The organism is Vibrio proteolyticus NBRC 13287 (assembly GCF_000467125.1).
Taxonomy (GTDB): domain Bacteria; phylum Pseudomonadota; class Gammaproteobacteria; order Enterobacterales; family Vibrionaceae; genus Vibrio; species Vibrio proteolyticus.
The window spans coordinates 1-57,671 of record NZ_BATJ01000011.1 but is presented as its reverse complement, the minus strand read 5'-3'; the positions used below and the strand labels follow the sequence as shown (position 1 = coordinate 57,671).

Here is a 57,671-nt window from a genome sequence, read left to right as displayed (position 1 = left end):
ATCTGGAACAAGAGATCGCCGGCTTTCACTGGTTGATTTTCATCCACCGGCACATTGATGATCCGGCCGGACACTTCTGCGTTGATCAGCGTTTTGTCGGCTTTGACGTACGCGTTGTCGGTTTCCACATAGCGGCCACCATGCATGTAAATGCCCACTGACGCCGCAATGGCGATGGCTGGGACGACCAACAACAGCATCAGACGTTTTTTCTTGTGATTTTTGGGCGCAAGCTGACTGGCTTCGGGATTTGTTGTCACTGGTTGAGACATGTCATTTTCCTCACTTACTTCGCGAGATTGTGGTGAATTCGGTTGAGTGTGCGAATAAACTGGTTTTTCTCTTCTTCACTCAGGCCCTCGAGTGCATCCGCCCAGATGGTATTGCCAACCGAACTGATGATGGCCAGTTGCTCACTGGCGGCAGGCTTGAGGTACAACAAATGGGCGCGGCGGTCATTGGGGTTAGGACGCCGCTCGACTAGGCCCTCGCTGACCAGTTGGTCAATTACCCGCACGACACTCATGGGTTTGATCTCTAACAGATCCGCTAGTTCGACCTGTTTGATGCCTTCGTGACGTGAAATCAGGTTCAGCGCTTTCGCTTGTGAAAGCGTCATGGCCTGAATATTAGGGTCTTGATGAAAACGCTTGCGGATCAAGCGCCATACATCCGAAAGCAAATACCCCACATGAATCTGTCCCATGATCGCCACCTGTAATGAATAAGAAACGTGATTAACTTCACACCAAATAGTAAGCCTGACTTACTATATGTCAAGTTTACTTTTCTTCACAAAAAGGGGAAACGGCAAGTATCAATCTTAAGACGATGGATTTCATCACAAAAATTACGCAGCCGTGGCGGCATCACTGCCACGACTTATTCCGAATTTGTACAACAAAGCGACAAAAATAATGTTTTTGAATGCACTTATTCTCATATAATGCAGCGCACTTATTTTAATTATTTCTCAATGTCTGTGAGGCTTATATGGATAACCAGCCAGATTCGGATGCAAACCGCCGGCCGTTGGCCGTGCGCGATGTGGCCCTAACCCGACGAGTCGCCGTATGGCTCAGTCGCAAAAACATCACTCCGAATCACATCTCTCTGATGAGCATCGTTTTTGCGCTGCTCGGTGCCGCCACTCTGGTGGCCTATGATAACGGACACCATGCGCTCTGGTTGCTCGCTGCCGCCGCATGCATCCAACTACGGCTATTGTGTAATCTGTTTGATGGCATGGTCGCGGTCGAAGGCGGGAAAAAAACGCCGGCTGGTGAACTGTTTAACGACGTGCCGGATCGGATCGCCGATCCTCTGTTTATTGTGGCTGCCGGGTTGGCGGCTCAGTCGGAGTTTGCCATGTCTTTGGCGTGGCTGGCCGCGTTACTCGCGGTGCTGACTGCTTACGTCCGGGTACTGGGTGTGAGTATGGGCTGCGACGCCGATTTCAGAGGCCCGATGGCCAAACAGCACCGTATGGCGCTGTTGACAATCACTTTGATGCTGCTGTTCGTTCATCACCAATTCGCACTTCTTCCAGCTTGGTTTGGCTATTTAATGGACGCAGCACTGACAGTAATGGTGGTGGGAGCGATTATCACCACCTGGCGCCGTCTAAGTGGCATCTTCCATGCGAAAGCCCATCAGGCCGCAGCACAGGAGACGAATACCCATGACTAAGATCCCATCTCATTCTCTGTATCTGATGATCGCTATCCTCGGTGTGCTGATCATCGGCACTCTGGTATATCTGTGGCTATCTCGCCGCCATCAAGACCGTGACTACCTTGAACTCAAGCTGCGTATCCGCTCTTGGTGGTGGATGATTGGTATCATTTTTGTGGTGCTTTACCTGCCGCTGCACTACACCTTGTTCTTTGTCGGCTTTCTCAGTTTTATGGCCCTGAAGGAGTTCCTCTCGATTGTGCCTACCCGCATGACCGACCGACGGGTGATCTTCTGGGCGTACCTTGCCATTCCTTTCCAGTATTACTGGCTGGCGATTGGTTGGTATGGCATGTTCATCATTTTCATTCCCGTCTACGTCTTCTTATACCTGCCAATGGTGATGGTGCTGATTGGTGACACCAAAGGATTTATCCGTTCAGCTGGCATCATTCACTGGGCATTGATGCTGACGGTGTTCTGTATCAGCCACATGGCCTACCTGTTGGTGCTGCCAGATCTGAATCCGAATGCAGGCTCAATGGGCATGCTGCTATTTTTGCTGGTCTTCACTCAGTTCAATGACGTTTGTCAGTATGTATGGGGTAAATCTTTCGGCAAACATAAGATCGTGCCAAAAGTGAGCCCGAACAAGACCTGGGAAGGGTTTATCGGCGGTGCTGCCACCGTGATCACCGCGGCCTACTTTATCGCGCCCTACCTGACCCCGCTTAATTCTGTGCAAGGTTTGGTGGCCGGCGTGATCATCGCGTTCAGTGGTTTTATCGGTGATCTGGTGATTTCCTCGGTCAAGCGGGATCTGCAAATCAAGGACACCAGCCAGTTCATTCCTGGTCACGGTGGCATATTAGACAGGATCGACAGCCTGATGTTTACCGCACCGCTATTTTTCCATTACATTTACTATCTCTACTACTGAGGCGCGTATGGCAACGATTCCGAAAATGTTGTTTGTGCTGCTGATTGTCAAGCCACTGGTGTTTATCGGCCTCGGTCTGAATATCATTCAGCGCCAGAACCTGCCCACACACGGGCCGGTGATTGTGGCCGCGAACCACAACAGCCACCTGGACACCTTAGTGTTGCTGGCGTTATTTCCAATCAGCATGGTTCACAAGGTACGCCCGGTCGCAGCCGCCGATTACTTTCTGGCGAATAAACTGATCGCCTGGCTGTCATTAAACGTGATTGGCATCATTCCTATCCGCCGCTCTCCGACCCGGGAGCAGCGAGATGCCATATTCGACCAGTGCCACCAGGCGCTGCGTAACGGCGACATTCTGATCATTTTCCCGGAAGGCAGCCGCGGCGAGCCGGAAATCATGAGCGGCTTGAAAAAAGGCATCTATCACTTACTCAGACAGCACGAACAGTGCAGTGTCACACCAGTGGTGATGCGCGGTCTCGGCCGCTCACTGCCAAAAGGCACCGCAATGCTGGTCCCATTCAATTGTGACGTGGTCATCGGTGAACCGATCCGCCATTTTGAGGATGCCAGTCACTTCATTCAAACCATGCAGAACTGCTATCAGCAACTGACTCAACACTGCATTACTCAAACCGCCGATTTCATCGACTAAACAACCGGGAGTTCAGGCTCCCGGCCTTTCTCTGACCGTCGATCAGACACATTCTGACTGTTCTTCGGCTTACAGCATACATATCCATACACAACCCGACAGACGTTGATCCTTTTATTTTGTACAGTGTTCAAAACAAATCACCTGAACACAATAAAGGTAAATCTGATGAAAAAGCTAGCACTCCTAATTTCAGCAACGTTACTTGCTAGTCACGCCTACGCGGGGGACACCTATATTCGCAACGGTAACATTTACACACACGAAGGCAGTTGGGTAGTCGGCGCAGGCGCCGCTTACAGCAACGACCTGTACAAGGGCCAGGACAAAAACTGGGCACCTATGCTGAACTTCGGTTACCACGGAGAAGATTTCAACGCTGACTTTGGCGGCGTGAACTACCGCTTCTTCGGGAACAATGACGATCTGCTGAACCTGAGCGCCTATTTGGGCACCAGCGGCCTGATGTACGAAGCCAAAGACGCCGACGTACTGAAAGGCATGTCAGACCGTAAACTCAGCCTGGACATGGGCCTGAACGCCGACGTTAAACTGGGCGATGGCACGGTCTCAACCTTCTATCAACATGATGTTTCGGGCCGTTATAAAGGCTTCCTGACTGGCGTAAAATACGCACACGTGATTGAACTGGGCTCTGTCGATTTCGTGCCATTTGCTGGTGTGACGTATCAGAGCAAAGATTACGTCGACTACTACTTTGGTGTTCGCGACAAAGAGCAGACAGCAACCCGCAAAGCGTACAAGGGCGATGGTACCTTCTCATATGGCGCTGGTTACCAGTTGGTAGTGCCAATCACCAAAAACCTTGAAGTCACACAGTCTGCCGCATACTCACGCCTGGGCTCTGAGATCTCTGACTCACCGTTGGTCGACAGCAAAAACCAATGGGCGGTTGGTGCAATGGTGAACTACCACTTCTAAGCACTATCTAATCGCGTCGATTTCAACCTTCTCCCCAGACCAAGTCCTGCCTGATTGGGGAGAAGGTTTTTTTATACCTGACGCAAAGGTCAGCGTCAGCGCATTCCGCTATCGGACGTGCTAGGATAAAAGTCTCAACACGGAATGTGAGCAGATTATGGTACCCCGACTTTTCTGGCGCTGGTCTTCAGGCGCATTTGCCCTGAGCGCGATACTGCTAGCCGCTGGCTGCAGCCAAACACCAGCGACGTCTTCCAGCGAGCCCACCGCATCACCCAACCAGATTGTGATCCGTCATGACGCTTTCGACTGGAGCGTCGCAACGTTAGGAAAAAGCGTTGACGAGATTGTGGATACTTATAATCTCAACGCCCGGGCGCTTGCCCCCGGAATCGTCATTGTCCCGGACAAGCTCCAGAGGCAAAGCATGCAGGACTACCTGAAAACGCTTTCTCAAGAGGAAGCACAGGAAATCCAAGACTGGTTTGACAGCAATCCCCCCGCCGATGACAGCATTGCGGCGGCGGTCGGCGCATACGAAGTGTCGGATCTTGCTTACATGTACGACCAAATGGGCGGAACGTTCCGGGTTTATCGTTACCACTATCCGGATCACTTCATGAGTCTGATGGTATCGAGCATTGAAAATACTGACGGCAAGGATCAGGTCTATAAACTGGCGCTAGATATTGATATCCCGGCATACCAAGCCCGTTATCAGGGCGACAGAGACGCCATCGCCGATATGGTGCTGGCAGAATGTTTATGGCTCAACGCAGTTATCCCGACACTGAACTTTGAACTGCTGCGCGATACCATTTCACAAGGCTTCCGCTCCATGAGTGAACAGCAGCCTTATGAAACGGTGTTGGAAGGTGTGCGGATAACCAAAACCGCCAGCCTGCGCCGGCACATGTTGTTTATCCTGGAGCCAGAAGGCAATCCCTGAAAGATAGCGCCAGCAGGTTCTGGCGTTATGCGGCGGTGAGTTCTCGTTTCACCAGTTCTACAAATAAAGATGCGCCGGTTGGAATAATGGCGTCATTAAAGTCATAGCCAGGGTTGTGCACGCAGACGCCGCCTTTCTGGCCTTCTTCACCGTTGCCCAGGAACAAATAACAGCCCGGCACTTTTTGAAGCATAAAAGAGAAGTCTTCACTGCCCGAAAGCGGGACACAATGATCATCGACATTCTCTTCCCCCACCAAAGCCTTTGCCACATCAGCCGCCAGTTGCGTCGGCTGAGCATGATTAACCGTCGCCGGATAACTGCCCGGCAGAATCGTGAATGTGGCCTCAGCCCCATACACCGCAGCCGCGGTTTGTACGATATGACCGAGTTTTTCTACCGCCAGTTGACGCACACTGTCATCAAACGCCCGAATGCAGCCCTTTAAGCTGGCGGTATCCGGAATCACATTGTGTGTCCCTGACCCAGCGTGTACATCCGTGAACGACACCACAGCTGCGTCGAGCGGCGATATATTTCGTCCTACAATCGACTGTGCGCTCAGAATGATGTTACTCAGCGCCAACGTGGGGTCAACCGAAAACTGAGGCATCGCCGCATGACCGCCTTTGCCACGAATGTCGATCACAAAGCGATCCGAACTGGCCATCATCGGCCCTTCACGCAGCCAGATATGTCCGGCAGGAATGCCCGGCATGTTGTGCATGCCATACACACGATCACATGGAAAACGCTCAAACAGACCGTCTTTGATCATGGCGTCAGCGCCGGCTTGTCCCTCTTCTGCCGGCTGAAAAATAAAGTGTACGGTGCCACTGAAATCACGATGCTGGGACAGATACCAGGCCGCGGCCAGCAACATGGTGGTGTGCCCGTCATGACCACAACCATGCATCTTGCCCGGATGCTGAGATGCGTGGCCGAAGTGATTCATTTCTTGCATTGGCAGCGCGTCCATATCCGCGCGCAGGCCGATTGCCCGAGCTGATGGCGTACACCCTTTTAAGACACCGACCACACCTGTTTTGGCGATCCCGGTGTGTACTTCATCCAATCCCCACTCACGTAACTTCGCCGCCACGAGCGCTGCTGTGCGCTGTTCCTCAAAACCCAGTTCTGGATGTTGGTGAATATCCTGGCGCCATCGAGTGAATATCTCATTTTGGTTTTTCAGCAGTTCAATCATCACTTTTCCTCACACTTGAGTATCAATCCATATCAAATTGTTATTCTTAAACCGAGTTGTTCGGGTGACTTCGCTTTCTTTTAATGTATATACTTTTCTCTGAAAGTTACGAATGACTTACCGCTATCAATGGATAACAAAATGTTATGGCTTACCGTGGATTTACCGACTCTCAGATAGAAGCCTTCATGTGGACCATGAAAACAGCCAGCGCGACCGAAGCGGCTGAAAAAATGCTGATCTCTCAGCCAGCCATCAGCCGCTTGCTCAAGCAACTGGAAGACCGGCTCGGGTTTGCGCTGTTTGAACGTCAGCATAATCGGCTGCTGCCGACCCGTCGGGGCACGCTGTTCTATCATGAGGTCGACAAGGTGTATCTTGGTCTTGCTCATCTGCGAGTGTTTGCCGACAAGCTCAAAGATCAACATGTTTCAGGTCAGTTAAGGATAGTCAGTATGCCGTCACTTGCCATCAGCCTACTGCCAGCACTGGCGATGGAGTTGGAACGAAGCTACCCGGATCTTGAGCTGGCGCTGTATTCTTATCGCTCATCACAAATCCCGGACGACATGATCGCTGGTCGATTTGATTTCGCGATCACGACCGACATGCGCCGCGATCCACGTTATCAGAGTCGCCACTATGCTCTGCCCTGCGTGTGCGCGCTGCCTGCCTCACACCCACTGACACAGCTAGACGTGATTGACTATCAGGATTTGAATGGTGAAGTTCTCATCTACGGCGAACCTCACGATCCGATTCGCCAGAAGATGCAGTTGACGTTAGACGAACTCAACGTTCATCCACGTAAAGTGTGGACAGTCTCGTTGCAGGATATGGCCATAAGGCTGGTCAAAAGCGGTACCGGAATTGCGGTCGGCAGCTGTTTATCGGCGCTGGACGCTAATGAGGCGGAGATTGCCATCCGCCCGCTACGCCATCCGGTGACGTATGAGATGCAGATTTTGCTGCCACTCGACAAAGACATCGACCCGCCCGTCGCGGCGATCAACACCCGGTTAATCGCGCTGCTGGAACAAAAAATTGAACTGAGTCAGCAACAGTTTTACCCGCGATAAAAAGCAAAAACACTCGAGACCGTTAGTTAAATTTCAGATTCGACACCGTAGCCTGTTTCAGGCGCGTCAAGGATCCGTTGCGACTGGTAACATCGCCGCGAAGAAAAAACGACTGTTGCCCTTGCTGTACGTCCACTCCCACTCGTTGTGGCTCATCGACTATGGTGTAACGCGTCTTGCCAAACTGAAAACTCAGTGCCTGGGGTCGGTAAACAAATCTGGCTGACTGCTCCAAAAATATTGGCCCGCTGTCTTGTTTATGTTCATCACTCTGCCAGTCCAGTAAGCGGTTGGCTGCCAGCTCAGCGCTGAATTCCACCCGTTGAGTGTCCGCATTGATCAACGCGTAATCGACTCTTTCATCGCTGATGTACACCACCACTTGCTTCTCCGGACTTTTCTGCAAACGAAAAGTCAGCACCGTCTGAGGCGTATCGTCCGGTGGTGCGAAGTCGTCCATCAGATAAAAAAGCGCCGTGGATGGGTTCTTTCCATCGCTATAGGTTGTGCGTGTGTAACGGGCGAAGGTCATGCCCACGGGTATCACAACCGTTGATTCGGCCAGAACCGGCGCCTGCGTTTCCGCTCGATAAACATCAAACTTATGCCAGCAACAGCCACTTTTGGTCATGGTGAACAAGGCTCTCTGCTGAGCATCAACCTTAAACATTCCGCAATATTGCGAAGCAAGAGCGCTGTATGCTTCGTTGTAGGAAAATGAACCGTCTTCACCGGCCAGATAAATCGAAAACGAAGGCCCGCCATAACAAGAATACCAACCTTGTTGCAGCGCGAAGTCTTTGCGTCCGTCCAGGTTGAGATCCTGATAGATCAAGGCACTTTGTTCACCGTAGGGGATCTGCAGGACATTGGTGTGTAAGGGCGTACTGAGATCCGATGGCAAGGCCAGTTGGTCAACCGAGTGCGTGATCACAGGCTGACCATCTTGATTGAAGACAGTAATAACACCAATATTTTCTGAGGTGAGATCCCGTTCAGACCGGCTTGCAACATCGAGTGTCAACTGAGCGGAATAGTCCGGAGAAAAGGTTTCAAACGCGTACGTGCTCGCGGCCATCGCCGCAGACATACCCGACATCCAGACAGAAACACATACAGCCAAACAGGATTTCCAGGAAAACATAAAACACCACACACAAAAACAATCACAAGGGATGAAGGCAACATTTCTACACACACAAAAAAGGCCAACATAATGTTGGCCTTTTTACTGACGCTAAGCTCAAATTACGCTTCGCGTGGAGCACGCCAGTCGTCGTTACCTGCAGTACCACAGTTTTCGTGAGTTACTTCGATTGCACGGTAAGTGAACTTCAGAACTTCTTCAGTCACACGGTCTGCAGTTGCAGCGTCTTGACAGTGGTTCATGCGAGTCTGGATGTCTACCAGCAGAGCATCAATCAGTTTGATCGTGTAGTAGTGCTCTTGCTTACCTTGTACAGAAGTACGGTAGAAACGGATCTGACACTCAGGCAGTTTCTCACCAGAAACCAGCGCGTTGAACAGTAGTGGAGAACAACGGTCTTGAACTTTAGTTACCACAACTGGTTTGTGAACACGCTGACCAGTTGGCTGACCGCTTTGTGGGTCACGTGGAATAGTCAGAACGTGATCCAGTTCTTGAACCAGGAACTCGTCAACGTGCGCTTCTTGCCAAGTGTTACCGACAGAATCTGCAGAGAAAGTATCTTTAGTAATGTGACCTTGAGTTTCGCCGTTGATAGTCATATAAGCTGGAGTTGGCATAGCAATTTCCTTGTGTTCTCTAGTATTGGATTGGGCTCGTTATGAGCTGCATACCATAGGTATATCAAGTACCATGCCAACTTTTTAAGTTGTTAAATTTCAATAATTTAAAGTAAAACAGGAAAAATAATCAACAAACATGACAACAATTTCTTGGTGGATTTACCAAAGTCTTGAACGAATCGACCAACTTTTTGTTTGTGGATGAATCATGGCAGTTTCTTTGATAGCCAGGACACACCCTCAGTCAGTATTGCTGGCGAATTGCGCCAATGAGCGCCGTTACGCCCGCTTCCACTTTGCTTCTCGGACAGCCGAGATTCAGGCGCACAAACCCTGAGCCACTCTGGCCGTAAACACTGCCCTGCATGATGGCAACGTTAAAGTCTTTAATTAAACACTGATTCAACTGATTCATGTCCAAATTCAATGACGACAAATCAATCCAGGCCAGATAGGTGGCCTGCGGTACTTGGTAGGCGACCGAAGGAAACGCGTCATTAAGCACCATGCTGACGTACTGATGGTTTGCGTGAACGTACTCACTTAATGCGTCTAACCAAGGTGCGCCATGTTGATACGCCGCCATGGTCGCGAGCACCCCCAGTATCGCGGGCGAAGACAAACCATCGACTTGTTTGAGGGTATACAAATAGCGGTCGCGGCTTTGCTGATCGGCAATGAACCCGTAAGCGCCCGTTAAGGCCGGAATGTTGAATGACTTACTGGCCGATGTGATCAATGCCCACGGCGACGTCATACCAAATCCTTGAAAAGGCGTGTGCGCTGCAAAGCTGACGTCCATGTGGATTTCATCGGAAATTACCGCCACCTGATGTTTCTCACACAGCTGCGCAAGCCTGGTTAACTCGTCACGCCGCCACACCCGCCCAGTCGGGTTGTGAGGACTGCACAATAAAAAAACACGGCTGTGCGGCTGAGATAGCTGCGCTTCGAGATCCGCCCAATCGATCTCATACCCGTTTGCGCCTTTTCGCAGGCGACTCGGGACGCAACTTCGGCCCAGGCCTTCGATCATACGTTCAAACGCATCGTAAGCCGGTGAGTGAAACACCACCCCATCACCGGGTTGGCTCCAGAGTCTGATCAGCTTAGAGATCATGTAGATAACCGATGGACCATAGACGATCATCTCCGGCTCCATGGTTGCGTCGAAACGCTGGTGAAACCAATGGATGATGGACGACTTAAAGTCGTCGTGGTTCCAGCGACTGTAGCCCAGTACCGGGTGATCAAGACGCTGTTTCAGTGCGGCGAGCACCGCCGGTGGCGACGCGAAATCCATGTCTGAAATCGTAAACGGCAGCAGCCCGGGCGTTCCAAAACGATCCTGCACATAGTCCCACTGAGTGCAGTACGTGCCCGTGCGGTCAATCGGTGTATCGAAATCAAAGTGTTGCATCGTTATGCCTCCTGAAGTAAACCTCCCTCAACCAGAGACGCAGGTCTGGCCGAGGGAGAACGAGTCTAGCCTCAACTGGCAGAAATGAGGGCCTGCATTTCATTTTTCACCAGGTGAACCTGAGTCCCGATCACCACCTGCAAATTGTGCTGGTCCAGTTTCACTACCCCCAGTGCACCATGGGCTTTGAGTTTGGCATCGTCCACCAGAGACATGTCTTTCACCGACAAGCGTAAACGGGTAATGCAGTTGTCCAGCGCACTGATGTTGTCTTTGCCACCCAGCGCGGCCAATACCGCAGCCCCTTTGCCTGATTCATTGATGAAAGTGGCTTCCAGCGCTTTATCCACTTCAGCCGTATCGACATCACGTCCGGGTGTTTTCAGGTTGAACTTGAGAATCGCGAAGCGGAACACCGAGTAGTACACCACAAACCAAATCGCAGCCACGACCGGCACCAGGTACCATTTCGTCGCAGTGCCCTGCAAGACTCCAAAGACCAGAAAATCAATTATGTTGCCGTCGGTGTTACCAATGGTCACGTCGAGCAAGCCCATCACCATAAAGCCCAGCCCGGTCAAAATGGCGTGGATCACATACAGCACCGGCGCCACAAACAAGAACAGAAATTCCAGAGGTTCGGTGATGCCCCCCACCACACACGCCACCACGCCAGAAATCAGCAGCGCCTTGATTTTATGACGGCTTTCCGGTTTCGCGCAGTGATACATTGCCAGAGCTGCACCAGGCAGACCGCCCAGGAACGTTGGCATCTTGCCCTGAGAAAGAAATGCTGTCACTTCCGGCGTAAAGCCCTGAGTGGTAGGACAGGACAGCTCAGCATAGAAAATATTTAATGCACCGGATACCGTGTGCCCACACACGTCCATGGTTCCCCCCGCTTCGGTAAAGCGGATCAGTGCCACCAGAATGTGGTGCAAGCCGATCGGCAGCAACAAACGTTCACCGGTCCCAAACAACATCGGGCCGAAGGCACCCGCCCCTTCTATTGCGTAACCGACCGCGTTGATACCCTGAGCGAAATATGGCCAGATAAACGGGATCACGACGCCGACCACTCCCAGCACGATCGCAGAGATGATCGGAACAAAGCGCGCGCCGCCAAAAAACGCCAGCGCGTCTGGCATTTTAAAGGTATAAAAACGCTGGTGAAGACGGGCGACGATCACCCCGACGATCACCGCACCCAAGATCCCGGTATCGATCGATTCAATACCGATTATGCTTTTCACGCCATACGCTTTGCGTTCCAGATCATCACTGAGCACACCGGCAACGGTCAGAAAGAAGTTGATTGCCAGGTTAAATGCCGCATAACCGACAAAACCGGCAAACGCCGCCACCCCTTTTTCTTCGCGGGCAAGGCCAAGCGGGATCGCGATGGCAAACATCACTGGTAAATAGATGAATGCCACCAGACCAATTTTGGTCATCCACATAAATAGGTATTGCAGCAGGGTATTGTCCAGTAATGGGATGGCTTCACGGATGGCGGCACTCGACAACGAACTGCCAATACCAAGCAATATCCCTGAAAACGCCAGCAGCGCAACGGGCAGCATGAACGTCTTACCTAAACTCTGTAAGAATTCCCACATGGTGGTTTTATTGGTGTTACCTGACATAACAACTCTCCGCGAGATGAAAACGTAGGGCATACGTCGCGTCTGTTTACAGAGCCTGAGCGGCGTATGAGGCTATTTTTTATGCGTTGAGTCTACGCCGCTAAAATTTTTGATAAAACGTTTTACCAAATAATTTGTGATCGGCTTATATAAATTTCGATTAGTTTGTGATCACCCTTTTATAATCAGGGCAATAAAGGTATGTTTGCCTGATAAAACGTTTCTCCTCCTCCAGATAAGTGAACCTATGTCGACCAAAAAAGTGACCATTACCGAAGTAGCGAAACACGCCGGTGTATCGGTCACGACTGTCTCTATGGTACTGAGTAATAAAGGCCGCATTTCTGTGGATACAGCCGAGAAAGTCAATCAGGCGGTGGAAGCACTGGGCTACATCCGCAACCGAGCCGCTGCGAATTTGCGCTCAAACAGCAGCGAGATCATCGGTCTGATACTGAAAGACATCAGTGATCCATATTATGCGGAGGTGGCCGCCGGTTTGAGTGAAGAGATCGAAAAACAAGGCTACATGCTGTTTCTGGCGCAAAGTGGCAGCGGTCAGGACAAGTTCGACCAATGTCTGCTGACCATGGCCCGTCAGGGCGTAGGCGGTATCGCGTTTTGTCCCATTGGTGAAAATCAACAGTTCGATATCGAAAGCATCAAATCGCATGCGTTGCCCATGGTCTGCATTGCGCGAGCCTCCGTCGACAAGCAGATAGACTACGTCGGCCCGGACAATACTTATTCTGCCAAACTGGCGACGGAGCACTTGATCAAGCAGGGACATCGCCGCATTGCCTACATTGGTGGCAAGAGCAGCTCGCTGTGTCGCGCCGAACGCATCGGCGGTTACTGCAGCACTCTGATGCAATTTGGCCTGCCGTTCAAACCCGAGTGGGTCGTTGAATGTGACAAAAGCCAAGCAGCGGCCGCGCAAACCGTTCAACAGTTGTTGTCAGAACACCCTCAGGTGACGGCCTTGCTCTGCCATCACTCTTCAACCGCACTGGGTGCCGTGTATGGCGTTAATCGCGCTGGTCGCCGGGTGGGTAAAGATCAATTCATTGGCGAACAGGTATCAATTATCGGCTTTGATGACGTTGAAGAAGCCAGTCTGACCGAGCCGCCCCTCACGTTCATCCATTCCGACGCGCGAGAAATGGGTCGCCAGGCGGCTAAACGTCTGATCGACCAATTGCACACGCCAAGCGATCAGGCATATAGCCTGATCCTCCCCCCGCAACTGATTATCCGTGAATCGGCCTGATTGCCGCCCAATAGGCCGAAATAATCAGGTTGCCAGCGCCTGCTTCCATTCCCTGTCAGGCAAAGTGAATAAATACCGCATAAACATGCAACACCAAATCGTTGTCCTGTCACTTTTGGCACAAAACCGGGTGTAATCAGAAATTATCGACTTGTATCTACAAGAATTTAAATTGTGAAAACATCGAACATTTAGATAAACATTTCAAACCAAAAGGTTAAATAAAGGTAAAAATAGCAAAAATACGGGTGATTTTGATCACATCTATAAATCCAGTTCCTGATTTTAATTTCTTATTTATCAAAAGCACTGATACTCTGCTGCACGCTTTGAAATGATGTCGAAGTGCATAAAATAAAGGAGTGTTCAAAAATGAATACCAAGAAACCGATGTCGCTGACCAGCCGAGTTATCTTAGGTATGGTAGCGGGTATTCTGACTGGCTTTGCGATTCGTTCGCTGTTTGCCGGCAACGGATTTGTTGACGCGTACATTGTTAACGGCCTGTTTGAAGTGGGTGGCCAGATTTTCGTCGCCAGCTTGAAAATGCTTGTTGTTCCATTGGTCTTTGTCTCTCTGGTCTGTGGTACCAGTTCACTCAAAGATCTGTCTACTTTAGGTCGTATGGGCGGTAAAACCCTGGCGTTTTATATCGCAACGACCGCAGTGGCCATCACACTGGCCCTGACGATGGGTAACCTGTTTCAGCCAGGTGCTGGCGCGGATCTAACGGCTGCCAGCAGCTTCAAATCGGCTGATGCCCCATCACTGGGTCAGGTCATCATCGATATGTTCCCAACTAACCCAATCAGCGCGATGGCTGAAGGTAAAACTCTTCAGGTGATCGTGTTTGCGGTGTTGTTTGGTATTGCGATCAGCGCCGCAGGCAAACCGGGTGAGCGTATCGCCGCCGTGTTTGCGGATCTGAACGAAGTGATCATGAAACTGGTCGCGTTACTGATGAACCTGGCGCCTTATGGCGTATTCTTCCTGATGGCTAAGCTGTTTACTGGCCTTGGGCTGAGCGCAATCGTTAACCTGGCAGAGTACTTCCTGGTACTGGCAGGAACGTTGCTGCTGCATGGCCTGGTCACGTACAGCGCAATGTTAAAAGGCTTTACTGGTCTTAGCCCGATCACCTTCCTGAAGAAGATGGAAGATGCGATCATGTTCGCCTTCTCAACCGCGTCTTCCAACGCCACCATTCCGGTCACGATGGAAACTGCGAAGAACCGTTTTGGTGTCGATAACCGCATTTCATCGTTCACTGTACCACTGGGGGCGACCGTGAACATGGACGGCACTGCCATCATGCAAGGTGTGGCCACGGCCTTTATTGCTCAGGCGTACAACATCGACCTGACCATGGGCGACTACCTGATGGTGATCCTGACCGCAACGCTGGCCTCTGTTGGCACCGCCGGTGTTCCGGGTGTGGGTCTGGTGATGCTGGCGATGGTACTGAACCAGGTCGGCCTGCCACTGGAAGGCATTGCACTTATCATGGGTGTTGACCGTCTGCTGGATATGATTCGTACTGCCGTCAACATTACCGGTGACTCTTGTGTGACCGTCATTGTGGCGAAGTCCGAAGGTGCTCTGGATGAAGCGCGCTTCAACGACCCGAAAGCGGGTGAAGAAGAAGAAAGCGTTCATCTGAAAGAGGCAAAAGCGTAAGCGACACCCACCGAAACAGCCCCGCTCAGCGGGGCTTTTTTATACCTGCGCTTGACGCATGCTCGCAAACCGGTTGTCATCACTTCCCCCTGCGCTCGACACACCCCCTACCTACCCCTAAAGCGCAAAATTCAGTCATTTTCGTCGCACATCACAATCCCTTCAAGTTATTGGGTCTACTATTGTTTTTACAACAACAGACAACGCGCAAGGAGTGCAGTGGATGAATACGCGGTTACTGGTAATCGGACTGAGTTTGTGTCTTTTCCCACCCCTAGGTTTCGCCGCTTTAACCGAAGCCACTTATCTCGACCTGACACATACGGCGGTCGGTCTGACATCATTGCTGCTGTTTGTCCTAGCCTACACTCTGGTGATGCTGGAAGAGTACCTCAAACTGAAAAAATCCAAGCCGGTACTGCTTGCGGCCGGGCTCATCTGGGCGCTCATCGGCTACACCTATTCACAAATGGGTGAGATTGAGATCGCTAAGGCGGCCCTGGAATATAACCTGCTGGAATACGCGGAATTACTGCTGTTTTTGTTGGTTGCCATGACCTACATAAACGCAATGGAAGAGCGACGCCTGTTTGATGCCCTGCAAGCGTGGTTGATAGGCAAAGGGTTTAACTTCCGGGCGCTGTACTGGATTACCGGCGTACTGGCCTTTTTCATCTCTCCGGTGGCCGACAACCTCACCACCGCACTGCTGATGTGCGCGGTGGTGATGAAAGTAGCGTGTGACAACATGCGCTTTATCAACCTGGCCTGTATCAATATTGTGATTGCCGCCAACGCTGGCGGCGCGTTCAGCCCGTTTGGCGATATTACCACTTTGATGGTCTGGCAGGCCGGACATGTCTCCTTCACAGAGTTTATGCCGCTGTTTGTGCCTTCCGTGATCAACTATCTGGTTCCGGCGATGGTGATGTCGTTGTTCATCCCCAATCAGCGGCCGCACACCTTGCATCAGAAAGTGGAACTCAAGCGCGGTGCCAAACGTATCGTGGCATTGTTTATTCTGACCATCGCCACTGCCGTGGCCTTCCACGCCGCTCTGCACTTCCCGCCTGTCATCGGCATGATGATGGGTTTGGCCTACCTGCAGTTCTTTGGCTACTACCTGCGCAAAACACTCAAGCATTCGCTGGCGAAAAAGGCGGCATTAGCGATTGCCAATGGCGACGACGAAGCACTGCGAAGATTGGGGTCGGTAGTGCCGTTTGATGTGTTCCGACGTATTTCCCACGCCGAGTGGGACACCTTGCTGTTCTTCTATGGCGTCGTAATGTGTGTGGGAGGGTTGAGCCTGCTCGGCTATCTGGGCATGGTGTCGGAGGTCATGTACAGTCAATGGGATCCGATGTGGGCCAACATCATGGTGGGTATTTTGTCTGCTATTGTCGATAACATTCCGGTGATGTTTGCTGTACTGACCATGGAGCCGGAGATGTCCGTCGGCAATTGGCTGTTGGTCACACTGACCGCAGGCGTCGGCGGCAGTCTGCTGTCGATCGGTTCAGCGGCAGGCGTGGCTCTGATGGGTGCGGCGCACGGCCGCTATACGTTTTTTGGTCATCTGAAATGGGCACCGGTGATTTTACTTGGCTACTTCGTCAGCATCGGTGCGCATGTCCTGCTTAACGCGGCGTTATTCTGAAGCGTATGATTAAACAAGCGCGCACCAGACACACCGGCGCGCTGAATTTCCGTGCTATTGCCTCAGTAGTGCCCGCCAACCCCTTCGATGATACAGACATGATCGGTTTCATCGAGGCGAAATACCACACGATCCCGCTGCGATAACCGAATCGACCACACGTTATTGCCTTTATCCAAACACTCAACGTGTGAATCAAACTCGTCAGCGGCATGACGTGGATCCGTGCCGTTGTGAAAGATTTCATTCTGAAACAAGTCAAAATTACGCTGCGCCGCACTGCTGATTGGTCGGCTCCAACGCACGGCCGATTTATTGATTCGCCAATGGCTCATGATGTTCTCCAACTGAATATTTTTTACCTTATTATTCACGCATGCAGGGTAAACACACCACGAGGACACTTGGTGTTGTTGGTGACTCACGCGGCGCGAATTACCGTACACTCTCTGAGCCTAGACCAGCAAAGTCGGCGTGGCAAAAAAACAAAAGGAGAAATGTAGCTATCATTAAGCGGTTGATATGATTATGTAAATTTTTATTCCATAGACGAATAATCAAACACCAGCGTCTCAGGCAAGCGGTTCCAGACACTGGCGAGTTTATATTTTGCACAAGAACTGCATGTCAGGCTCTCACCTTCATTTTGAATGCTCATCACCAAGTCTTCACGCTTCTCTAGTGAAGAGTTTCTTAGCTGAATATGGACATGCCTTTTGTCCACCGTATACGACTTGGTAAAAATTGAGCCCTGAATCGAATACGTCATCACACCATCTTTGAACGTGATGGTGTCTTCGTTGTCCTGATTACCATAACTGCCTTCAAACGAGTAGGTTTCATGGTGAACCAGACGTTCCAGTTCATCCTGACCACACCCATTGAGTAGCGTGCCGAAAAGTATGGTAACGCCAGTCATACATATTCGATTTAGCGTTTTCATTGTCGTCCTTATGCTAGTCGATAATCCCTTCCAGTTTCAGCAGTGACTGTTTCCGCTCCAATCCACCCGCATAACCAGTTAGCTTACCACTTTTACCGATTACCCGATGACACGGCACAATCACCGACACCGGGTTCTTACCATTGGCCAACCCAACCGCTCTGACCGCTTTAGGGTTGTTGATGTAATTTGCCAAGTCTTGATAGCTCCAAGTTTCCCCGTACGGGATGGCCTGCAACGCCTGCCACACTTGCTGCTGAAACGCTGTGCCTTGCGCGGCGACTGGCAGCGAAAAAACCGTACGCTCTCCGGCAAAATATTCGGTTAACTGTTTGATTGCTCTAACAAGTATAGGAAAATCATCGTCTCTTGCACCTAATTGTTTTGGTTGTGTGGTGTGCGTTTCAAACCACACACCCAGCAGTCCCTGTTCATTAGCTTGTACAGTGACGCGTCCTAGCGGGCTGTTAAAAATGCTGTATCGATTCATGACATATGTTTCCAACAATGAAAAGTGGCGTAACTGCCCCATGGGGCGACGGATTCTGCGCTGAGGCCCGGAAAGTCAGCTTGCGCTTTTTTTACCACCAGGTCGCCATCCAGAAAGCAATCTGCTTCGGATTTCCCCCGTAATCTGGCGTAGCTGACGGTCCAGGGACCAATGCCTTTAAGCGCCAGCCAGTGTTCAGGATCGCTGTCCGGCTCTTTAGATACATACTCCGCCAAACGTTTTAATGTGTCCTTACGGCTTTGGGGCATACGCAAAAAACTGAGGTCAGCGTCAGCCACCTGTGCAGGTGTGGGGAAGCATCGCTGAGAATTTTTCGGATTGAGTTGCTGTGCCAGCAAGTTCAACTGGCCGATAGCCGCCTTAATCGACACCTGCTGGCCCAACACCGCCCGAACTCCGGCTTCCCATGGGCTCCAGACCCCGGGAATGCGAATGCCTGAATGAGTCACCAACCCCGGAGCCACCGATTCAAGGTGTGATTCAATCGATAACGTATCCGCGTCAAGGTCGAACATGCGTCTCAGGCGTGTCACCAACTGACGCAACTGAGTGATGTCTTCCAGCTCAAACTCAACATCCAACGTCTGGGTCCGAGCGTTATGAGAGGGATTAAAATCCGCGTTAAACCAGCCTGAGCGGCCATCAAGCTCAAAGTAACGCTGATAACGGTTTTCAGTCAGGCGCTCGACCCCCTCAATCGCTCTCAAGCGGTAAAACTCCAACATGTGTTGCCAGTCAAACGCTCCCCGAAACGCAAGCGCCAGCTGATTGTGGCGTCCGTTGCCCAGTTGCTGCCGACGCACCTGACTCGGCGTCAGTTTCAGCACTTTCTGAAAGGCATCATTGAAACGGCGTGTGCTGTTAAAACCGCACGCAAAGCCGATATCAGTGATCGACATGGAGCTGTTGTGCAGCAGTTGCTTGGCGAACATCAATTGATGATATAACGCGTACTGTTTCGGAGACATGCCCAGATGCTGCTGGAACAACTGACGCAGATAGCGATCGGTAATGCCCAGCCGATCACACAACGCAGGTAAGTTGGCACCTTGCAGACCGCCCTGCTCGATCAGTTTCATCGCACGCAGAAACGTCGTTTCGGTGCCTTTCCACGCCCAGGAGCTGGGGGCGCTATCCGGGCGGCAACGTAAGCAGGGCCGATAGCCCGCTTGCAGTGCCTGAGCCTGATTGGCAAAGTACTCCACGTTCTCTTCCTTAGGCAAATTCGCCGGGCAAATGGGGCGACAAAAAATACCGGTGGATTTGACGGCGATGTAAAATCGTCCGTCGAAGCGGCTATCCCGAGCCATTCTCGCTCGCTGACATTCTTCGCGACTCAGACGATTGAGTTCCATTGGTGCCATGATTCAGTCCTGTTGTCATACCGTTAAGCAAATTGTACGCGACTCCATCAATTGAACTAGCCATTTTCGGAACTAAATCCGCACAAGGGAACTTGTCGATCTTTGACTTTGTTGTCTACGCTTTGTGAGTACCGTTCCAATCTGGTTAATAACAACAAGGACGTCAGTTATGGACTTACTTTCATGTAAGATAAAACTCAATGATAATCAAGTCGTTATCAGTCACTCCGTTGAAAAATCTCTGCGTTTGATTGAGCAGCATGGTAAACGCGGGATTTCGGATGTCGAGATCGATGCGACAGATGGTAATCAACGACACACCTATACCGGCATGAGCTTTGAGGAATCCCTCGAAAGTTTAATGAATTTGTAACTCACTGATAAATGAAAAAGCCCTGCACTTTGCAGGGCTCAATGTAAAGGCAAGTTGCGATATTCCGGCTTAGCAAGATTTTTTATCAAGTAACGTCAAGGCAATGTCTCATATTCTGTTTCCGCTTGAGGAGTAAATTCGATCGGTAGTGAATTGCCACCTTCGGCATAACCTGCACTCCCCCATGTCATAACTCGGCCATCTTTCGATCGAGCAGTAAAGGCGCCTATGTTGGCAACTATATCCACAATGTCGTACAACTCAGATTCAACTGCACTGGTATCGGAACAATACGCCTGCCCCCAGACCGATACGGTCAGATCTTTCCAGATAACCGCATAGCAATCGTACCCTTCATACAATGAATGCAGTGATAACACGTTATACGGATCAGACTCGATTTGGGCACCAATCCCGTTACCCCAGGCGATTTTCTTTCCATCGGATTTTTCAGCAATAAAGGCATGACTGAGCGCCTTAACTGAAACGATATCCGTCAATGGTTCAGTTTGAGACGGATCACCACCAGTAAACGCATTTCCCCAGACGACCAGCTCACCATCACTGCGCAAAGCCGCCACCGATCCTGATGTTGTTACTATGGTCTGAATGTTGGTTAATTTATCCTCTACAGAACTTGAGTCTCCGGGGCCAATCCCCCAACTAACCACCGTGCCGTCAGCTTTCAAAGCAAAAAACGCTCGACTGGTAGCAAACAGTTCCGTCACGTGGTTAAGTCTGTCTTGCACCTCAGAGCTGTCACCGCCATACTGTGCTTGCCCCCAAGTCACCACTGTTCCATCTTGCTTCAGTGCAGCAAATGCCCCACCTTCATTCGGCAATACAGAAACCACATCTGTCAGTTTGTCGCTTACAGCTGAGCTGTCACCACCATTTTCTGCCTCCCCCCACGTGATTACCCGGCCGTCGAACGTTAATGCAGCCCATCCAGGTCCGAGCGCGCTAGCAACCACAATAGACTTAACATTAGTGAGCTGATCTTCAATCGCACTGTAATCATTGGGTCCCCACAATACGACTTCGCCGGAACCAGTAATGGCGGCTCGGTTGCCCCATACACCATCTGCAATTACATCTTGTACATCAACTAGTCGCTCCTGAACCGCACTAGAATCACCACCGTTGTAATCGAGTCCCCGTGTAAGGACGGTCCCATCTTTCATGATCATGGCAATGCTCCACTGATCACCCCGGATTTCATCTACGCTAGTAAACACTTGACCAGGTGTACCGCCGGCATCGTATGCATCAAATCCCCAAAACGTTGCATTACCTTCATTAGTTATCGCCCCGAAAATCGTACCATCAAGATACAAGTGATTGATGATGGGTGCGGGAACGTAGTAGCGGCTGAGTTGATTCGTAGCTTGTGGATGTTCTACTGTCAGTTTCATCACTTTACCTAATGTTGTCGCATCTATCTCTAACGACTCACCCACATGCACTATTTCTGTCTCAGCCTCAAACACACCGTCATTGTTGAGGTCTGCAAACCAGGTAAACTGGTAATCATCCGTTGTACAATCCGGACACTCTGCTATTGCTCGGCCTGATGTCGCAGCCAAGCCATACCAAATACTGGTCTTATACAAATCCGTGATTTCAGCAAACGGCTCGACTGGCAATTCAACAGGTGGATACGCGACCGGTGGATGCCCAGGCTCAGGTAACTCCACAACAGGTGGCGTCACCGGAACTGGTTTTGTTGGCACTGGCACATACGGAGCTGGCTCCTTCGGTTTATCTTCAAAAATATCCTCAGACCCACAGCCGACCAGCAGTATGCCTGCCACTATCACAGATATAAATTTCATCTTCATCACAAACATCACTCTCATACTACTGATTAGCCTGATAACTAAATTCTGGAATCACTATCTCTACCCGGCGATTTTGAGCCCGGCCAGCTTCAGTGTGGTTAGTCGCGATGGGTTGTCGTTCACCCATTGCGCGCACTTCAACCTGATGTGCCAGAACACCTTGGCCGATTAAATATTGAGCCACTGAATTGGCACGACGCAGAGATAGTGCCTTGTTATAGCCTTCACTCCCTACCGCATCGGTGTGACCAGTAATGATCACATTCGCTTGAGGAAATCTAAGTAGAACTGAGAGCACTTCTTGTATTCGGGCTTTTGCTGACGTTGCTAGTTGCGCACTGTCTGTGGCAAACAGGCTGCTGCCATCCTGCTCGTTCATCACCACAACAGCCGATGGCTTCGCAGTGGTTACTTCTTCTATAACTGGACGAGGATCGACCTGCTTCTTATGTGCCGACTTGTTAGAATTAACAAAGCGGTAAGTCATTCCGACCACCACACTGTGGCTGTCAAAATAATCCGTTCCCGAGTCTCCCAGATTGTTGATGTATTGATATCCCAAGTTTGCAGACCAGTTTGAGGACAACGCATAATGAACGCCTACTTCCACCAACGGCGAGTAACCTCGTGCCTCCAACTCACCACGGATAGGAGAGTATTTGTCAATGGACCAATATGCCAAACCTGCGCGTCCATACAGACTGGTGTCAGAATTAAGATACCAATCGTAACGTAGAGCACTTTCGAGCAACGAGAGATCCACCTCAACGCCTGTCGCTTTGGCTTTGAGTGTGCTCCAATGTTGGTAGCCCAGATCAACACTCCACTCCGGAGAAAATTGCCAACCAGCAAATACTCCCAGAAGGTGACTGGTCGGATCCTGATGATGGTAATTGCTATCGTTTGCAATTTGATAGCCGCCTTTTAACCCCAAAAACGCATAGGACTCATACGTATCTTGATTGGCGTAAGAGAAAATTGGTGTCCCTACCAAAATAAACAGTGGAAAATATTTCATTTGTCATGCTCCAGATGGAATAACTATTGTTAGTGACACCACATTCCGTTATTTAAATAACGCATCATGGTTAACAACAAGGAGTCTACAAATGTTCCGGTGTGATTCGAATGAGACTATTCTCAAAAAAAAAGCCCCAGCAATAACTAAGAATGATCTTATGTCACTGGCTATAGGGGAGAAAAAATTGAAAGCATAAAAAATACAAAGGTATCATACAAGGCATAGTGAAAAACCCAAGATAGGACAAATCTCACACCTCAATATTGTTTATAAATCTGTTAACTTTATTAAAAATCACCATGTTATTAGCAATGTGAATTTTCTATTTAATCATGGTGTTAGCGGCCTCGAAAACACGAAAGACAATGAAATATTAGTTAGTACATGATGTCTATTCCGAATCAATCTGATATTTAATCTTGAAAAGCTCCTGATCGCTTTTTAAACCCAGCTTCTGAATAGCACTCTGCTTTTGACGACTTATGGTTTTAACGCTTCGGCTAAACTTAGTCGCGATATCCGTCACCGACATACCCGACATAAAACACCGGATAACTTCAGATTCTTTTGGTGATAATTTCGCGATGGCGATGAGGTCTTCAATTTTATTTTTGTCATGAGTATCGCGCGACACTGGAACCACTTCTGCACGAACAGATGCCAATTCGACTGCCATTTGCTGCTCCAGATAAATACGCCCTCCTGCCACCACTCTGATAGCTTTAATCACTTCTTGTAACGCCTGCTGTTTTCCGATAAAACCGCGGGCGCCCCCCCTCAGAGCCAACCCTACCGTTGCTGTATCAAAATGGGCTGACATCATAAGAATGGCGATCTGAGGAAATCGCACGTTAATGGCACGAATTAAATTAAAGCCGTCACTGTCGCCCGGCTGCAACTCATAATCCAATAACAAAACATCTATCGGCTCCCGACGGAGTGCCATGAGGAGACTTTTACTATCGCAGAAACTCCCAATTAACTTCATATCGGCTTCGTTTTCTAAGCGTGCTGACACGCCTTCTCGAACGACAGCATGATCATCCAACAGCATGATTTTAATTTCATTAAAAGACACAGTATTCCCCTAAATGGATGCAGCAGAAACCTTGATCACTGACCAACTTTGACTTATTAACAATAGCCAATGTTCTTATTGTTGATACCGAATGGTCTGAAATGCCATGATAATGTTCAAAATATCAACAGATAAAAATGAGAATACTCTCAAACCCGTCCTTCGCTCTATGAATTACATTTAAGAAAAGCGTCGATCATCTCCAGGTAGGGTCAATGAATCACATCCGATATTTTGTTTTGTTAGCATCTATGGTTTTAGTAGGTTTTTTTCCTTCCGCGCATGCTCAATCGAGCTATTCACCAGAAGAGCTAGCCTGGATAAAAGCTAACCCCGAAGTGACCTACTCAATTGATGAATACTGGCCAGTGGAATACTTAAAGGAAGGACAACATAAAGGGTTAACCAGAGACTTTATTGATGAAATTGCCAAACAAACTGGCCTCAAATTCAAATTAATCCAGTCATCAAACTGGAATGATACTCTATTGAAACTTGAGGAGGGCACGTTGCACATGTCTACCGTCGCCTCTCCCAGACTGAAAAAATCCATTCGTGACAAAGTACTGCTCTCCCACCCCTATATTTTTTCAGATGCCATCATAGTGACCCGTTCGGATACTCCGATGTTGTTTGATATCAATACCCTGGCCAGCAAAAAGGTGGCGGTCAAAGGAGGTGGAGGATATGAGTCCTACTTGAGACAACATTATCCGACACTGGAACTGATGCTAATCAACGATCCTAGAGAAGCTTTGGAAGCTCTTTTTCATGGCGCAGTTTTCGCTGTTGTCGGCGCTGATATTGCTCTCAGACCAATAATTTACAGAAAATATTATGGCACGCTCAACATTGCTGGCACGATTGCCGACATGTATTCTGTGGTTAAAATGCCCATTTCTCCCAAATATCCTCTCTTACACTCAATCATCAATAAGTCTCTGGAAAACATGACATCTTTAAAAAATGGGGAGATTTACCTTAAGTGGATTAAGGAGGTGCACATTGGACGGCCGGCTTGGCAGGCTGTATTGAAATATTACGCGTCCGAGATCATCGTGTTCACGCTCGCACTGCTGGTTATCATTACGCTGTACTGGAGAGCGAAACGTGCAGAAGTTCGAGCGGTCGCCAGCGAGGCTGAAAAATCACAATTTTTGGCCGTGATGTCTCACGAAATACGGACTCCAATGAATGCGATATTGGCCACTGTCGATTTACTCCTTAGAACACCACAATCCACCCGACAAAAAGAGTTGACCCAACTGGCTAAATCCTCAGCAACGAACTTGATAGAACTTTTGAATGATGTGTTGGACGTATCGAAGCTAGAAACAGATAAATTACAGTTGTCACCGGAGCCAACGGACATTAATGAACTGGCAACCAGTGTCTCGGACGTTCACCGCCTGGCTGCCGATAAAAAAGGAGTCCGACTTCAGCTCTTCACTCAGGATTTAGCTGATGTCCGAGTACATGTCGATCCACTCCGTCTTAGACAAATCCTCACTAACCTTCTCTCTAACGCAGTCAAATTCACTGAACAAGGCAGCATTGTACTCAAGATCCAGTTGTCGAATATTTCTGCCGAAAATAACAAGGCCACATTGGCGATCTCCATCAAAGACTCAGGTATCGGTATCGCATCAGAGAAACAAGAACGTATCTTCGATGCGTACCAGCAAGCCGATTATTCTGTCGCCAATAAATATGGTGGTACAGGTTTAGGACTCAATATTTGCAGGGAATTGGTCACGCTGATGGATGGCTCTATTAACCTAAATAGTCAGCTGGGTGTCGGCACTACCATATCAATCGCGTTACCTGTCAAGTTAGACACAAAAGAACAAGCGAGCTCTTCCCAAACCGTCCTCAATACAATCACTCCACGTTTTAATGAATCGCCAACAAAAATCCTGGTTGTTGAAGACCTGGCTGTCAACCGACAGCTTATTGAAGAGCAGTTGCGTGAACTGGGCCAACTATGCTCGTTTGCGCAAGATGGACATGCAGCCCTAACACAGCTCAAAGCAAATCAACATTTTGATTTAATTCTCATGGACTGCAATTTACCCGGTATGGATGGCTACCAAGTTACAGAACACATACGTCATTTTGAGCGAGAACAAGGGTTAACACAAACTCCAGTCATTGCTATATCAGCCGCCACTAGTGAACAACACAAACTAAAATGCATCGAATCTGGTATGGACGGTGTTCTGACCAAACCAGTCACGTTAGATGACTTACAAACCATCCTTGATTTATGGTTAGAGGAACCAGAACCAAACTCCAGTCAGTTGGCAGAGGTTAAAAACTATCATTCGCTAGAAGAGTTATATTGGAACACCTGCCAAGACGATCTGGCAAAACTTCGCCGTGCGATAGAAAAAAGTGAATGGATCGATATCAGACACTTCGTTCACCGCTTAAAAGGCGGCGCCCTGACGGTCGGGCTCGATAAGCTTGCGGAACCTGCAAGAAAACTTGAAGAAAGCCTGATGGCCGGAGAGCACTGGTCCATCGAACAACTGCTCTCCTGGCTGGAAAATTATCGGCAACAACTCGAGCGATGGAACACCGCTCGACAAACGCCCGACTAAAGCGACAATTATATCGATAAGTACGAAAGACCACGCTCACTTACCGATATTTACATACCTTCACTGCGATGGTATTTCCGACTACGCAAACGATTCAAGCAGCGATCGCTGACCGCGTTCAACCAGCCGGAAAACGAACGCGATTTGCTCTGATGTAGCCACTTCAAAGCCACTTGCCGTTCCAGTACGCCCAACACCCGTCGCTCTTCATCCAGAACTGGCAACAAAGGCCAGGGACACTGGCGCAACACGTTCGCCGCACGTGATGATGCCTCGGTCGCATATACGTAGTGATTTGCCCCCTCTATCAGTGCCCGAATCGGCAACATAGGATCAGCCACAGCTAGACTCTGCAAAGGGATCAGACCGAGGTACTCTCCGCTGTCGGAAATAACGACGATTGATTCAATCACCAGATTGGCATGCGCGATCAAGCGAAGACGATTGATGACCCGATACACTTTCAACTCATCCTCAACACAAAAACAGTCTGTGTTGATGTACGGCTGGATCCGATTAAAGCCGTGCGCTCTGAAGAGAGGACGGCGGTCATTTTGTACAATGTGTGTAATTTTCATAACTCTCATCCAAGTACTGCTTTGGACAGAGAAACCTAGTTGCGTATACGTAACAGCATTATATGGGTCAGTGACAACGTTAGAACGTCATACCCACTGAACACGGGCACTCTTACGTAAGGCGCAGCATCAACATACCGTTGTTTTGTCGTTTGTTCTTTAAAGCGCTCGCTGGTATCACCAGTAGGCGGATACTCTGGTGACAGTCAATGAACTTCAAAGAAGTATGCACGGAAAATTCGAAGTAAGGATGAGAAAGGAAATTCTGCATCTGCCACAGGTTTGGTCTTCAGGCAAATGCAAAAACGGCAACTGCCTGACTAACCAGAAACCCATTGGCATTTTCGACATTTCGAAAAAACCATATTCATTATTCGACTACTCGACGAGTCCATAGGCTTCTGTTGTTCCTCAAAAAAATGAATTTAAATTGAATTGCTCTGTGAGCGAACCGGATGCTATTCCCAGCGCAATCAAAAGTCAATCGTATAGTTTTCATTCAACGTCAATTTGACATCCCAATGACAGAGCAAGCACTGAGCCACAGCATAAACTCCCGCCTCTCGCCTTTTTTCGGACGAACTTTCAGCGCGACAACTCAAACTGGATTTATTCTCCTTCAAATTTTTCGAACGAGTACGTCAATGTCGTCCCATTACCTTGCGGAAGAAATGCACCTAAACTTGATATCAAGCATTAAGGGGAGGTCGCTCCCTGAATCAAACAAACATTCAAATTTATTGAGGAAAGAATGATGAAAGCACTACTAAAAAAAATCAGCGCGTCTCAAGCAGGTTACAGCCCACTGGCGCTGCGCGTGCCAATCGGTATCATCCTGATGGCCCACGGTTCACAAAAACTGTTTGGCTGGTTTGGGGGTTATGGCCTGGAAGGCACCGGACAGTGGATGGCATCCATTGGTCTTGAACCTGGTGTGCTTATGGCTTTCATGGCGGGTAGCGCTGAATTTTTTGGTGGTCTGTTCCTGCTACTTGGCTTATTGACTCGTCCAGCCGCCGTAGTGACTGCGTTTACTTTGATTGTGGCGATTTTCTCTGTCCACATCGACAACGGCTTATTTATGTCTAACAACGGTTACGAATTTGGTCTGGCCTTGCTTGCCGCCACCGTTTCTCTGGCAATTTCAGGCTCAGGTAAACTGGCACTGGATAACGTTCTAAGCCAAAAACTAGTGTAACCGGCCGCTTGTGAGCGTTCCCCCCCTGGAGAGCAAAATATGATTACTGTACGACATGCAAACGATCGTGGCCGGGCTAACTTTGGTTGGCTCGATAGCCGACACACGTTTTCTTTTGGCAATTATTACGATCCACAGCACATGGGTTTCTCTGCGCTGCGCGTCATCAATGACGATATCGTGCAGCCCGGCGCGGGGTTCGATACTCACGGGCACCGAGATATGGAAATCATCAGCTACGTGCTTGACGGCGTTATTAAGCACAAGGACAGTGAAGGTAACATTCAGTCACTTCCCACGGGTGAATTCCAGTTGATGTCTGCAGGTCGAGGTATTCTTCATAGCGAATTCAACGGCTCAGACAGCGGTACCCTGCGCTTTTTGCAAATCTGGATTCAACCAGACAGCTTTGGTAATCCACCGGGTTATCAGCAAAAAGATTTTGGCCAGCAACCTGGATTAACCGCCATCGCCACACCAGATGGAGCAGATGGTACGTTGCAAATCAAACAAGACGCCAGCTTGTATCAGCTTATCTTGACGCCGGGCGCAACGTTTGTCTTTGAAACCATATCGGAACGCAACACATATGTTCACCAAGTGGACGGCGTGATGCAAGCTAACAGCACTGCTTTGCATAGCGGTGACGGCGCCAAAATTGAGGCCGTTAATGAGGTAACGTTCGCTAACCCGACCAACGAGACCGTCAAAGCGCTGATTTTTGATCTCCCTTAACCTACCTATCAAGGCTCCAACGAGAGTTTTTTAAACAAACTAACCTATTGTTTTTATTTGAAATTTATTTCGATATCGCCGCAAATTGACCACATAACCAAGCCCGCATACTTTGCGGGCTTTTCATTGCTTATCCTTTAAGGGCGACCTATGAAAGTTTACAAACCCACCTGCCCTGAGTGTGGAGGCCGGAACACAACAATAAGAACAAGTAAGCGTGAAAATATAAAACTTCAGGTGCTTTATTGTGATTGTTTGGAAGAGAAGTGCCTTACGCGTTTTAAAGTTGAAGCAGAAACGACCTACGTAATCTTTACTCTCAAAGAGGAGCTTTCCTGCTCTTCCTGTCAAGGCTCTCACCTAGATCAATTACAGCTTAATCTGACTTAATTTGTAATATGAAATCAGCTCCTAAGAAGTCCGGGAACCAGAATAATGAAAATTATGCGGTACTTAACAACCTAATGTTCTATTGTTTCCAGTCACCTATTGTTCGTCAATTGAACCTGTCTAAGAAAGGCTGCACTATAGGAGGATTAAAGATGGCTTTTAGCTTGCTAATTAAGCGTTATGTGCTTGGGGGGTATATGTGACTCAAAAAGTCTTAATTCATGGACGTAAATGGAAGCTTGAAGATATTCAAGATAATATCGATTGGGCGAAACAACAGAATTGGGTGTTTAAAAAATACTCTAAACAAGATGAGCATGATCATTGTTTAATATGTTTTTGGACAATCTTCCATACAGTTGATGAAGAGTCTGGGTTTGGTTATTACTATGGTGGCAGCACCTGGTTGTGCAATGAGTGCTATAAACAATTCCTCACGCCACAAAGGTTACGCACATAACAAACTGTTCAAGCAGATTCGGCACGCATGGCACTTTTGGTTTGCAGAGAGTTTTGTGTTTACGGAGTAGTGCAGAGGCTTTCGTATCGCGTGCCTCACCCCTTAACAGGGCGTTAGTATTCGGCAGGAGATAACATGTACATTTTGGTAGTAAGTTCGAGCTTGGACCCAAAGAGTCGAAGCCGTCAAATCGCTAAGCTCTGTATTGACGAGCTACAATCGTTGGATAGAAAAGTTAAATTTGTTGATTTGGCTGAACTTAATACACCGAATTTTGACAACGACAAAATATATCAGACGGAACAATATAAGACGTTACATAAATTGACGTCTGAAGCTAGTGGTCTTGTTTTATGCAGCCCAATTTACAATTGGGGATGTTGTTCTGAGTTAAAAAAATACATTGAATATGTTGGGTCTACACCTCCTGATGGCAGCTTAACTGGCGCGCTCTTCGATAAAGTGGTGACGTTTGTAACTTCAGCGGGTCTGCCTCATAGTTACATGGCTGATTCTACGCTGTCGACGTCATTAAGCATTGATTTCAAATGCATCATTAACCCTTACAACTTGTATGTTCATAATCGTCATTGGGTCAATGATGCCCTTTCGGAAGAAAGGAAACCGAGGCTTGAAAAATCTATGAAAGTGATGGACGAGCTCTGTAGCTTGTTGAGTACTAGAACATATAAGTCTGGGTGGGAACTGTAATTCTGACAAACAATTTAAGAGGGATTCTCAACGCTTGGCATTTTTGCATCTACTTCAAATCTAGTGATTACGTTACAATGCATCAGGTTTAGTGGTGGCGTTGTTCACCCCTTAATTGGGTGATATACCCTTATGAAGGAACAAAATAGAATGAGTGAAATTAAAACGATAGAGCAATTAAAAGGAATTTACGCAGAGCCAAGTGCGAGAGCTAAAAATAAAGTTCTACCTGCTCTGGATACTCATGCGATTACGCTAATAAATAATTGCCATTTCGCGGTTCTAAGCACCACTGATTCACAAGGCTATGTTGATCTCTCCCCAAAGGGAGGAGAGCCTGGCTTCATTAAAGTTTTAGATGAATCAACAGTATTGCTTCCCGATAGCTCGGGGAATAATCGAATTGATGGCCTTAAAAATATTATCAGTAACCCAAAAGTAGGGCTGTTATTGATGGTCAATGGTATTGATGAAGTAGTTCGTATCAAAGGAACAGCGAGTATTCATACTGACTCCAACTTGTTATCCGTTTGTCCTGATGGAAGTAAGTCTCCCAAGGTTGTTATCAAAATAGTGATAGAAAGTATGTATTTTCACTGTGCTAAAGCAGTGATGAGAGGAAAGCTCTGGTCTGATGACTATAAAGTAAATCGCTCAATACTTCCTTCTTTGGCGCAAATCTTTAAAGATCAACAAAGCTTAGAAAGTAACGCGATTAGCCAAGACGAAATGGTTAAGTATTACGAGTCAAGCCTTTAGAACGTGTATAACAAGGCATTTAAGAGTGATTCGCAACGCTTGGCATTTTCACTATGCGTTTAATTTTGTGATTAAGGTGGTATGCGGTGGCATTTGTATTGCGTTGCTCACACCTTAACATGGCGTTATGTACTTTAGAGGAAATATGGAACAATTTGATCGTGTTGAGCGTTATCTAAAACGAATAAGAAATGTGTACTCTGGAGATAATTTGATCTTGTGGGATCACAGGACATATGTTGAAGATGATATTTTGTCTTTCTTTATGCACTGCCATCACTTACAAGATTGGGTGTCAAGCCTAAATAAAGTCGGTGTTACTCATAAGCAAATTAAACAATTCATCGAGAGTCATGAATCTCTTAAAATCTGTGCTGATTTAGCAAATCAATCAAAGCATTGCCAGTTGACAAAGAAACCTTGGTCTGAAGTAAAGCCACATCTAGCAGGCTTTCAATATGAAAGTGTCAATGGCTCTAATTGTCCTGGCATACGGGGTAAATTTGCAGTTATTACGGATGAGTCAATAATTGATGTTTTAGAATTGGCCGAGTCTTGCTGGCATCATTGGAGCCTTCTAAGACACGATATTGAGCAGCAATGGGCATACACATAACAAACGCTTTAAGACGGATTCGCAACTCTCAGCGGCTTTGGTTTGATTTGGCTTTTGTGTTTACGGTGTAGTGGTAGCGTTGCTCACTACTTACTTGGGCGTTATACAATAGCGCGCATAACTTCCTATACTCTCACTAGTAACAGTCAGAATACTTTGGTGGTTATTATGAGCTATAGAGATACTTCCTTGTGGAATGACTTAAACGAACTCAGATGCTTAGAGGCTTTCAAAAAGTTGGAAAGTGAAGGGTTTCCGAGGGGTAAGCAAAGTGAGTATGCCCGTGAGATATCACTAAAGTCTGGATTAGAAGTTGGAAATATTAGTGCAAAAATTTGCAACTACAAATCAGTTGCTGGCATAAACAACGAGTCCCATGCTTCCGTCAATACAAGGGATATTTACGACAAGTATAAATCTTACAGCATTAGTGAAATTCATGAGTTAGTGAAGTCACTTGAGTAAAATCGTATAACAAACTGTTTAAAAGTGATTCGAAACGTGTGGAATTTTCACTATGCGTTGATTTTAGTAATTTAGGTGGTGTGCAGAGACTTTTATATTGCGTTACTCACACCTCAGCAGGACGTTGGAACTATAGATAAGGATTAATCATGAAATTACGAGTCATAGTATTTTTAATATTTACATTTTTTATTGGAATAGTTCATGCCGATACTGTGAGAGTGGACGGCTTCAAAGCTCGCCCTCAAGTAAAGTCCAACTGGTGTTGGGCTGCATCAATTCAGTCGATATTTTTAACGAGTGGATTAGATATTAGTCAGCATAGGCTTGTTACTGCGGCATACGGTTCCGCTGTAAATAACACTGCCCCCGGTTTTAAGGGGACACTAAAAATTTTGAATGGCTTATCTGTCAGCGCGGATGGAAGCACGTGGGAAGTCAGAGCTTCGGCAGGTAATAGTTTCCCAAATGCGAATTGGCTGTTAGAAAAACTACAAAATGATGAACCCGTAATGATTTGGTATAAAGACCAAACCTCAAACCATTCAATAATCGTGAATGGTGGTCGCTACTATCGAGACAATATCGGCAACGTAAATTGGCAGCAAATCTCCGCATACGACCCTTGGGTTAATCGAAATATGACGATAGATGCATCAAATATCCCAAGGTATGTATATGGAACATTTGATGTCGAGCTACGTAAAGTAAGTCCGCGATCGTTTGTTCCTAGGCAGCCACAAGCTCAATTTGGTGGCGTCTGTTATGTGCAGGGTGGCGCTTGTCCGCTACGTCAGGCGTTACCCTTACAGTCACAGTGCTATTGTCCATCTCAAATTGGGCCAATTTATGGAATCGTGGGCAACTAGCTATAACAAACAATTTAAGAGTGATTCGCAACGCGTGGCATTTTTACTCTGCGTTGGTTTTAGTGATTAAGATAGTTTACGGTGGATTCAGTATTGCGTTGCTCACCCCTTAACAGGACGTTTAGCTGACTGACGCGCAATAGGGTTCATTTACTATGCGTAAGTATTTATTTGGCTAAGGTGAATGCTATGAAATATCTAATCTTATTATTGTCGTTGTGTTCTTTATCTGTGCATAGTGCGACTAAAGATGACTATTCGAAAGAACGTTGGATGTCATGGGGTAGCTTTGGTGCCATTGTACTGGCTACTGAGATTCATAATGGGAAATCTGATTATTACGGGCTGATTGTCGAATGCTCTCCCTCAAAAGGGAAGCTTAGAATATCGGTCAAGGATGTGTATTCGAAGCCAGGCGATAAGATTCAATGGGAAACTGACACGAAAATGGGAAACATAGTTAATCAAGCCTCAATGGTCATCAGAACATCAGAGAAAGATACTAGGGTGAATAATACTATAGTTAGCGCAATGAAAGCAGGAAGTTGGATTAAATTTGAAAATATGGCTAGGGGTAGTTCAGCCACATATACACTCAAAGGTTCGACTAAGGCTATTTCAAGTATCACATCGTGCAAGTAACCAGCTAACAAACGTTTAAGGCTTTAAGATGCATTTCATTAAGGCTGAAAGCTATTGGTAGCTCGCCAGTAAATATGTCATAGAGTGTGCAACTCAATACAAAAAGGCCCTTGACGAGAGCCTTGTTTTACTTCTCTGCTGACAAAACGCGCAATGCGAACGTTCTTATTTCAATTTTCGGTAAATCCGTAAAAATGAGACATACATCTCACTACGAGTGACGTAAAATGCGAATCACACTCAGTCCAAAAGGAAATATAGAATGAATAAAGCGCTTTTTGTGCTGGCAGGCTGCCTTGCAATGACGGCTTGTCAATCCGCCGGGTCTCAACCAACGTCACAAAGCCTTCTGCCATCCACCCCTCTGACCAAATCCGTTGCAGGAAACCTGGCTGAGCAGCTCAATATCACGCCAACTCAGGCGGCAACCGGAGCCGGTGCTCTGCTCTCTTACGCACAAAATGCCCTGTCACCGGAAAACAGCCAAGAGCTGTCATCCATGACGGGAGGTCTGAGTTCTCTGGATCTTTCTTCGCTGACCAATACACTCAATAACATGGAAAGTGTTAAAAGCGCATTCTCGGCGGTGGGTCTGAGCCCTGAAATGGTCACACAGTTTACCCCCATCATTCTGAAAGCCCTGCAATCCCAAGGGGCGAGCTCGTCACTATTAAGTGGTTTGAGTGCTTTGTGGTCGTAAAAGCGACCAATACGAATAAGGCTCCTAACAAGGAGCCTTATTAATACATATCGTGTCAGCCTTAATCGGCAACAAGCTCTCCGGCCTGCTGCATGCTGTAGCTGCTGAGCGGATCGATGCTTTTCACCAACTCTTCCACCTGACTGATCGCTTCAACGGAAGAGCTATTCTTGCGGTAGCTGAGATAGATCGGGCGCTGCCAGTCTCGAACCCCTTGAACTTTGTGTAGCTGCCCAGAGTTAATGAATGGCTCCACCAGTGAGGCGGGCAGATAGGCACTGCCACCTTTCTCGAGGATAAAGTCCAGCGCGATACGCGCTGTTGAGGTCCTCAGATAAGGGGCCGGTGCTTTAGGGTGACGCTCTGCGTGTTCAGACGCAAAACGCGTTCCCCAGTCCACGTACACGTACTGGCTGTCAAAGACCGTTTCGACAGATTCTTGCTCCGTAGACACCATCAGCAGCACCATATCAGCCACTTTCTTGCACGACAGCTCTTCCGCCTTGATCTGATCAAAAGCAAAAGCCATATCCAGCGTGCGCTCGAGTAACTGGCGATTGAGCTGCTCACGCCCCATTACTTCAGCCATAAAACCGTAGCCGCTTAACGCATCTGTCACCACGCTCAAACAGTTTTGTAAGTAGGCGTCCCACACGTTTGGTGTCCCGCCCATGGTCAATTGCAGCGCTTTACCACTTTCGAGCGAAAGCTCCAGCTTGGCTTGTTGTAATGTCGAGACCATCACTTCTGCGTAGCTGATCAGACGCTCACCGGCAGACGTCAGTTTGATGTTGTTTCTGTCACGAATAAACAGCTGTGTATCAAAGTAACTTTCCAGTTGTTTGATGCGTGCACTGACCGCAGCCTGAGTGATAAAAAGATTCTCTGCTGCACGCCCAAAGTGCTTGGCTTTAGCGACCTCAAGAAAGGTCCGGAAGACTTTTACGTCCATAAATCTACCCTTGGTTATTCCGCATCCAGACTAACAATATAAATTTATTGTATCGATAAAAAGTTTTTGTTTTTCTTTTTCAATGTTTACGCCTAACTTTCGCCGTGAGTCATTACTACTGGTTATAGAGGCTTTTGACATGTCTGACATCGAATTCCGTCAAGGCAAAAAACGTTTTTATGACAATGCTAAGTTCCCACGAGGCTTTGCAAAGTCCGGTGATTTTACTCTTGCAGAAGAGGAAATCCTAACTTTTTATGGGGATACCATGCTGGGTTTGGAAACTGGTGAAATTGAGCCAGAAAATGCCGAGGAAAAGCACTTTCTGAAAGTGCTGGAAAATCCTGGTAAAGCCAAATCCAAACTGGAACGCACCTGGTTAAAATACATTCAGCTGGCGCGTGGTCGTAAGCGTTTTCACACTCTCAATGGTCGTAACAAACCGGATGCAAGTGATGACTACGCAGAGGACTCTGCGTTGGCTGAAGAAGACTGATTTCAGGCCACCAGCCTGACAGTTGACAGGAATCTTTCTCCCAAAGCCCTGGTACCGGAATCAGGTACAGGGCTTTGTTTTCGATTAAGATTAAGACAAGGATGTCTGGTTATTTGGCCAACATAGCCACTTTTTTCAGGAAACTGTCACGCAGATGTTCCTGATCGTATTCAAGGTGGTAGGTATTGTGAAAACCTACTTTCAGCTCCACACCATTTCCCCGCATATAGACGTTGTAACCGTCATAATCCGAAAACGCTTCGATACCCTCATACATTTTGCCGAATTCAGTGGGCGTCCCTCTGGACATCACAGTTTCGTAGGCTTGCAATACTTTGGTGGGATCCAGTTCGTTTTTCATCACCTTACTCCTTATCAGCCTGATTGAGGTGTCTATTTCACTCATATCTAATGATATAAGCTGTTATCTTAAGTATGGAAAACTTGTGACAAGTATGCCAATCAATCACTTTGAGGCACATCAAACACTGGCTTAATTCAGGTCATAAATTTATAACCTTGATTCACTAAGCTTGGTTGATACTTCCCTCTTTTAACTAGGCAAAAACACGCTAAAAACATGAAGCTCTTCAATTTTCACCCCACCACTCGCGCTAATCAGCTAAAATTTGACCAAAAACAATAGCCGTGCCGACCAACTTATTTTATAATGCAAATTAATTAATCAGGACACGTGATTTCCAAGACTAGGGGCAATAACATGAGACTTATTCCGTTAAGCAAAGCAGCGCAAGTAGGTAAATGGGCAGCCGCTCACATCGCTAAGCGTATCAACAATTTCAACCCAACCGCCGAGCGTCCTTTCGTTCTGGGTCTGCCTACCGGAGGAACCCCTCTGGCCACCTACAAAGCTCTGATCGAGCTCTACCAAGCCGGCGAAGTCAGCTTCAAGCACGTTGTGACATTTAACATGGATGAGTACGTGGGCATTCCGGCGGATCACCCAGAATCATATCGCTCTTTCATGTACAACAACTTCTTCAACCACGTTGATATCCAGGAAGAGAACATCAACCTGCTAAATGGTAATGCTGAAGATCACGAAGTCGAATGCAAACGCTACGAAGACAAAATTAAGGCTTACGGCAGAATTAATCTGTTCATGGGTGGTGTGGGTAACGACGGCCATATCGCATTCAATGAGCCAGCATCATCACTGTCCTCTCGGACTCGTATCAAGACATTGACCGAAGATACTCGTATCGCGAACTCCCGCTTCTTCGATGGCGATATCAGTCAGGTGCCAAAATACGCATTAACCATTGGTGTCGGTACACTGCTGGATGCTGAAGAAATCATGATTCTGGTGACTGGCCATAACAAAGCACAAGCGCTGGAAGCCGCTGTCGAAGGTTGTGTCAACCACCTGTGGACCGTTTCAGCGCTGCAACTGCATCCTAAAGCCGTCATCGTGTGTGATGAACCCGCGACTCAAGAGCTGAAAGTGAAAACCGTCAAATACTTCACTGAACTGGAAGCGGAAAACATTAAGGGTTTTTGATCGCGGTTGCGATTCCCTTTGAGATGATTAGCCACGCATTTGCGTGGCTTTTTTGTCTCTGTTTAAAGTGGTGTGATATTCATCTGTTCAATAAGTAACACTTAACGAAACTATAAAATTATCATTAAAAGACAAAGAGTTACGAATACTGTGGATAATGTGAAACCAACACATCATAAAAATGAATATTACATCAGAGAAATGCAAATAGTTTGATATTGATTCCTTTTTCGAAAAACCACACTAATTTAACATATTTATAACTTTTGATTTCGTCAACAATGGGGAGGTTTACTCAACACAAGGAGTCACAAATGCAAGTAAGCATGACAACAAAAAGAACGCTTCTCGCGACCGTCATCAGCTCAACCATGCTCACAGGTTGTTACTGGGACGATCCGAAGAAAGCGGCGGGTTACGTCAGTAGCAAAATTGAACGTGAAGAGGTGGTGGATCATTTGGTCGAGCTGGAAGCTCGTGCATCCAAAACCACAGATGGCAGTTCGGTAACACGTGCAGCCGGCTCTGACGGTTATCAACACTCCGTCGACTACATTATCGAAGTCATGAAAGATCATGGCTACAAAGTCACAACGCAAGAATTCGATTTCCGTGCCTGGGAAGAGTTGAGCGGTACTCAGCTTAACGTTGATGGCGTTGACCTTATCAGCACTCGTGAAGCAGACGAAGGTGTTGAACCGGATTATGCGGTGATGTCTTACTCTGGTGGCTCGGACGGTGAACTGAGCGGTGAATTAGCGTTCGTCACGCCTGACTTTGCGTTCTCCGATCCAAACTACGACGACACCGACGGCTGTGAAGCGAGCGATTTCGACGGCAAAGATGTTGCTGGCAAAATTGCCGTCATTCAGCGGGGTGGCTGTAGCTTCAGCGCGAAAGTGGTTAATGCTGAAAGTGCTGGTGCCAAAGCAGTGATCGTATTCAACCAGGGTAACGATGAAGGCCGTAAATCAGTCGTCAACGGTACACTGGGCAGCGATACCACCGCCTCGATTCCTGCTTTCGGTGCGCGCTACGATCTGGGTAAACAGTGGTTTGATCTGAGCGAGGCTCAAACCATTCCTGCGACTTTGAATGTGAACATTCAAGATGAAATGGTCGTTACTCAGAACGTACTGGCAGAAACGAAGGGCGGCAACCCGAACCAAGTCGTTATGTTGGGGGCCCACCTTGACTCCGTTCCTGAAGGTCCGGGTATCAATGACAATGGCTCTGGTACCGCAGGTCTGCTGGAATACGCTGTTACTCTGGCCAACACCAAAGCTCCGGTGAAAAACAAAGTTCGCTTTGCTTGGTGGGCAGCAGAAGAAGCGGGTCTGGTTGGCTCTGAACACTACACCAGTGAGCTGTTTGGCCCGATTTACGAGCAAGCACAGCAAGAGATTCTGGACGAACTCGGCCTGGAAGACCCAAGCCAGCTGACCGAAGAGCAGCTTGAACTGGTTGACGCGCGTTACAACAAGCTCAACAAAGTGAAGATGTACCTCAACTTCGACATGATCGGTTCACCAAACTACATCTTCGGCGTGATGGATGGCGACTTGTCCGACACCAAAGATAGCCCGGACAACGCCTACACTGGAGACTTCAAACCACCGTTTGGTACGTCTGACATCGAAGCAACCTTTAATGAGTTCTTCTCTGCGAAGTCAGAATCAACCGTTCCTCAAGCGCTGTCAAAACGCTCAGACTACGCTGGCTTTGCTGACTGGGGTGTGGCATTCGGCGGCTTGTTTACTGGTGCCGAGAAAGTCAAAACTGCTGAAGAAGTGGATCAGTTCGGTGGCGAAATCGACGTTGCGTACGACAAGTGTTACCACCAGGCTTGTGATGATCTGAACAACATCAGCCAGAAAGCACTGTATGTCAACACTCAGGCACTGGCCTATGTGACCACTTACTACGCTTTCAGTAAGCCTCTGTTCCCGGCTGAAGAAGAGCAGACCAAAGCCAAAGTAGCTCCTCGTGCCCTGAGTGTGGCTGCGCCAGTGAAGAAACTGCGCATCGGTGAGAAGCTAAAAGCCGCTCACAGTCATTCAGATCACGGCCACTTCCACGGTGACTTCGACCAAGATCGCAAATAAAGCACAGTGATAAGCTTTAAAAGCCACGCGGACGCGTGGCTTTTTATTTGCACCAAATGTTGCCCACTTCACAGTTCATCAACCTGCGCCTCTCAACATCCTTCCGTCGACGAGCCACTCGAATCGCTGTCCGTTATGCTTAACCAAAAGCAGGATGAATGGCAGCACGATGAGCAAACAAAAATACACTGTCTATCAAGTCATGACCCGTCTGTTTGGCAATACTCAAACTCAGCATCAAGCATGGGGAGACAAGGCAACCAACGGCGTCGGAAAGCTCAGTGATTTTACGCCAGAAGCGTTGCAGGCAATCCGCGATCTCGGCATCACTCACCTTTGGCTGACGGGGATTCCTCACCACGCCACCACGAGCGATTATCGCGCATACGGCATCCCACTCGACCACCCTGCTATCGTCAAAGGGCGCGCCGGCTCGCCCTATGCGGTTAGAGACTACTACGCTGTTCACCCAGATCTTGCTGATGAACCAAGCAATCGCAATGCCGAATTTTTGGCCCTGATACAACGAATTCATGCCGCGGAATTAAAAGTGATCATCGATATCGTGCCCAACCACGTCGCCAGAACGTACCAGGGCCTCAACAACCCCGTCGGCGTCTTTGATTTTGGTGCCAACGATGACACGACTTTGGAATACCAGCGCGACAACAATTTTTATTATCTGCCCAACACACCGTTTGAACGGCCAATCTTTCCCGCAGGGTTTGTTCCGGCCGCAAAAAGTGCACACGATTATCTGGAATATCCCGCGCGCTGGAGTGGCAACGGGGCGCGCGCAAGCCGGCCTCAATTCGATGATTGGTACGACACCGTCAAAATCAATTTTGGCGTCACACCTGATGGCCAGATCGAGTTCGACCGTTTGCCTCCGGGTTACCACGAACAGCCCTATCAGGTGCACGCTGCCTTTTGGCAAGGAAAAACGCTGCCCGACTCCTGGACAAAGTTTCGTGATATCGCCGTCTATTGGTTGCAGCAAGGGGTAGATGGCTTTCGGTATGACATGGCTGAGTTGGTACCCGTCGAGTTCTGGAGCTACCTGAACGCCTCAATTAAGCAGGTGAATCCGGAAGCCTTCCTACTCGCTGAGGTTTATCAACCCGAGTGTTATCGCGACTACATCCAGCTCGGTAAGATGGATTATTTGTACAATAAAGTTGACCTGTACGATCAGTTACGTGCCATTGTGCAAGGAGAAGGATCCACCCGGGAACTTGGCCGCATCGAGTGGCAACTGCGCGATATCGAACATCACATGATGAACTTTTTGGAAAATCATGACGAGCAGCGTATCGCCTCTGATGCTTTTGCCAAGGATCCACATAAAGCCAAACCGGCCATGCTCGTTGCTACCTGCCTCTCTTCAGCGCCAGTCCTGATTTACTTCGGTCAGGAAGTCGGTGAGCCAGGCGCGGAGAATGCTGGTTTCGGCCAGCCATCGCGTACTTCCATCTTCGATTACATCGGAGTACCTCACCATCAACGCTGGATGAACCACGGCCGTTATGACGGTGCGAAGTTGACCGAGGAGGAGCGGACACTGCGCCAGTTTTATCAGCGGTTACTCCAATTGACTATCACCAGCCCGGCTCTGACGGGGAACTACCATGATTTGTACGCCGCCAACTTCGAGGGTTTTTATCCAAATCAAGATCACCTGTTTGCGTTTGCCCGCTCCTGCGCCACGCAAAAACTGATTCTGGTTGCGAATTTCAGTGCCGGGCAAAGCCACAACTTGACGTTGCGGTTACCCAGTGAATTGATGCAACAGTGGTCGCTGTCTGATGGCCACTATATGCTTCACGACTTACTCCACCAACAAGACTACCGGCTGAGCGTTGATAATCATGGCGGGCACGTGACGATGCGTCTTCCCGGATACGCCACGTGCTTTTTACAGTTAACCCCGCCGTAATATTGCTCGTAACAAAAAAGCTCCCTTGCGGGAGCTCTCTATCAACAACATGTATCAATCATCGCTTATTTGCTGTTCACGGCTTTCACAAAGACTTCCTGTGCCCCCTGAATATCGAGTGCTTTGGCTTCATCCAGCAGACCTAACGCTTTAGGGATATCATCGGCCTCTACCGCCTTCTTGATGGCATTGTGGTAATAGGACGTCAGATCGGTTCCCTGAGGAATGTTGTCATTGGTCGCCCCCAGTTTTGACGTCACAATATCATTGGCTGAAACGATCAGCCGGAACTGACCAAGTGGCGCGTGTTTCGCCATCGGATCTGCGATGTCAGGTGGCTGAGTGTGGCGCGCCATCGCAAAGGCTTTTGCCGGGTGCAATACCTGTGAACTGCCTTTTAAATCGTCCGCAGTAGTGTAAATCAGAACCTGCATGTCCCCCCCTGATGTTTCAGGGATCACATTCATGTCGAGAACAAATTTGTCGTTGTCCAGCAGCTTCGCTGGCTCGTATTGGAATTTGGCAAAGTCAGCTTGATAAATCACTTCACCGACCGAGTTGTAAATCACCATAGTCGGTGCAAAAAACTGCAAGTCTTTGCTGACAAAAGACTCCAGCTTGATGTCCAGGCTGCCACGATTCCCTGGCAGGGTGAAAGCGGCAATCGCTCCGGCGCTGTCACCGTTAAGCAGCATCTGGCTTTTGTCTGTCAAGGCGAACTCAGTGACCGTCGGTACATCGAGCGGTAGCCAGTTGATCTCAGACGACTGAGTAATCACCTGCTGGCTGCCCTGAGTATTCATCGCCACTTGCTGCGGTGTTGTACAACCGGTGACTAACATGCCCAGAATTACGGGCGCGAGCCATTTTTTCATAATGATCCACCTCGACCTTGTTGTTATTTTTGTAAAGAAATACAGCCAGATAACTCTGGCTGTATTGGTTTAGGACAGTATAAGATGCTTTAGATGATGATTACCACCATGCTTCAGCTTGCACACCGAACTGGAATGAATCGTCCGATTTGCCGCTGTCGAAGACTTTAGAGCCGTCGTCGTAATCGCTGGTCAGGTAAGATGCGTACAGACGGATTTCTGGGCGAGCCCAGAAGCTTGAGCCTGCAGACCATGCCTGCGCCACGGTGAATTTGCCGTATTTGTTGTCAGCACCATCGTTGTCATCGATGCCGTAACCTGCTTCGAAGATGGTTTTGTGGTTGTCATCCCATTTGTAGACCGGACGAACAACAGCAGACATCGCTTCCCACTTGTCCTGACCATCCCACATATCTTCACCTACACCGTAAACCAGTTGGTGACCCAGTTCCCAGTTTTCACCCAGACCAATCACACCCCAGTTGATGATACGGTAGCCAGATGCGCCGTCTTTAGCTTCTGCGCCGTACCAGTTACCACTGCCGTAGAAGGCCATGATTTTTGAGTAACCTTCAGTACCGTATTGCAATACAGTTTTGTTGAAGCCGTTAGACAGACCCTGAGTCAGTTCTGCAGTCAGCATCACGCCATCTTTAGCATCCTGAGCGGCGTCAGAAGCACCTGATGTTTCGTTGACCATGGCGTAGTCTACGCCAACTTCCAGACTGCCGTTTTCCCACAAAGGAATACCAGCGTAACGCGCGTCAAAAGTGTTTACGTTAACTGCATCGCCGTTAAACTCGTCTGGTACATCGGAACGGTCATTGCGAACCCAAGCCAGAGACAATTTACCCGGACCCGCTTCGATGCCTTCAACACCGGCGCCGGCACCAGAAATGTCCCAGTAGTAGAAATCTGAAATGTGGATGTCATGACGTTGATAAAAACGCTTACCTGCCCATAGGGTGGCTTCAGGCGCAAAGCCCAGCACGCCTTTCGCCTGAACGTTGAACTGACGCAGAGCGAATTGTGCATCGTCCACACATTTCACGTCACTGCCGTCCAGACCACAATTCGACGCGGTGCTTTCCCAGTCGTTCGAACCGTTTGACGTCATGGCAAACATGGAGTCAACGTAGAAGGTTTTACCGTCGTTATTGTAAACTTCTTTGCCCAGCTGAACCTCGCCGTAGATGTCGCCTTCGTTACCCAGACGACCCACTTTTTGCTTCTCAAACGTTACTTGCTGGCCACCGTCAGTACTCATACCAACACCAGCACGCATGTAACCATGAAAATCTACGTCCGCGGCAACGGCGTTACCGCCAGCCAGAGTCGCAGCCACTGCGGCAGCAATTACACTTACTTTTTTCATTGTTAACTCCATTTAGGGTTTCTTATATTTTTTTCCCTCTTTTTCAACGCGCCCATAAAGGCAGAAACAGGCACGCTAATAAAGAGGGTTAAGATGAGGACGAATCCTCGTCTGTTTCAACTGTTGACAGATTACCCAAGGAGAAAAAGGGTGACTTCCTCCACCCCCGGCGAATTTAGGGGGGAGTACTGGGGAGGAGAAAAATAACCGTACGCCATTTAAAAAACGTAGATCACAAATATAGGGGGGAGTAGGTAAGGGAGCGAGCAAATTACGCCGATCAAAGTGCAAACTACGTCAAACTTTTTCATTTTTTCGTCATCGAACTGAAATAAAATTACAAGAAAAAATTTGTGATGGGGCGCTTGACCTAATATAGACAAAGTCTTTTACTAATAGTTCAACAACGACAGAATAAACCCCAAAGTGATGACGGAACAAAGCTCTCGACCTTATCCCCTGGGCGCTACGCCAGATCAATCTGGTTGTAATTTTTCAATCTATGCCCCTGCAGCTGAAAATATTCAGCTTGCTCTGTTTGACGATAATAATCGCTACGTAACGTATTCCTTACCCAATGAATACGCTGGAATTCGTCATGTCTACATCAGCGATATTAAAGCCGGACAGAAATACGGATATATCGTTGAACAGCAAGGAAAGTCTCATTTTATTTCCGATCCCTATGCGAAATCGCTGGATAAAGCCCTGCACTACCAGCCTCCGTTTGACGCTGCGCAGAGTTTTACGCTGGCAAAATGTGTCGTGGTCGATGATCAGTTTGACTGGCAGGGTACGCGACCACCTCGCATCCCACGTGCGCAAACCGTGCTGTTTGAAACGCACGTGAAAGGGCTGACCAAACTCCACCCGGAAGTACCGCGGGAGCAGCAAGGTCGCTATCTCGGGTTGGTCAGTGATGCGATGCTGAGCTTTTACCAGCAGCAGAATATCACCACATTGCAATTACTGCCGATTGCGGCCTGCCTGCACGAACCGCATCTATTGAAAATGGATAAAGTGAATTACTGGGGCTACAACCCTTACGTGTTCATGGCACCCGACCCCCGTTACGCCGATCATGACGCGGTTCAGGAACTCAAAACCACCATTCGGGAACTGCACCGCCACGGGATCGAGGTGATTCTGGATGTAGTGTATAACCACACGGCCGAAGGCGGACCAGATGGCCCCGTATTGAACCTTAAAGCACTCGACGGCCAGTATTACCTCAAACACGGCGAACAGTACGCCAACTTTACTGGATGTGGTAATACCGTGGATCTGAGCTACCAGCCAACACTTAATCTGATTATGGACACGCTGCGCTACTGGGTTGAAATGTTTCACATCGACGGCTTCCGTTTTGATTTGGCGGCGACATTAGGCCGTCAGGGCGAGCATTTCAGTCAAGAGTCGGCATTTTTCAAGGCGGTTGCGCAGGATCCCGTCTTACGTGAGGTGAAACTGATCGCAGAGCCATGGGACATCGGTCCTAATGGTTATCAGGTGGGGAACTTTCCATTCGGCTGGAATGAATGCAACGACCGCCTACGAGACATTACCCGCAGTTTCTGGCGCGGTGATCAAGGCTATCTGAAAGAGTTTGCGACCCGTTTGATGGGATCCCGCGATCTGTACAGTGCGGCCAACTGGCCGTACAAAATGACGGTGAACTACATCACTTACCACGATGGTTTCACTATGCAGGATCTGGTGTCTTACAAACACAAACACAATGAAGCCAATGGTGAACAGAATCGTGATGGGCACGGTGACAATCGCTCGGACAATTACGGCATTGAAGGGCCGAGTGACAATCCACTGATACGAGAAACTCGTGAAAAGCAAAAGCGAAACTTCATGGCCAGCTTGTTGTTTTCCTTTGGTATTCCCCATATTCTGACTGCGGATGTGTTGTCACACACTCAGCGTGGCAATAACAATGCCTACTGCCAGGACAACGAAATCAGTTGGTTGAACTGGGAAGAGTCAGACGCCAAACGGGCTTTTCGCCAGTGGCTGGCCGAACTGGTGTCGGCTCGCGCCCGTTATATGGTGCCTTTCATCCACGCGTTCAGTGGCGAGCAACGCAATGACAATCGCATCTTTTGGCGACGTATTGATGGCTCCACTATGGAGCATGAAGACTGGAACCGACTCAGTTGTGTGGCGCTTCATCTGGGCCTGCGCAAACACGGGGCTGAGATGTTCTACTGCATTAACCAGACCAACGCCCCTGCCCGCTTTACACTGCCGACGGAAGAAAATCAGCACTGGACGATGATCTGTAACACCGACTCTCATGAAGTACACAGCACGATCGATCATAAACAGATGCTCATCGCACCAAGATCCATGGCGATTTTCCACTATCAGCCTTAACTTACGTTCATTCCGACCCACTGAATAAGCGAGGATTTACATTGTAAACCCTTGCTTATTCAGTTCAGTAATCCGCGTTACTCCACAGCTTTTCTCTCCCGGACTTTGCGCCTTTTGATTTCCGGTTACACTGCAAACTCAGCTTTGGGAGACGTGACATGCAATACCTCGGACTAGATATTGGCGGAACTAAAATCGCCGCCGCCCTGTTCAGTGAAGACGGGCAACAACTCTTCTATCAACGTTTTGAAACCATCAAATCGGATTACCACAGCTTTCTCCAACACGTTGTGGCCATCATTGAGCAAACGGCGCGCCACGCCAGTGACACTTATCAAATTGGTATCGGACTCCCTGGCGCCATCTGCCCGGGCACTCAACGGATCAAAAATGCCAATATTCTGGCCATTAACGATCAACCGTTACAAAGCGATCTGGAACAATGGCTAAAACAGCCAGTGTATCTGGGCAACGATGCCGACTGTTTTACCTTGAGTGAAGCGCTGTTTGGTGCCGGGAAACAGTACCACTCCTGTTTTGGGGTCATTATCGGTACCGGATGTGGCGGCGGATTGGTGTATGAGCAAAAACTGGTGCGCGGACCGAATAATGTCGCCGGTGAATGGGGGCACAATCCACTGGCCCACTACAGCCCGGACATCGACGGCAAAACAGAGCCATGCTATTGCGGGCGCAGTGCATGCAACGAACTGTTTTTATCCGGAACGGGGTTCGCCAGAGGCTACAACGCACGTTATGCCAGCCAGATGAACAGCGTGGACATCATGCAAGCACGCCCTCACTGCGCCAATGCACAGGCCCATTATGCCCTGTATGTCGATCAACTTGCCCGGGCCTTGTCTCAGGTCATCAACCTGTTCGACCCGGCGGCGATTGTGCTTGGTGGCGGCATGTCGAATGTCGCGGAGCTGTATCAAGACGTGCCCAAACAACTGCCTCAATACGTTTTTGGCGGCTACTGCGCCACCCCAATCCTGCCAGCACAATTGGGGGATGACAGTGGTGTCAAAGGTGCCGCTTTCCTCGGGCGTTAGTCTGACAAATATTTAACCAAGAAAAGTCGCAATCCGAATTTGAGCCACTACACTGGATCATGATGTCAATCAGAGCTTCTCAATTGGCATCCCCCCTAACTTCCTGCGTCCTCTGGTCGGCAGGATCGACGGGCAAGACTAGTCACCTTGCCCTTTCTTTTGCAACCCTTTGGTTGAATCCGCAGAAAGACCTCGACAATGATCACCTTTCGCTATAGCTTCTAAGTAAACCATTTCATATGTTTTCAATACGTTTAAGAAGTCATCATCATGTGGAACGCCCGATTTAAGAAGCGGACGCTGCTGCTGTCCCTATCTTGTTTGTCCTTCTCCGTTTTGTCCGCCCCCAACGATTCCGCTCTGTGGTTTCCACAAACGGATCTCCCGTTGGATAGCCGTTACCAAACCCAGTTGCTGGACAACGGTATGCGACTTATTGTCATCCGTAATGATCAGCCCAAGAACAGCGTTTCCCTCCGGATGCGGGTCGATGCCGGCTCTTTGCAAGAAAGTGGCGCAGAGCCTGGCGTTGCACACTTCCTGGAGCATATGGCGTTCAATGGTTCGACACACGTCCCCGAAGGCGAAATGGTCGCGATGCTTGAGCGCCACGGCCTGTCATTTGGTGCTGATACCAATGCATTCACCGATTTCTCACAAACCGTCTACGAGCTTGACCTGCCCAAGTCGGACCAAGACAGTATCGATACCGCGCTGTTTCTGCTGCGCGAAACCGCGTCTGAATTAACCTTGGACAAAGACGCCATCGCGCGGGAACGTAAAGTCATTGAATCTGAAGTACGCGAACGCCAGTCGGCCAACTTTGAGCGTTACATTGATTGGAGCAATTATCTACTTGCCGGCTCCGGCATCATGGACAAGCGACCACTGGGTACCCTCGCTGGCATGGAAGCGGTCAATCAGAAACGGCTGAAAGATTTTTATACCCGCTACTATGCTCCTCGTAATACCACCCTGATCATTGCCGGGGATGTGGAGACTCAGGCGATTCTCCAAAGGGTAAAGCACTATTTTTCGGATTGGAAGAACCCGCAGGGTCAAGACGCAGCCAAGCCGGACATGCAGGTGAGCCTACCACAACACGCGCAAGCCAAAGCATTTATTCACCCCAATATTACTGCGCGGATTGAGCTGAATTTTGTTGATCCGGCGAAACACATCAAGGCCACCACCCAAACTGATTTCGACCAATGGGTCAAAGAGATTGGAGACCGGGCTCTGGCGTACCGATTGGAAACCATCGCGTTTGACAGTGAAGGCAAGCTGATTTCGCCATACGCAGGCACGGAACTGGACTATCAGCTCGCCCGCATCAGCCAACTCAGCCTCACCACTGCGCAAGGGGAATGGCAGCAAGGATTGGAAGCACTGGAGCAAACCCTGCGCCAGGCGTTAATTTATGGTTTCAGTGAGGAAGAAGTGCAACGTCAGGTCAGCACGATGGCCAATAACCTGCAACTCAGTCTGACCGCAACCGATGACCTGACGAATGCCAACCTGGTCAGCCGCGCTGTCACTGCCCTGAATGGTGAATACGTCCTTACTTCCGCGCTGTTCGATCATGAGCAGTTCAATCAGAAACGCGACAAAATCACCGCTCAACTGGTCAATGAAAAGTTTAAGCAACGCTGGGGCGCTCATCCGCCACGAATCTATCTGGCGGATCGTCAGGCGCCGGATAGCATCGAAAGTAAGTTGCTCGCCGCGTACCAGAACAGCCAGAAAGAACCTGTCTTGCCGTACGTCAATCAAGTCAATGACCATTTTGGTTATGAGAGCTTTGGCGAGTCCGGCATCGCCAAACACGTCAGTACATCCGACTACGGTAACGTTGTGCGGTATCGCTTTGATAACGGCGTGATGTTGAACGTCAAACCCACTAAGCTGGAGAAAGACACCGTTTACCTGACCGTTCGTATAGGTACTGGCAAATACGGACTGAGCAATGACAAAGCGCCGCTGATGACACTGTTTGATGCCGGTATGGTGGCCGCCGGGTTGAAAAAACACACGCTCAACGAATTACGTGGCATCTTTGATGATGAAACCATCGGTGCCAATATGCTGTTTACCAACAGTGCCATTGACGCGCAAAGCATCGTCGCCAATAAAGACGTCCTCAACCAACTCCGCCTCTATGCGGCGTATTTCACCGACGGCGGCTATCGCGAGGAAGGTCGGGCTTTTGCGCTGCAGCATCTGGATTCGGTGTACAACACCTATCAGCAATCACCTGAACAGGTATTGCAATTCCACGTTGGCCCTCTGCTACACGGTGGAGATGCCCGCTGGAAACTCCCAGGCGTGACAGAACTGAGCCAGTATTCCATGGGTGATGTTCAGCCTCTGGTGCGCGATGCCCTGCTCAATGGCCCGGTAGAAATCGGGGTGGTGGGCGACATCACGCTGGAAGACGCCACCAGTTACGTTGCGCAAACCTTCGGGGCGCTTCCCCTGAAACCACAGCAGGTATTTGAGCCGTACAAGGAATCTTTCCCCCCGGTCAAAAAGCAAGATCTGACGCTGTATCACCAAGGCGATAAGACCACCGCCATAGCCACAACCTACTGGCAGATCCCCGATGGCAAGAATTATGAGCAATCGGTCGGGTTCCGGGTACTGTTTGAAGTGCTGCAACAACGCATCACCAAAGAGGTCCGCGAAGCGATAGGTGCATCGTACAGTCCGTGGGTCGATTACACGCAATCCACTCTGTTTAAGAATTACGGCAATATGAGCATCAACAGCAATACAACCGTCGGGCAAGTCGATACCGTGTTGGCGACGTATAAATCGGTGCTCAGAGACTTGCAGGCGCGCCCTGTCAGTGAAGACGATTTGCGCCGCGCGGTTACGCCCATGCTGGATGCGATCAAACAGCATGAGCAAGACAATTATTACTGGCTGGATCTGACTTCCATCGCTCAGACTGCGCCGGAGTTCTTACCGGAACAGGCTCGACTGCCCGTACTGCTGCACACCATGACCAGAGAAAAGTTGCAAAAACTGGCAAAACTGATCGACGTGGACGAAGCGCTGCAAATTCGAGTGATTCCTCAGCCCTGAGCAACGGGAGGCTTGCGCCTCCCTGTTTCTCTACGGCCTTGAGCGGCGTGTCAAAGTCAGTAGCAAGCACACTCCCCCGAAGACGCTCAGGACGATTCCCAAGTTTTGAATCCAGCCAGCGAGAGCAAGGCCTCCTCCGATTAATAGGTAATACATCAAACCAAACCAGGCACCAGCCGTGCCGATACCCGCTTTGTATTCGACCAAGGCCTGGCTCAGAACATTGGGGATCCCAAGTCCAAAGCCACACACAACCAGCAACATCGGCGCCAAGAACCACAAACTGTCGATGGTCGCGATCACCCCCAAACCACCAGCCAGCACCAGCAGTGCCGCCAAACGCAGGATAGAGTCCGTACGCCAGCGCGTTACCAGGCGTTTATTCCACACACTGCCTGCCAGCGTGCCTGCGGCCATCACCATCCCGCTGTAGCCAAATAAGTGGGGGTCATACCCAAGTCTCTGAAACACAAACGGCCCTTGCAGATAATAGCCAAACAACGCGACATTAAAACCGGCCACCAGAAAAGCGCTACGCCAGATATGACCATCACGAACAAGCTGCCTCACTACAGTTGTCACACGAGGCTTCACTTGTTCACCGTGCAATGTCTCCGGTAACATAATCGCACACACCAAGCACAGAGCCAGCGCGAGCACACACAACGCCGTAAACACCGCCGGATAGCCTCCCAACAGCGTTAACCCGCCGCCAGTCATCATACCGATCACCGGACTGATGGCGATACCAATGCCCACCCAGGCAAATACCCGCCCCAGCGCTTCGCCTTCAAAACTGTCGCGCAGCATGGTTTGTGTCACCACAGAACCGACGGCGGCCCCCACAGCACTGAGCGCGCGAAAACCCAGCAATGTGTGGAAATCGGTGCTGATGACAGCGCCTAACGCCGCGATGCCGTACACCGCCAAGCCTAATAACATCGTTTTGCGTCGCCCCAGATAATCGGCCACCGTACCCCATATCACAACCCCAACCGCAAACGCGGAAAAGTAAATCGACAATGTCTGGGCTGCCACGGACTCACTGACCCCAAATCCCTCTGCGATGGCAGGCAATACCGGGCTATAAATCGTTTCGACCACCTGCGGAAACATCAATAACAACACCATCAGACCAGCATTGGGTGGTGATTTGTTCATCTTTCTCTCCAATCCACTTTCAAAGTAGGCGCAGTGTAGCCCGCTCTGCTATAGTCCCTATAACACGATCAAGACCAAAAACAGCAAAATAGAGACACATGGCTCTGATAGACGCGACAACCCGTTTTAACGCAGACGCACTGACAGCAGATGTGATCGGCATCGCCGCACGGGTCGGAAAGCATGACTCCGGCATGCACCAGCACAACAAGGCCCAGTTACTGTATGCGCCGCAGGGGTGCATCACCTTCACCATTCGCCGCCAGCAATACGTTCTGCCTCCTACCCGGGCAGCCTGGATTCCGGCCGGCGTGCCTCACTGTGCCACCATGAATAATGTGGTTGAGTATCGTTCAGTCTATTTTGATGCGCACTTAGCCCAAGCAGTGGACACGGACATTCGCATTGTCGAGGTCAATGCATTGCTTCAGTCACTGATCGAACGCATGGCCTTCTGGCCATGGGATAAACCCAAGCATGATATGCAAAATACCTGTGCGTTGTTTTTCGAGGAGTTCCAACAGGCGCCCGTGCAGCACTTGTCACTACCCCTGCCGGAAGACAGACGCCTCACGGCCTGGCTGACCCAATTGCACAACGACGTCACGATGCCTCCGCCACTCAACCAGCTCTGTCAGCAGGTCGGAGCCAGCAGTAAAACCATCACGCGCATTTTTCAACGCGAAACGGGCATGCCTTATCAGGACTGGCGGGCACAATGGCGGCTCCTGAAAGCCATTGAGCATTTGTCTGGTGGTGCTGCGGTGAATGACGTTGCCGACCGTCTGGCGTTTTCCAGTGATAGTGCGTTTATCGCTTTTTTTCGTCAGCATACTGGCCGGACACCGCGCCAGTATTTGCAGGCAAGTGATTGAATCTCATCGTTCGGCAGGCAAAAATAAACACAACAAGGAGTCGGCATATGACGGAAAAACTATCAACAACAGCGCTGGCCAAACGCAGGAACGTTGAGGCGAAACAGCTGTTCAATGAGTTAAAAACTGCTGGGTATCTCAATCGTTCAGAGGACAAATGGATCCTGACTGAACTGGGACGAAAATTTGGTGGCGATTACGCCACTCACCCCAAATACGGCCAATTTATTGTCTGGCCGGACAATCTGCTGATCGACCTTTCCGCCACTTCTGGTCAGCCCTTAAGTGCCACCCAGCTTGGTGAACGATTCGGGCTCAACCCAAAGAAAGTCAATCAACTCCTGAATGAGCTGGGCTGGTTGCAGAAAACAGAACAAGGCTGGCAGGTGACCGAATCAGGATTGACGGTCGGTGGTTACCAGCGTGAAGACAAAACCTCAGGCAACCAGTACGCGGTGTGGCACGATGCCTTAGTCCGTAATAAGCGACTCAAACAGTGCGTGGTAGAGTATCTCGGACAAGATGCCGAAGTACATGCGACCGACAAATCGTTGTCGAGCTTTCGCCAAAAGTTTGAAGCCAAACACCGGACACTCGACGGTCATTATGTACGTTCCCGTGGTGAACTGCGCATCGATAATTGGCTGTATATGAACGGGGTGGTGCACGCTTATCAGCGTCAGTTACCCGTCGAAGAAGACATCATCAGCGACTTTTATCTTCCGGCGGGAAAGGTATATCTGCAATTCTGGGGCAGTGATTCCGGCAGTGTCACTGAGAAACAGCGTCAACACATTCGGACGGTTTATCAGCATCATGGGTTCGCGTTAATCGAACTGGACAGTGCCGACATTGAACGCCTGGATGAGGTACTACCGGATAAACTACGCGCGTTCGGCATTCATGCGTATTGATGGAAAAGACAGACCGCGAACGCGCGGCCTGTCAATCGATTTACTGCGGCTGATTGGCCAATACGTACGTCAAGGTGTGTGACACACCTTTGAGAATCAACTCGCCATCTTGAATCGACACATCGCTCCAGTCGGTCAGTACGCCCGCAACGATCTGTTCCGTTTTCATCTTGCTCTCATCCAGACACGCCATGCGAGTCATACCCATGCGCTCTACCCGTATACGGTTGCCCTGCAGCTCAGACTGGCCAAAGAAACGGTTGCACCCGGTGCTACCGGCCGCCCGAGCTTCATCATTGATTTCCAGTGTCGCGTTAGTGGAGACGGTATTGCCATCAACCTGTGTCAGTTTCCACTGCTGGTTCTGCAGCATGTCCGGGGTGACATCAACCACCGGGCTGGAACACGCCGTCATTGAAAGTAAAGCCGCGCAACCAATCGTTGTCAGTAGAAGACGTTTCATTATTCCGAACTCCTTATAATTTTCTCGTTCTCGGAAGGGTTTGTATTCGTGAGCGAATGGCTGGTCGATTCATCTGTGGCTGATGATGCTGAGGCTCGGGTAAACGAACTCGTTCAGCGCTGCCATGATGACTCTGCCATTTCTGCTCAATAGCCTGTTGGCGCTCCTCAGGTAACGAGTGCCATTGTGTATCTAACTGCTGTTTTAAGTGATCCAGACCAGATTGGCCGACATATCGTCGTCTTTCCAATCTTGTACCTTGTCTTTGACCGCCTGTTGCTGCTCGGTATCCAGCCCGTCCCACCAGTTTTGCAGGCGCTGCTTACAGGCCCGCTCATCAACGCAGCTGTCTGGGTAATAGTGATACCAGTAGTCATCGTTCTCGTACCACCAGAGCTCATGATGCCCTGTATAGTAGGACGAAGAAGGCGTCGGAGAGGAGCTGCAGCCCGAGGCCAATAGCGTCATGCCACACAACAGAAATACCGCACGTTTACCGATCATTTTAGCTCCGCAAAGTGCAACCAGTATCTCTTATTATGGAACGATTCACGCCGATGTTCCTCTCATTTCATAACTCTGTTAATACTAGACAGCCGATCCATTGCACATGTCAGACTGTTGTGAGCGCCAAGTCATTTTCTGTTTTCACATCAGCCGCTTGAGCAAACCATTGCAACAAACTGTGAATCATATCGTTATCCGCTTCCTGCGGCCAAAGTAAATAATAACTTTGCCCGGATCTGACGGCCTGCTTAAAAGGCTGACAGAGACGATGCAAACTGAGATCTTGTTGCGCTAATGTGACGTCCCCGACCGCAATCCCAAACCCGCGTTGAGCGGCGTTCATGGCCTGATCTAAGGTCGAGAATATCTGATTGCGCTGACCTTTTAGATCGGAGCGATCGCGTGCCGCCAACCATAGTCGCCAATCGTTGTGCTCCGGCGTAGCATGCAGCCACATAAAACGGGTCAACACATCGTCATGCCAATCGTCACCGTCTCCCACCACCTGTTTCCATAATTCAGGCGCACACAGTGGAGACAGCTTTTCCTCAAACAGCAATTGCTGCTGAATCTGCGATGAACGTCCCGGCTTCCCGTACACAATCACCACATCAAACTGTTCAAAATCCGGCACGACCTGATGTTTGATGGTGGAGGTTAACTCGACTTCGATGTCTGGAAACGCTTGCTGAAAAGACATCAAATGCGGGAGTAGCCAAGCGGTGATGCAGCTTGGCGCATTCAGTTTAATTCGGCTGGAGTTTTCGGTCACATCCACCACCGCCTTTTTCAGGCGATGAAGAATATCTTCAGCCAACGGGATAAACTTTTCGCCTTGCGCCGTCAACGACAGCCCACGCGCCTGACGGTAAAACAGTGCCACTCCCAACAAACTCTCCAGCGACTGAATCTGGCGACTGAGTGCGCCCTGCGTCATATTCAGTGCCTGAGAGGCGTGGGTGAAGTTCAGGTGTTCTGCGGTCGCCAGGAACACTTGCAAATTTTTTGTTGAAGGTAAACGTTGACTCATCACTCACCAAGCCATGCAATTATTTCATAGCTAGTATGTTTTTATTTCGATTCTTATGCCAGAAACTTTTGACTAAATTATTTATTAAATAGTCACTAAAAGCATTTAAAGCCGGATCTAGTGACTATATATTCAAAAAGGACGTTTAAACATGACATCACTGGCATCAAAACTGGCCCCTGAAAGCATAAAAAAGTTAATACCTTATCAGTCAGCACGCCGCATCGGGGGCGACGGCCGATTGTGGCTCAATGCCAATGAACTGGAGCACGGTGTTCACTATTCAGATCACGCGGATTACAACCGTTACCCTGACTTTTTGCCACAGCACATTGCCAAGGCTTATCAGGCGTACTGCCAAACCCGCCAACCTGCTTTGGCCGTTCGCGGTGCAGACGAAGCGATTGATTTGTTGATTCGCACCTTCTGCCAGCCCGGAAAAGACAAGATTCTTATCTGTTCACCTACCTACGCCATGTACGAATTCTGCGCCGACGCGCTTGCCATAGACACAGTGGATGTGCCACTGCATGGGCAACATTTTGAACTGGATGCCGAAGCGGTGATTGCGGCGGCGGAGGCCGTTAACCTGATCTTTCTCTGCTCTCCCAACAACCCCACAGGCAACATGTTAGGACGAGAAACGCTGATCAACGTCTTGGAACATACGCGGGATCAAGCTCTGGTGGTGGTTGATGAAGCGTATATTGAGTTTGAACTGCAGCAAAGTGTGGTCGGTCTGATTGATCAGTACCCAAATCTGGTGGTCATCCGCACCTTGTCGAAAGCATTCGGGCTGGCGGCCGTGCGCTGCGGTTTTTTACTCGCTCAACCCGATGTCGTCGAATTTGTGATGAAGCTGATCCCGCCCTATCCGATGCCAGACAGCTCCGCCAGTATCGTCATGGACGCTCTGTCAGCCGAAGGCATTGCACTCGCGCAAGACAACACGCAGCGTATCATTGAAACACGCCAGATCTTCACCGACAGCATTCGTCAGCTTGACTGGATAGAGCACATTTATCCTTCAGCCACCAATTTTGTTCTACTGCGCACCCGCCCAGATATCGACTTGTTCGGCTATCTTAAACAACACGGCATCGTGGCGCGAAACCAACACCATGAGCCAGCGCTTCGCCACTGCGTGCGCATTACCATCGGCTCGCCACAAAGCATGCAGGAAGTCGCTGAGCTGATCTGCAACTACCCGATTCCAACAACACTGAGTTAATTAAAGGGACGTTAATCATGAAAAAATACCTCTTCGCTGCTGCCTGTGCCGCCTCTCTTTTTGCTACACCTGTTCTGGCTAAACAAGTTCGCCTAGCCTCCGACTTTACCTATCCACCTTTTAACTACATGGATGCCGACGGCAAACCAGCGGGTTTTGACATTGAAATCGCTGACGCACTGTGTCAGCAAGCCCAATTAGACTGTACCTGGGTATCACAAAACTGGGATGCGTTAATTCCAAGTTTGCTGGCACGCAAATCCGACGTCATCATGGCTTCGATGCGCATCACCGAAGAGCGCAAACAACGCATACTGTTCACCCATAAGTACTATCAGACACCAGCCCGCTTTGTCGCTAGCGCAGAAGCAAAATTCAGCATGGACCAAACCGGCCTGGAAGGAAAAACCATCGGGGTGCAACAAGGCACTATCCATGATCGTTACGTTACCGACAAATTCGGGGCTATTGCCTCGATCAAACGCTATACCGGTCAAGACGAAGTGTATATTGACATGCAAAATGGTCGCCTGGATGTGACCTTCGGCAACGCCGATCAACTGATGCTGGCTTTCCTGAACAAAGCCATCGGTAAGGGGTTTGAATTCAAAGGCGACGCGGTCACTGACAAAGCCTATATCGGCGAAGGCACCGCGCTGGCATTGAGAAAACAGGATCAAGCACTGGCGGAGAAATTCAATCAGGCCATTGACGCCATCCGTGCCAACGGCACCTACGACAAGATCGCCGCCAAATACTTCAGTTTCGATATCTACGGCGAAGATCTGTAAACCCGCTGACAGAACCCCATCGCCACTGTGATGGGGTACACGGCGTACCAAAACCGCCCACCTCAAAGCCGCCGCTTTCCGGAGTCACACCATCATGTGTACAGACTTGCGGCTGGCACCCAAAATGGCGCCGAGACAGTGACACACTAACACCCAGAT

At 49.1% G+C, this 57,671-nt stretch carries 54 protein-coding genes (1 of these 54 running past the window's edge); 31 read left to right on the top strand and 23 right to left on the bottom strand.

All coding sequences use genetic code 11. The features are described 5' to 3' along the window. Both VPR01S_RS14165 and VPR01S_RS14160 read right to left on the bottom strand, forming a co-directional pair. Window positions 1–272 carry the 5' end (the start) of an HlyD family secretion protein gene (locus tag VPR01S_RS14165; protein ID WP_021706034.1) on the bottom strand. 793 nt of this gene lie to the left of the window's left edge, so 272 of the gene's 1,065 nt are visible here — the first part of the coding sequence; the start codon lies at window positions 270–272; its stop codon lies off the left edge, out of view. A 14-nt stretch (window positions 273–286) separates the two neighbouring features. Continuing rightward, the gene (locus VPR01S_RS14160; RefSeq protein WP_021706033.1) at window positions 287–706 is read right to left on the bottom strand and encodes a MarR family winged helix-turn-helix transcriptional regulator; all 420 of its coding nucleotides are present in this window, start codon (window positions 704–706) and stop codon (window positions 287–289) included. A 287-nt stretch (window positions 707–993) separates the two neighbouring features. On the opposite strand from VPR01S_RS14160, the gene VPR01S_RS14155 reads away from it, so the two are divergent. The 5 genes from VPR01S_RS14155 to VPR01S_RS14135 all read left to right on the top strand — a co-directional run bounded on the left by VPR01S_RS14155 (window position 994) and on the right by VPR01S_RS14135 (window position 5,166). Next, the gene (locus VPR01S_RS14155) at window positions 994–1,689 is read left to right on the top strand and encodes a CDP-alcohol phosphatidyltransferase family protein (protein WP_021706032.1); all 696 of its coding nucleotides are present in this window, start codon (window positions 994–996) and stop codon (window positions 1,687–1,689) included. After that, window positions 1,682–2,614: a phosphatidate cytidylyltransferase gene (locus VPR01S_RS14150; RefSeq protein ID WP_021706031.1), complete on the top strand. Its 933-nt coding sequence runs from the start codon at window positions 1,682–1,684 to the stop codon at window positions 2,612–2,614. The genes VPR01S_RS14155 and VPR01S_RS14150 overlap by 8 nt, the downstream gene beginning before the upstream one ends. Before the next feature lie 7 nt (window positions 2,615–2,621). After that, on the top strand, window positions 2,622–3,275 hold the full coding sequence (locus VPR01S_RS14145) for a lysophospholipid acyltransferase family protein (RefSeq protein WP_021706030.1): 654 nt from the start codon (window positions 2,622–2,624) through the stop codon (window positions 3,273–3,275). Between the two features lie 168 nt (window positions 3,276–3,443). Beyond that, window positions 3,444–4,217 (top strand): outer membrane protein OmpV, encoded by a 774-nt coding sequence (gene ompV, locus VPR01S_RS14140; protein WP_021706029.1) that lies wholly within the window; start codon window positions 3,444–3,446, stop codon window positions 4,215–4,217. Between the two features lie 157 nt (window positions 4,218–4,374). Then, a complete protein-coding gene (locus tag VPR01S_RS14135; RefSeq protein WP_040902801.1) occupies window positions 4,375–5,166 on the top strand; it encodes a hypothetical protein in 792 nt (263 codons plus the stop codon). A 25-nt stretch (window positions 5,167–5,191) separates the two neighbouring features. On the opposite strand, the gene VPR01S_RS14130 is transcribed toward VPR01S_RS14135, so the two are convergent. Beyond that, a complete protein-coding gene (locus VPR01S_RS14130) occupies window positions 5,192–6,373 on the bottom strand; it encodes a M20 aminoacylase family protein (RefSeq protein WP_021706027.1) in 1,182 nt (393 codons plus the stop codon). 146 nt (window positions 6,374–6,519) lie between these two features. Here VPR01S_RS14130 and VPR01S_RS14125 point away from each other — a divergent pair, with 146 nt between their 5' ends. Then, window positions 6,520–7,452: a LysR substrate-binding domain-containing protein gene (locus VPR01S_RS14125; protein WP_021706026.1), complete on the top strand. Its 933-nt coding sequence runs from the start codon at window positions 6,520–6,522 to the stop codon at window positions 7,450–7,452. A gap of 22 nt (window positions 7,453–7,474) precedes the next feature. Here the strand turns inward: VPR01S_RS14125 and VPR01S_RS21990 are convergent, their stop codons facing one another. The 4 genes from VPR01S_RS21990 to malX all read right to left on the bottom strand — a co-directional run bounded on the left by VPR01S_RS21990 (window position 7,475) and on the right by malX (window position 12,288). Continuing rightward, window positions 7,475–8,596: an XAC2610-related protein gene (locus tag VPR01S_RS21990; RefSeq protein ID WP_156008736.1), complete on the bottom strand. Its 1,122-nt coding sequence runs from the start codon at window positions 8,594–8,596 to the stop codon at window positions 7,475–7,477. Between the two features lie 104 nt (window positions 8,597–8,700). Beyond that, window positions 8,701–9,219: an Hcp family type VI secretion system effector gene (locus VPR01S_RS14115; protein WP_021706024.1), complete on the bottom strand. Its 519-nt coding sequence runs from the start codon at window positions 9,217–9,219 to the stop codon at window positions 8,701–8,703. Between the two features lie 247 nt (window positions 9,220–9,466). Continuing rightward, complete coding sequence (locus VPR01S_RS14110) at window positions 9,467–10,642, bottom strand: MalY/PatB family protein (RefSeq protein ID WP_021706023.1); 1,176 nt, start codon at window positions 10,640–10,642, stop codon at window positions 9,467–9,469. Window positions 10,643–10,713: 71 nt separating this feature from the next. Next, window positions 10,714–12,288, bottom strand: a complete 1,575-nt coding sequence (gene malX / locus VPR01S_RS14105; protein WP_021706022.1) for a maltose/glucose-specific PTS transporter subunit IIBC — start codon at window positions 12,286–12,288, stop codon at window positions 10,714–10,716. A 247-nt stretch (window positions 12,289–12,535) separates the two neighbouring features. On the opposite strand from malX, the gene malI reads away from it, so the two are divergent. The 3 genes from malI to nhaD all read left to right on the top strand — a co-directional run bounded on the left by malI (window position 12,536) and on the right by nhaD (window position 16,895). Next, window positions 12,536–13,558, top strand: a complete 1,023-nt coding sequence (malI, locus tag VPR01S_RS14100) for a Mal regulon transcriptional regulator MalI (RefSeq protein ID WP_021706021.1) — start codon at window positions 12,536–12,538, stop codon at window positions 13,556–13,558. 372 nt (window positions 13,559–13,930) lie between these two features. Then, entirely contained in the window at window positions 13,931–15,235 is a 1,305-nt protein-coding gene (locus VPR01S_RS14095; protein WP_021706020.1) for a dicarboxylate/amino acid:cation symporter, read from the top strand. Window positions 15,236–15,458: 223 nt separating this feature from the next. Next, window positions 15,459–16,895 carry a sodium:proton antiporter NhaD gene (gene nhaD / locus VPR01S_RS14090; RefSeq protein ID WP_021706019.1) on the top strand — a complete coding sequence of 479 codons (1,437 nt, stop codon included), beginning with the start codon at window positions 15,459–15,461 and terminating at the stop codon, window positions 16,893–16,895. 62 nt (window positions 16,896–16,957) lie between these two features. Here nhaD and VPR01S_RS14085 read toward each other — a convergent pair whose 3' ends face one another. The 4 genes from VPR01S_RS14085 to VPR01S_RS14070 all read right to left on the bottom strand — a co-directional run bounded on the left by VPR01S_RS14085 (window position 16,958) and on the right by VPR01S_RS14070 (window position 19,704). Continuing rightward, a complete protein-coding gene (locus tag VPR01S_RS14085; RefSeq protein WP_021706018.1) occupies window positions 16,958–17,230 on the bottom strand; it encodes a hypothetical protein in 273 nt (90 codons plus the stop codon). Between the two features lie 203 nt (window positions 17,231–17,433). Next, on the bottom strand, window positions 17,434–17,838 hold the full coding sequence (locus VPR01S_RS14080; RefSeq protein WP_021706017.1) for a hypothetical protein: 405 nt from the start codon (window positions 17,836–17,838) through the stop codon (window positions 17,434–17,436). Between the two features lie 13 nt (window positions 17,839–17,851). After that, on the bottom strand, window positions 17,852–18,328 hold the full coding sequence (locus tag VPR01S_RS14075) for a methylated-DNA--[protein]-cysteine S-methyltransferase (RefSeq protein WP_021706016.1): 477 nt from the start codon (window positions 18,326–18,328) through the stop codon (window positions 17,852–17,854). Beyond that, on the bottom strand, window positions 18,325–19,704 hold the full coding sequence (locus tag VPR01S_RS14070) for an AlkA N-terminal domain-containing protein (protein ID WP_040902824.1): 1,380 nt from the start codon (window positions 19,702–19,704) through the stop codon (window positions 18,325–18,327). Before VPR01S_RS14070 ends, VPR01S_RS14075 begins: the two co-directional genes overlap by 4 nt. A 178-nt stretch (window positions 19,705–19,882) precedes the next feature. On the opposite strand from VPR01S_RS14070, the gene VPR01S_RS14065 reads away from it, so the two are divergent. Then, complete coding sequence (locus tag VPR01S_RS14065) at window positions 19,883–20,086, top strand: hypothetical protein (RefSeq protein ID WP_021706014.1); 204 nt, start codon at window positions 19,883–19,885, stop codon at window positions 20,084–20,086. A gap of 95 nt (window positions 20,087–20,181) precedes the next feature. On the opposite strand, the gene VPR01S_RS21985 is transcribed toward VPR01S_RS14065, so the two are convergent. From VPR01S_RS21985 to VPR01S_RS14050, 3 genes are all read right to left on the bottom strand, one after another. After that, window positions 20,182–21,930, bottom strand: a complete 1,749-nt coding sequence (locus tag VPR01S_RS21985; protein ID WP_156008735.1) for an RCC1 domain-containing protein — start codon at window positions 21,928–21,930, stop codon at window positions 20,182–20,184. Window positions 21,931–21,946: 16 nt separating this feature from the next. Continuing rightward, the gene (locus VPR01S_RS14055) at window positions 21,947–22,945 is read right to left on the bottom strand and encodes an OmpA family protein (RefSeq protein WP_021706012.1); all 999 of its coding nucleotides are present in this window, start codon (window positions 22,943–22,945) and stop codon (window positions 21,947–21,949) included. Between the two features lie 394 nt (window positions 22,946–23,339). Then, window positions 23,340–24,026 carry a response regulator gene (locus tag VPR01S_RS14050; protein ID WP_021706011.1) on the bottom strand — a complete coding sequence of 229 codons (687 nt, stop codon included), beginning with the start codon at window positions 24,024–24,026 and terminating at the stop codon, window positions 23,340–23,342. 215 nt (window positions 24,027–24,241) lie between these two features. Between VPR01S_RS14050 and VPR01S_RS14045 the strand changes: the two genes are divergently transcribed. Beyond that, on the top strand, window positions 24,242–26,629 hold the full coding sequence (locus VPR01S_RS14045) for an ATP-binding protein (protein ID WP_081693175.1): 2,388 nt from the start codon (window positions 24,242–24,244) through the stop codon (window positions 26,627–26,629). A gap of 50 nt (window positions 26,630–26,679) precedes the next feature. Here the strand turns inward: VPR01S_RS14045 and VPR01S_RS14040 are convergent, their stop codons facing one another. Continuing rightward, complete coding sequence (locus VPR01S_RS14040; protein ID WP_052035759.1) at window positions 26,680–27,207, bottom strand: CBS domain-containing protein; 528 nt, start codon at window positions 27,205–27,207, stop codon at window positions 26,680–26,682. 754 nt (window positions 27,208–27,961) lie between these two features. On the opposite strand from VPR01S_RS14040, the gene VPR01S_RS14035 reads away from it, so the two are divergent. From VPR01S_RS14035 to VPR01S_RS13995, 9 genes are all read left to right on the top strand, one after another. Beyond that, window positions 27,962–28,405 carry a DoxX family protein gene (locus tag VPR01S_RS14035; RefSeq protein ID WP_021706008.1) on the top strand — a complete coding sequence of 148 codons (444 nt, stop codon included), beginning with the start codon at window positions 27,962–27,964 and terminating at the stop codon, window positions 28,403–28,405. A gap of 39 nt (window positions 28,406–28,444) precedes the next feature. Further along, a complete protein-coding gene (locus tag VPR01S_RS14030; RefSeq protein ID WP_021706007.1) occupies window positions 28,445–29,140 on the top strand; it encodes a pirin family protein in 696 nt (231 codons plus the stop codon). 589 nt (window positions 29,141–29,729) lie between these two features. Continuing rightward, on the top strand, window positions 29,730–29,990 hold the full coding sequence (locus VPR01S_RS22675) for a hypothetical protein (RefSeq protein ID WP_021706005.1): 261 nt from the start codon (window positions 29,730–29,732) through the stop codon (window positions 29,988–29,990). A gap of 135 nt (window positions 29,991–30,125) precedes the next feature. Then, window positions 30,126–30,701, top strand: a complete 576-nt coding sequence (locus tag VPR01S_RS14025) for an NADPH-dependent FMN reductase (protein WP_021706004.1) — start codon at window positions 30,126–30,128, stop codon at window positions 30,699–30,701. A 150-nt stretch (window positions 30,702–30,851) separates the two neighbouring features. After that, window positions 30,852–31,460 carry a pyridoxamine 5'-phosphate oxidase family protein gene (locus VPR01S_RS14020; protein WP_021706003.1) on the top strand — a complete coding sequence of 203 codons (609 nt, stop codon included), beginning with the start codon at window positions 30,852–30,854 and terminating at the stop codon, window positions 31,458–31,460. A gap of 145 nt (window positions 31,461–31,605) precedes the next feature. Continuing rightward, window positions 31,606–32,076, top strand: coding sequence for a hypothetical protein (locus VPR01S_RS14015; RefSeq protein ID WP_021706002.1), 471 nt, complete (start codon window positions 31,606–31,608; stop codon window positions 32,074–32,076). A gap of 614 nt (window positions 32,077–32,690) precedes the next feature. After that, a complete protein-coding gene (locus VPR01S_RS22670) occupies window positions 32,691–33,410 on the top strand; it encodes a hypothetical protein (RefSeq protein ID WP_021706000.1) in 720 nt (239 codons plus the stop codon). Window positions 33,411–33,599: 189 nt separating this feature from the next. Then, the gene (locus VPR01S_RS14000; protein WP_021705999.1) at window positions 33,600–34,052 is read left to right on the top strand and encodes a hypothetical protein; all 453 of its coding nucleotides are present in this window, start codon (window positions 33,600–33,602) and stop codon (window positions 34,050–34,052) included. A 262-nt stretch (window positions 34,053–34,314) separates the two neighbouring features. Beyond that, on the top strand, window positions 34,315–34,752 hold the full coding sequence (locus VPR01S_RS13995; RefSeq protein WP_021705998.1) for a DUF2780 domain-containing protein: 438 nt from the start codon (window positions 34,315–34,317) through the stop codon (window positions 34,750–34,752). Window positions 34,753–34,813: 61 nt separating this feature from the next. Here the strand turns inward: VPR01S_RS13995 and VPR01S_RS13990 are convergent, their stop codons facing one another. Beyond that, window positions 34,814–35,704, bottom strand: a complete 891-nt coding sequence (locus VPR01S_RS13990; RefSeq protein WP_021705997.1) for a LysR family transcriptional regulator — start codon at window positions 35,702–35,704, stop codon at window positions 34,814–34,816. 139 nt (window positions 35,705–35,843) lie between these two features. Here VPR01S_RS13990 and VPR01S_RS13985 point away from each other — a divergent pair, with 139 nt between their 5' ends. Continuing rightward, window positions 35,844–36,200, top strand: coding sequence for a MaoP family protein (locus VPR01S_RS13985; RefSeq protein WP_021705996.1), 357 nt, complete (start codon window positions 35,844–35,846; stop codon window positions 36,198–36,200). A gap of 109 nt (window positions 36,201–36,309) precedes the next feature. Here the strand turns inward: VPR01S_RS13985 and VPR01S_RS13980 are convergent, their stop codons facing one another. After that, a complete protein-coding gene (locus VPR01S_RS13980) occupies window positions 36,310–36,561 on the bottom strand; it encodes a DUF3081 domain-containing protein (RefSeq protein ID WP_021705995.1) in 252 nt (83 codons plus the stop codon). A 360-nt stretch (window positions 36,562–36,921) separates the two neighbouring features. Between VPR01S_RS13980 and nagB the strand changes: the two genes are divergently transcribed. The 3 genes from nagB to VPR01S_RS13965 all read left to right on the top strand — a co-directional run bounded on the left by nagB (window position 36,922) and on the right by VPR01S_RS13965 (window position 41,763). Further along, entirely contained in the window at window positions 36,922–37,722 is an 801-nt protein-coding gene (gene nagB, locus VPR01S_RS13975) for a glucosamine-6-phosphate deaminase (protein ID WP_021705994.1), read from the top strand. Window positions 37,723–38,036: 314 nt separating this feature from the next. Further along, window positions 38,037–39,827 carry a M28 family metallopeptidase gene (locus VPR01S_RS13970; RefSeq protein ID WP_021705993.1) on the top strand — a complete coding sequence of 597 codons (1,791 nt, stop codon included), beginning with the start codon at window positions 38,037–38,039 and terminating at the stop codon, window positions 39,825–39,827. Between the two features lie 169 nt (window positions 39,828–39,996). Then, window positions 39,997–41,763 (top strand): alpha-amylase family glycosyl hydrolase, encoded by a 1,767-nt coding sequence (locus tag VPR01S_RS13965; RefSeq protein ID WP_021705992.1) that lies wholly within the window; start codon window positions 39,997–39,999, stop codon window positions 41,761–41,763. Between the two features lie 65 nt (window positions 41,764–41,828). On the opposite strand, the gene VPR01S_RS13960 is transcribed toward VPR01S_RS13965, so the two are convergent. Beyond that, window positions 41,829–42,638 carry a MalM family protein gene (locus VPR01S_RS13960; protein WP_021705991.1) on the bottom strand — a complete coding sequence of 270 codons (810 nt, stop codon included), beginning with the start codon at window positions 42,636–42,638 and terminating at the stop codon, window positions 41,829–41,831. Window positions 42,639–42,738: 100 nt separating this feature from the next. Then, window positions 42,739–44,013: a maltoporin gene (locus VPR01S_RS13955; RefSeq protein WP_021705990.1), complete on the bottom strand. Its 1,275-nt coding sequence runs from the start codon at window positions 44,011–44,013 to the stop codon at window positions 42,739–42,741. Window positions 44,014–44,442: 429 nt separating this feature from the next. On the opposite strand from VPR01S_RS13955, the gene glgX reads away from it, so the two are divergent. From glgX to VPR01S_RS13940, 3 genes are all read left to right on the top strand, one after another. Further along, complete coding sequence (glgX, locus tag VPR01S_RS13950) at window positions 44,443–46,398, top strand: glycogen debranching protein GlgX (protein ID WP_040902790.1); 1,956 nt, start codon at window positions 44,443–44,445, stop codon at window positions 46,396–46,398. 158 nt (window positions 46,399–46,556) lie between these two features. Further along, a complete protein-coding gene (locus tag VPR01S_RS13945) occupies window positions 46,557–47,453 on the top strand; it encodes an ROK family protein (protein WP_021705988.1) in 897 nt (298 codons plus the stop codon). Between the two features lie 270 nt (window positions 47,454–47,723). Continuing rightward, window positions 47,724–50,540, top strand: a complete 2,817-nt coding sequence (locus tag VPR01S_RS13940; protein WP_021705987.1) for a M16 family metallopeptidase — start codon at window positions 47,724–47,726, stop codon at window positions 50,538–50,540. Window positions 50,541–50,570: 30 nt separating this feature from the next. Here VPR01S_RS13940 and VPR01S_RS13935 read toward each other — a convergent pair whose 3' ends face one another. Further along, complete coding sequence (locus VPR01S_RS13935) at window positions 50,571–51,701, bottom strand: multidrug effflux MFS transporter (protein WP_021705986.1); 1,131 nt, start codon at window positions 51,699–51,701, stop codon at window positions 50,571–50,573. 98 nt (window positions 51,702–51,799) lie between these two features. On the opposite strand from VPR01S_RS13935, the gene VPR01S_RS13930 reads away from it, so the two are divergent. Both VPR01S_RS13930 and VPR01S_RS13925 read left to right on the top strand, forming a co-directional pair. Continuing rightward, a complete protein-coding gene (locus tag VPR01S_RS13930) occupies window positions 51,800–52,576 on the top strand; it encodes an AraC family transcriptional regulator (RefSeq protein WP_021705985.1) in 777 nt (258 codons plus the stop codon). 47 nt (window positions 52,577–52,623) lie between these two features. Continuing rightward, window positions 52,624–53,490: a hypothetical protein gene (locus VPR01S_RS13925; protein ID WP_021705984.1), complete on the top strand. Its 867-nt coding sequence runs from the start codon at window positions 52,624–52,626 to the stop codon at window positions 53,488–53,490. Window positions 53,491–53,530: 40 nt separating this feature from the next. On the opposite strand, the gene VPR01S_RS13920 is transcribed toward VPR01S_RS13925, so the two are convergent. The 3 genes from VPR01S_RS13920 to VPR01S_RS13910 all read right to left on the bottom strand — a co-directional run bounded on the left by VPR01S_RS13920 (window position 53,531) and on the right by VPR01S_RS13910 (window position 55,490). After that, window positions 53,531–53,953 carry an META domain-containing protein gene (locus tag VPR01S_RS13920; protein ID WP_021705983.1) on the bottom strand — a complete coding sequence of 141 codons (423 nt, stop codon included), beginning with the start codon at window positions 53,951–53,953 and terminating at the stop codon, window positions 53,531–53,533. A 204-nt stretch (window positions 53,954–54,157) separates the two neighbouring features. Then, window positions 54,158–54,457 carry a hypothetical protein gene (locus VPR01S_RS21980; protein ID WP_021705982.1) on the bottom strand — a complete coding sequence of 100 codons (300 nt, stop codon included), beginning with the start codon at window positions 54,455–54,457 and terminating at the stop codon, window positions 54,158–54,160. Window positions 54,458–54,566: 109 nt separating this feature from the next. Beyond that, the gene (locus VPR01S_RS13910; RefSeq protein WP_021705981.1) at window positions 54,567–55,490 is read right to left on the bottom strand and encodes a LysR substrate-binding domain-containing protein; all 924 of its coding nucleotides are present in this window, start codon (window positions 55,488–55,490) and stop codon (window positions 54,567–54,569) included. A 151-nt stretch (window positions 55,491–55,641) separates the two neighbouring features. Here VPR01S_RS13910 and hisC point away from each other — a divergent pair, with 151 nt between their 5' ends. Beyond that, complete coding sequence (gene hisC / locus VPR01S_RS13905) at window positions 55,642–56,721, top strand: histidinol-phosphate transaminase (protein ID WP_021705980.1); 1,080 nt, start codon at window positions 55,642–55,644, stop codon at window positions 56,719–56,721. 17 nt (window positions 56,722–56,738) lie between these two features. Beyond that, window positions 56,739–57,512 carry an ABC transporter substrate-binding protein gene (locus tag VPR01S_RS13900; protein WP_021705979.1) on the top strand — a complete coding sequence of 258 codons (774 nt, stop codon included), beginning with the start codon at window positions 56,739–56,741 and terminating at the stop codon, window positions 57,510–57,512. Window positions 57,513–57,671: the final 159 nt, after the last annotated feature.

Coding starts and splice junctions, on each gene's coding strand:
- glgX (WP_040902790.1), top strand. CDS start 44,443: ATGACGGAACAAAGCTCTCGACCTTATCCCCTGGGCGCTACGCCAGAT.
- VPR01S_RS14130 (WP_021706027.1), bottom strand. CDS start 6,373: ATGATTGAACTGCTGAAAAACCAAAATGAGATATTCACTCGATGGCGC.
- VPR01S_RS13985 (WP_021705996.1), top strand. CDS start 35,844: ATGTCTGACATCGAATTCCGTCAAGGCAAAAAACGTTTTTATGACAAT.
- VPR01S_RS13940 (WP_021705987.1), top strand. CDS start 47,724: ATGTGGAACGCCCGATTTAAGAAGCGGACGCTGCTGCTGTCCCTATCT.
- VPR01S_RS21980 (WP_021705982.1), bottom strand. CDS start 54,457: ATGATCGGTAAACGTGCGGTATTTCTGTTGTGTGGCATGACGCTATTG.
- VPR01S_RS13955 (WP_021705990.1), bottom strand. CDS start 44,013: ATGAAAAAAGTAAGTGTAATTGCTGCCGCAGTGGCTGCGACTCTGGCT.
- VPR01S_RS14150 (WP_021706031.1), top strand. CDS start 1,682: ATGACTAAGATCCCATCTCATTCTCTGTATCTGATGATCGCTATCCTC.
- VPR01S_RS14000 (WP_021705999.1), top strand. CDS start 33,600: ATGAAATATCTAATCTTATTATTGTCGTTGTGTTCTTTATCTGTGCAT.
- VPR01S_RS14065 (WP_021706014.1), top strand. CDS start 19,883: ATGGACTTACTTTCATGTAAGATAAAACTCAATGATAATCAAGTCGTT.
- VPR01S_RS21990 (WP_156008736.1), bottom strand. CDS start 8,596: ATGTTTTCCTGGAAATCCTGTTTGGCTGTATGTGTTTCTGTCTGGATG.
- VPR01S_RS14145 (WP_021706030.1), top strand. CDS start 2,622: ATGGCAACGATTCCGAAAATGTTGTTTGTGCTGCTGATTGTCAAGCCA.
- hisC (WP_021705980.1), top strand. CDS start 55,642: ATGACATCACTGGCATCAAAACTGGCCCCTGAAAGCATAAAAAAGTTA.
- VPR01S_RS13900 (WP_021705979.1), top strand. CDS start 56,739: ATGAAAAAATACCTCTTCGCTGCTGCCTGTGCCGCCTCTCTTTTTGCT.
- VPR01S_RS13995 (WP_021705998.1), top strand. CDS start 34,315: ATGAATAAAGCGCTTTTTGTGCTGGCAGGCTGCCTTGCAATGACGGCT.
- nhaD (WP_021706019.1), top strand. CDS start 15,459: ATGAATACGCGGTTACTGGTAATCGGACTGAGTTTGTGTCTTTTCCCA.
- VPR01S_RS14025 (WP_021706004.1), top strand. CDS start 30,126: ATGTACATTTTGGTAGTAAGTTCGAGCTTGGACCCAAAGAGTCGAAGC.
- VPR01S_RS13960 (WP_021705991.1), bottom strand. CDS start 42,638: ATGAAAAAATGGCTCGCGCCCGTAATTCTGGGCATGTTAGTCACCGGT.
- VPR01S_RS13945 (WP_021705988.1), top strand. CDS start 46,557: ATGCAATACCTCGGACTAGATATTGGCGGAACTAAAATCGCCGCCGCC.
- VPR01S_RS13980 (WP_021705995.1), bottom strand. CDS start 36,561: ATGAAAAACGAACTGGATCCCACCAAAGTATTGCAAGCCTACGAAACT.
- VPR01S_RS14030 (WP_021706007.1), top strand. CDS start 28,445: ATGATTACTGTACGACATGCAAACGATCGTGGCCGGGCTAACTTTGGT.
- VPR01S_RS14135 (WP_040902801.1), top strand. CDS start 4,375: ATGGTACCCCGACTTTTCTGGCGCTGGTCTTCAGGCGCATTTGCCCTG.
- VPR01S_RS13970 (WP_021705993.1), top strand. CDS start 38,037: ATGCAAGTAAGCATGACAACAAAAAGAACGCTTCTCGCGACCGTCATC.
- VPR01S_RS14110 (WP_021706023.1), bottom strand. CDS start 10,642: ATGCAACACTTTGATTTCGATACACCGATTGACCGCACGGGCACGTAC.
- VPR01S_RS13925 (WP_021705984.1), top strand. CDS start 52,624: ATGACGGAAAAACTATCAACAACAGCGCTGGCCAAACGCAGGAACGTT.
- VPR01S_RS13935 (WP_021705986.1), bottom strand. CDS start 51,701: ATGAACAAATCACCACCCAATGCTGGTCTGATGGTGTTGTTATTGATG.
- nagB (WP_021705994.1), top strand. CDS start 36,922: ATGAGACTTATTCCGTTAAGCAAAGCAGCGCAAGTAGGTAAATGGGCA.
- VPR01S_RS14080 (WP_021706017.1), bottom strand. CDS start 17,838: ATGAAAACGCTAAATCGAATATGTATGACTGGCGTTACCATACTTTTC.
- VPR01S_RS14040 (WP_052035759.1), bottom strand. CDS start 27,207: ATGAAAATTACACACATTGTACAAAATGACCGCCGTCCTCTCTTCAGA.
- VPR01S_RS22670 (WP_021706000.1), top strand. CDS start 32,691: ATGAAATTACGAGTCATAGTATTTTTAATATTTACATTTTTTATTGGA.
- VPR01S_RS13965 (WP_021705992.1), top strand. CDS start 39,997: ATGAGCAAACAAAAATACACTGTCTATCAAGTCATGACCCGTCTGTTT.
- malI (WP_021706021.1), top strand. CDS start 12,536: ATGTCGACCAAAAAAGTGACCATTACCGAAGTAGCGAAACACGCCGGT.
- VPR01S_RS14115 (WP_021706024.1), bottom strand. CDS start 9,219: ATGCCAACTCCAGCTTATATGACTATCAACGGCGAAACTCAAGGTCAC.
- VPR01S_RS14155 (WP_021706032.1), top strand. CDS start 994: ATGGATAACCAGCCAGATTCGGATGCAAACCGCCGGCCGTTGGCCGTG.
- VPR01S_RS14070 (WP_040902824.1), bottom strand. CDS start 19,704: ATGGAACTCAATCGTCTGAGTCGCGAAGAATGTCAGCGAGCGAGAATG.
- VPR01S_RS14095 (WP_021706020.1), top strand. CDS start 13,931: ATGAATACCAAGAAACCGATGTCGCTGACCAGCCGAGTTATCTTAGGT.
- ompV (WP_021706029.1), top strand. CDS start 3,444: ATGAAAAAGCTAGCACTCCTAATTTCAGCAACGTTACTTGCTAGTCAC.
- VPR01S_RS14045 (WP_081693175.1), top strand. CDS start 24,242: ATGAATCACATCCGATATTTTGTTTTGTTAGCATCTATGGTTTTAGTA.
- VPR01S_RS14075 (WP_021706016.1), bottom strand. CDS start 18,328: ATGAATCGATACAGCATTTTTAACAGCCCGCTAGGACGCGTCACTGTA.
- VPR01S_RS13990 (WP_021705997.1), bottom strand. CDS start 35,704: ATGGACGTAAAAGTCTTCCGGACCTTTCTTGAGGTCGCTAAAGCCAAG.
- VPR01S_RS14035 (WP_021706008.1), top strand. CDS start 27,962: ATGAAAGCACTACTAAAAAAAATCAGCGCGTCTCAAGCAGGTTACAGC.
- VPR01S_RS13910 (WP_021705981.1), bottom strand. CDS start 55,490: ATGAGTCAACGTTTACCTTCAACAAAAAATTTGCAAGTGTTCCTGGCG.
- VPR01S_RS14020 (WP_021706003.1), top strand. CDS start 30,852: ATGAGTGAAATTAAAACGATAGAGCAATTAAAAGGAATTTACGCAGAG.
- malX (WP_021706022.1), bottom strand. CDS start 12,288: ATGTCAGGTAACACCAATAAAACCACCATGTGGGAATTCTTACAGAGT.
- VPR01S_RS13930 (WP_021705985.1), top strand. CDS start 51,800: ATGGCTCTGATAGACGCGACAACCCGTTTTAACGCAGACGCACTGACA.
- VPR01S_RS14125 (WP_021706026.1), top strand. CDS start 6,520: ATGGCTTACCGTGGATTTACCGACTCTCAGATAGAAGCCTTCATGTGG.
- VPR01S_RS13920 (WP_021705983.1), bottom strand. CDS start 53,953: ATGAAACGTCTTCTACTGACAACGATTGGTTGCGCGGCTTTACTTTCA.
- VPR01S_RS14085 (WP_021706018.1), bottom strand. CDS start 17,230: ATGAGCCATTGGCGAATCAATAAATCGGCCGTGCGTTGGAGCCGACCA.
- VPR01S_RS14055 (WP_021706012.1), bottom strand. CDS start 22,945: ATGAAATATTTTCCACTGTTTATTTTGGTAGGGACACCAATTTTCTCT.
- VPR01S_RS14015 (WP_021706002.1), top strand. CDS start 31,606: ATGGAACAATTTGATCGTGTTGAGCGTTATCTAAAACGAATAAGAAAT.
- VPR01S_RS14160 (WP_021706033.1), bottom strand. CDS start 706: ATGGGACAGATTCATGTGGGGTATTTGCTTTCGGATGTATGGCGCTTG.